This window comes from Chitinophaga sp. Ak27 (assembly GCF_012726295.1).
Lineage (GTDB): Bacteria > Bacteroidota > Bacteroidia > Chitinophagales > Chitinophagaceae > Chitinophaga.
On the sequence record NZ_JABAOB010000003.1, the window covers coordinates 461,372 to 519,042 of the forward strand.

At 46.0% G+C, this 57,671-nt stretch carries 46 protein-coding genes (2 of these 46 running past the window's edge); 27 read left to right on the forward strand and 19 right to left on the reverse strand.

Going from position 1 to position 57,671, the window contains the following annotated elements:
* The 4 genes from HGH90_RS13355 to pckA all read right to left on the reverse strand — a co-directional run.
* A protein-coding gene (locus HGH90_RS13355; RefSeq protein WP_169191305.1) for an OmpA family protein crosses the window boundary here: on the reverse strand, positions 1–836 show its 5' portion. 1,057 nt of this gene lie to the left of the window's left edge; only the first 836 of its 1,893 coding nucleotides appear in the window; its start codon is at positions 834–836; the stop codon falls past the left edge of the window.
* Between the two features lie 179 nt (positions 837–1,015).
* Positions 1,016–1,597 carry a 7-carboxy-7-deazaguanine synthase QueE gene (locus HGH90_RS13360; protein WP_169191306.1) on the reverse strand — a complete coding sequence of 194 codons (582 nt, stop codon included), beginning with the start codon at positions 1,595–1,597 and terminating at the stop codon, positions 1,016–1,018.
* A gap of 86 nt (positions 1,598–1,683) precedes the next feature.
* Positions 1,684–2,571 (reverse strand): bifunctional methylenetetrahydrofolate dehydrogenase/methenyltetrahydrofolate cyclohydrolase FolD, encoded by an 888-nt coding sequence (gene folD, locus HGH90_RS13365; protein ID WP_168761911.1) that lies wholly within the window; start codon positions 2,569–2,571, stop codon positions 1,684–1,686.
* 240 nt (positions 2,572–2,811) lie between these two features.
* The gene (gene pckA, locus HGH90_RS13370; RefSeq protein WP_169191307.1) at positions 2,812–4,413 is read right to left on the reverse strand and encodes a phosphoenolpyruvate carboxykinase (ATP); all 1,602 of its coding nucleotides are present in this window, start codon (positions 4,411–4,413) and stop codon (positions 2,812–2,814) included.
* 325 nt (positions 4,414–4,738) lie between these two features.
* Between pckA and HGH90_RS13375 the strand changes: the two genes are divergently transcribed.
* The 6 genes from HGH90_RS13375 (at position 4,739) to HGH90_RS13400 (ending at position 11,144) form a co-directional block, all read left to right on the forward strand.
* Positions 4,739–6,031 carry an aminopeptidase P N-terminal domain-containing protein gene (locus HGH90_RS13375; protein WP_169191308.1) on the forward strand — a complete coding sequence of 431 codons (1,293 nt, stop codon included), beginning with the start codon at positions 4,739–4,741 and terminating at the stop codon, positions 6,029–6,031.
* A gap of 126 nt (positions 6,032–6,157) precedes the next feature.
* Positions 6,158–6,925, forward strand: coding sequence for a CDP-alcohol phosphatidyltransferase family protein (locus HGH90_RS13380; protein WP_168761914.1), 768 nt, complete (start codon positions 6,158–6,160; stop codon positions 6,923–6,925).
* Positions 6,926–6,971: 46 nt separating this feature from the next.
* Complete coding sequence (purS, locus tag HGH90_RS13385) at positions 6,972–7,217, forward strand: phosphoribosylformylglycinamidine synthase subunit PurS (RefSeq protein ID WP_145664733.1); 246 nt, start codon at positions 6,972–6,974, stop codon at positions 7,215–7,217.
* 145 nt (positions 7,218–7,362) lie between these two features.
* Complete coding sequence (gene rsmI, locus HGH90_RS13390) at positions 7,363–8,031, forward strand: 16S rRNA (cytidine(1402)-2'-O)-methyltransferase (RefSeq protein ID WP_169191309.1); 669 nt, start codon at positions 7,363–7,365, stop codon at positions 8,029–8,031.
* A 67-nt stretch (positions 8,032–8,098) separates the two neighbouring features.
* Positions 8,099–9,169 carry a winged helix DNA-binding domain-containing protein gene (locus HGH90_RS13395; RefSeq protein WP_168761916.1) on the forward strand — a complete coding sequence of 357 codons (1,071 nt, stop codon included), beginning with the start codon at positions 8,099–8,101 and terminating at the stop codon, positions 9,167–9,169.
* An 85-nt stretch (positions 9,170–9,254) separates the two neighbouring features.
* Positions 9,255–11,144, forward strand: a complete 1,890-nt coding sequence (locus HGH90_RS13400; protein ID WP_248277005.1) for a M1 family metallopeptidase — start codon at positions 9,255–9,257, stop codon at positions 11,142–11,144.
* Between the two features lie 91 nt (positions 11,145–11,235).
* Here the strand turns inward: HGH90_RS13400 and HGH90_RS13405 are convergent, their stop codons facing one another.
* The 5 genes from HGH90_RS13405 to HGH90_RS13425 form a co-directional block, all read right to left on the reverse strand.
* The gene (locus tag HGH90_RS13405) at positions 11,236–12,249 is read right to left on the reverse strand and encodes a patatin-like phospholipase family protein (RefSeq protein WP_168761917.1); all 1,014 of its coding nucleotides are present in this window, start codon (positions 12,247–12,249) and stop codon (positions 11,236–11,238) included.
* 36 nt (positions 12,250–12,285) lie between these two features.
* The gene (locus tag HGH90_RS13410) at positions 12,286–12,852 is read right to left on the reverse strand and encodes a DinB family protein (RefSeq protein ID WP_168761918.1); all 567 of its coding nucleotides are present in this window, start codon (positions 12,850–12,852) and stop codon (positions 12,286–12,288) included.
* 194 nt (positions 12,853–13,046) lie between these two features.
* Positions 13,047–13,256: a hypothetical protein gene (locus HGH90_RS13415; RefSeq protein ID WP_168761919.1), complete on the reverse strand. Its 210-nt coding sequence runs from the start codon at positions 13,254–13,256 to the stop codon at positions 13,047–13,049.
* A 14-nt stretch (positions 13,257–13,270) separates the two neighbouring features.
* Positions 13,271–13,720 carry a hypothetical protein gene (locus tag HGH90_RS13420; protein WP_211092838.1) on the reverse strand — a complete coding sequence of 150 codons (450 nt, stop codon included), beginning with the start codon at positions 13,718–13,720 and terminating at the stop codon, positions 13,271–13,273.
* 16 nt (positions 13,721–13,736) lie between these two features.
* Positions 13,737–14,324 carry an RNA polymerase sigma factor gene (locus HGH90_RS13425; RefSeq protein WP_247679778.1) on the reverse strand — a complete coding sequence of 196 codons (588 nt, stop codon included), beginning with the start codon at positions 14,322–14,324 and terminating at the stop codon, positions 13,737–13,739.
* Between the two features lie 89 nt (positions 14,325–14,413).
* Between HGH90_RS13425 and HGH90_RS13430 the strand changes: the two genes are divergently transcribed.
* Positions 14,414–15,292: a cation diffusion facilitator family transporter gene (locus HGH90_RS13430; protein ID WP_169191310.1), complete on the forward strand. Its 879-nt coding sequence runs from the start codon at positions 14,414–14,416 to the stop codon at positions 15,290–15,292.
* Here HGH90_RS13430 and rsmG read toward each other — a convergent pair.
* Together rsmG and HGH90_RS13440 are read right to left on the reverse strand one after the other, a co-directional pair.
* Positions 15,289–15,918: a 16S rRNA (guanine(527)-N(7))-methyltransferase RsmG gene (gene rsmG, locus HGH90_RS13435; protein ID WP_168761921.1), complete on the reverse strand. Its 630-nt coding sequence runs from the start codon at positions 15,916–15,918 to the stop codon at positions 15,289–15,291. The genes HGH90_RS13430 and rsmG overlap by 4 nt on opposite strands.
* A 132-nt stretch (positions 15,919–16,050) precedes the next feature.
* Complete coding sequence (locus HGH90_RS13440; protein WP_168761922.1) at positions 16,051–17,187, reverse strand: glycosyltransferase; 1,137 nt, start codon at positions 17,185–17,187, stop codon at positions 16,051–16,053.
* 133 nt (positions 17,188–17,320) lie between these two features.
* Here HGH90_RS13440 and tgt point away from each other — a divergent pair, with 133 nt between their 5' ends.
* The 15 genes from tgt (at position 17,321) to HGH90_RS13515 (ending at position 38,433) form a co-directional block, all read left to right on the forward strand.
* A complete protein-coding gene (gene tgt / locus HGH90_RS13445; protein WP_168761923.1) occupies positions 17,321–18,451 on the forward strand; it encodes a tRNA guanosine(34) transglycosylase Tgt in 1,131 nt (376 codons plus the stop codon).
* A gap of 38 nt (positions 18,452–18,489) precedes the next feature.
* Positions 18,490–19,569 (forward strand): LptF/LptG family permease, encoded by a 1,080-nt coding sequence (locus tag HGH90_RS13450; protein WP_168761924.1) that lies wholly within the window; start codon positions 18,490–18,492, stop codon positions 19,567–19,569.
* 388 nt (positions 19,570–19,957) lie between these two features.
* The gene (locus HGH90_RS13455; protein WP_145664765.1) at positions 19,958–21,283 is read left to right on the forward strand and encodes a citrate (Si)-synthase, eukaryotic; all 1,326 of its coding nucleotides are present in this window, start codon (positions 19,958–19,960) and stop codon (positions 21,281–21,283) included.
* Between the two features lie 105 nt (positions 21,284–21,388).
* Positions 21,389–23,482, forward strand: coding sequence for an ATP-dependent DNA helicase RecG (gene recG / locus HGH90_RS13460; protein ID WP_317166147.1), 2,094 nt, complete (start codon positions 21,389–21,391; stop codon positions 23,480–23,482).
* 190 nt (positions 23,483–23,672) lie between these two features.
* Entirely contained in the window at positions 23,673–27,380 is a 3,708-nt protein-coding gene (locus HGH90_RS13465; RefSeq protein WP_168761925.1) for a PKD domain-containing protein, read from the forward strand.
* Between the two features lie 6 nt (positions 27,381–27,386).
* Positions 27,387–28,409: a PorP/SprF family type IX secretion system membrane protein gene (locus HGH90_RS13470; RefSeq protein WP_168761926.1), complete on the forward strand. Its 1,023-nt coding sequence runs from the start codon at positions 27,387–27,389 to the stop codon at positions 28,407–28,409.
* A gap of 46 nt (positions 28,410–28,455) precedes the next feature.
* The gene (locus tag HGH90_RS13475; protein ID WP_169191311.1) at positions 28,456–29,865 is read left to right on the forward strand and encodes an FAD-binding oxidoreductase; all 1,410 of its coding nucleotides are present in this window, start codon (positions 28,456–28,458) and stop codon (positions 29,863–29,865) included.
* A gap of 60 nt (positions 29,866–29,925) precedes the next feature.
* On the forward strand, positions 29,926–30,519 hold the full coding sequence (locus HGH90_RS13480) for a hypothetical protein (RefSeq protein ID WP_168761928.1): 594 nt from the start codon (positions 29,926–29,928) through the stop codon (positions 30,517–30,519).
* Between the two features lie 211 nt (positions 30,520–30,730).
* On the forward strand, positions 30,731–31,408 hold the full coding sequence (locus HGH90_RS13485; RefSeq protein ID WP_168761929.1) for a phosphonatase-like hydrolase: 678 nt from the start codon (positions 30,731–30,733) through the stop codon (positions 31,406–31,408).
* Between the two features lie 21 nt (positions 31,409–31,429).
* A complete protein-coding gene (locus HGH90_RS13490; protein WP_169191312.1) occupies positions 31,430–32,560 on the forward strand; it encodes a TIGR03364 family FAD-dependent oxidoreductase in 1,131 nt (376 codons plus the stop codon).
* A 430-nt stretch (positions 32,561–32,990) separates the two neighbouring features.
* Entirely contained in the window at positions 32,991–33,689 is a 699-nt protein-coding gene (locus tag HGH90_RS13495) for a TIGR00730 family Rossman fold protein (protein WP_168761931.1), read from the forward strand.
* A 224-nt stretch (positions 33,690–33,913) separates the two neighbouring features.
* Positions 33,914–34,555: an O-methyltransferase gene (locus tag HGH90_RS13500; protein ID WP_168761932.1), complete on the forward strand. Its 642-nt coding sequence runs from the start codon at positions 33,914–33,916 to the stop codon at positions 34,553–34,555.
* Positions 34,556–34,580: 25 nt separating this feature from the next.
* Positions 34,581–36,044: a glucosaminidase domain-containing protein gene (locus HGH90_RS13505; protein ID WP_168761933.1), complete on the forward strand. Its 1,464-nt coding sequence runs from the start codon at positions 34,581–34,583 to the stop codon at positions 36,042–36,044.
* A gap of 53 nt (positions 36,045–36,097) precedes the next feature.
* Positions 36,098–36,640: a hypoxanthine phosphoribosyltransferase gene (gene hpt, locus HGH90_RS13510; protein ID WP_168761934.1), complete on the forward strand. Its 543-nt coding sequence runs from the start codon at positions 36,098–36,100 to the stop codon at positions 36,638–36,640.
* A gap of 47 nt (positions 36,641–36,687) precedes the next feature.
* Positions 36,688–38,433 (forward strand): vWA domain-containing protein, encoded by a 1,746-nt coding sequence (locus HGH90_RS13515; protein WP_168761935.1) that lies wholly within the window; start codon positions 36,688–36,690, stop codon positions 38,431–38,433.
* A 2-nt stretch (positions 38,434–38,435) separates the two neighbouring features.
* Here HGH90_RS13515 and HGH90_RS13520 read toward each other — a convergent pair whose 3' ends face one another.
* From HGH90_RS13520 to HGH90_RS13530, 3 genes are all read right to left on the reverse strand, one after another.
* The gene (locus HGH90_RS13520; RefSeq protein ID WP_168761936.1) at positions 38,436–39,377 is read right to left on the reverse strand and encodes a class I SAM-dependent methyltransferase; all 942 of its coding nucleotides are present in this window, start codon (positions 39,375–39,377) and stop codon (positions 38,436–38,438) included.
* A gap of 128 nt (positions 39,378–39,505) precedes the next feature.
* Complete coding sequence (gene dnaJ / locus HGH90_RS13525) at positions 39,506–40,678, reverse strand: molecular chaperone DnaJ (RefSeq protein ID WP_168761937.1); 1,173 nt, start codon at positions 40,676–40,678, stop codon at positions 39,506–39,508.
* Between the two features lie 103 nt (positions 40,679–40,781).
* Positions 40,782–41,357 carry a nucleotide exchange factor GrpE gene (locus HGH90_RS13530; RefSeq protein ID WP_247679779.1) on the reverse strand — a complete coding sequence of 192 codons (576 nt, stop codon included), beginning with the start codon at positions 41,355–41,357 and terminating at the stop codon, positions 40,782–40,784.
* Between the two features lie 137 nt (positions 41,358–41,494).
* Between HGH90_RS13530 and HGH90_RS13535 the strand changes: the two genes are divergently transcribed.
* Positions 41,495–42,667: a class I SAM-dependent rRNA methyltransferase gene (locus tag HGH90_RS13535; protein ID WP_168761938.1), complete on the forward strand. Its 1,173-nt coding sequence runs from the start codon at positions 41,495–41,497 to the stop codon at positions 42,665–42,667.
* Positions 42,668–42,748: 81 nt separating this feature from the next.
* Here the strand turns inward: HGH90_RS13535 and HGH90_RS13540 are convergent, their stop codons facing one another.
* The 4 genes from HGH90_RS13540 to HGH90_RS13555 form a co-directional block, all read right to left on the reverse strand.
* Positions 42,749–43,102, reverse strand: coding sequence for a T9SS type A sorting domain-containing protein (locus HGH90_RS13540; protein ID WP_145664810.1), 354 nt, complete (start codon positions 43,100–43,102; stop codon positions 42,749–42,751).
* A 183-nt stretch (positions 43,103–43,285) separates the two neighbouring features.
* Positions 43,286–44,317, reverse strand: coding sequence for a PorP/SprF family type IX secretion system membrane protein (locus HGH90_RS13545; RefSeq protein WP_168761939.1), 1,032 nt, complete (start codon positions 44,315–44,317; stop codon positions 43,286–43,288).
* 18 nt (positions 44,318–44,335) lie between these two features.
* Positions 44,336–47,188, reverse strand: a complete 2,853-nt coding sequence (locus HGH90_RS13550; protein ID WP_169191313.1) for a gliding motility-associated C-terminal domain-containing protein — start codon at positions 47,186–47,188, stop codon at positions 44,336–44,338.
* A 141-nt stretch (positions 47,189–47,329) separates the two neighbouring features.
* Complete coding sequence (locus tag HGH90_RS13555) at positions 47,330–52,201, reverse strand: PKD domain-containing protein (protein WP_169191314.1); 4,872 nt, start codon at positions 52,199–52,201, stop codon at positions 47,330–47,332.
* A gap of 131 nt (positions 52,202–52,332) precedes the next feature.
* Here HGH90_RS13555 and HGH90_RS13560 point away from each other — a divergent pair, with 131 nt between their 5' ends.
* Positions 52,333–52,929 (forward strand): methyltransferase domain-containing protein, encoded by a 597-nt coding sequence (locus tag HGH90_RS13560; RefSeq protein ID WP_168761942.1) that lies wholly within the window; start codon positions 52,333–52,335, stop codon positions 52,927–52,929.
* A gap of 78 nt (positions 52,930–53,007) precedes the next feature.
* Here the strand turns inward: HGH90_RS13560 and HGH90_RS13565 are convergent, their stop codons facing one another.
* A complete protein-coding gene (locus HGH90_RS13565) occupies positions 53,008–54,519 on the reverse strand; it encodes a carboxypeptidase M32 (RefSeq protein ID WP_169191315.1) in 1,512 nt (503 codons plus the stop codon).
* Positions 54,520–54,578: 59 nt separating this feature from the next.
* Between HGH90_RS13565 and HGH90_RS13570 the strand changes: the two genes are divergently transcribed.
* The 3 genes from HGH90_RS13570 to HGH90_RS13580 all read left to right on the forward strand — a co-directional run.
* Positions 54,579–55,673 carry a Nif3-like dinuclear metal center hexameric protein gene (locus HGH90_RS13570; protein ID WP_169191316.1) on the forward strand — a complete coding sequence of 365 codons (1,095 nt, stop codon included), beginning with the start codon at positions 54,579–54,581 and terminating at the stop codon, positions 55,671–55,673.
* Between the two features lie 3 nt (positions 55,674–55,676).
* Complete coding sequence (locus tag HGH90_RS13575; RefSeq protein ID WP_145664830.1) at positions 55,677–56,429, forward strand: zinc ribbon domain-containing protein; 753 nt, start codon at positions 55,677–55,679, stop codon at positions 56,427–56,429.
* A 280-nt stretch (positions 56,430–56,709) separates the two neighbouring features.
* Positions 56,710–57,671, forward strand: the 5' portion of a protein-coding gene (locus HGH90_RS13580; RefSeq protein WP_168761945.1) for a tetratricopeptide repeat protein. 526 nt of this gene lie beyond the right edge of the window; only the first 962 of its 1,488 coding nucleotides appear in the window; its start codon is at positions 56,710–56,712; its stop codon lies beyond the right edge, outside the window.

The following is a 57,671-nucleotide window of genomic DNA, read 5'->3' on the forward strand; positions in this document are numbered from 1 at the left end:
TCCCAGTCGCGTGTATTAATGGGACTTCCAAAATTTTTTGGGGCGGTCCAGCCGGTAGCCGTTTTTTCTGAGTAATAGAGATCGCAGCTACCTTTCCCTTCCGGAAATTCGCAACCGGTGAATACCAACATGGTACCATCTTGTGAAATGTTTTGTGCGCCTTCATTGAACGAGGAGTTAATGGGTTCGCCCATATTCTGCGCCATCGACCACTTGTGGTCCTCCCGGGTAGTAATATAAAAATCTTCATTACGGCCATTTACTCGCCTGGTGAAAATCAATGTTTTACTGTCGATGGTCAGAGAAGGGAAATATTCAGGATCTACGCTGTTAACCGGATCACCCAGGTTTTCCGGATGAAAGGGAACGGATTGGCGGCTGTTATTAACGGCAAACTCATAGTTCGCTTTCAGCTTTTCGGCAATAGCGCTTTTGGATTTAATGACAGACAGGTATTGGTTAATTAACTGCAGCGCACCTACGAAATTTCCGGTGCCTGCCATTGCCTTGGAATAGGCCACCATTACAGGACGCAGCCCGCTGCTATCCAACTGTTTTAATTTTTCAAAGGCAGTATTGGCGGCGGCATAATCTTTCATTTCTACATAGCACAATCCCATTTGTCCGTAGGCATCGGTAAAATTGGGGGCTGTTTTAATGGCTTCCTGCAAGAAGCCAATGGCAGCTTTGCTTTGATAATTTCTTACCGCATCAATGGCGCGGTCAAAACTGGCTTTGGCTTTTTTGGGAGCATTTTCATAGGTAACCGTCTGAGCCTGCATATGCAGTCCCATGCCCAGCAGGCAACTTAGTATCAACAGGATATATCTTTTCATAGTACGTATTAGTCCTGTAAATAACGCAAAAAAGCATAAGAAATGCATAAAGTGTGCAGCTAAAAGCATAAAGCTGAAAGCAAAAAGCTATTGAAGTGAATAATCAACGCGATTTGTAATGTTCGCAAAGTTCATTCGCTTCAATAGCTTTTTGCTTTCAGCTTTATGCTTTTAGCTCCTTACGGTACGTTAATGTACTTATGGATTTGCAAAGACATGGTCCACTCCGGATGGTCTTTGATGTACTCCGTGATCAGCGGGGTCATTTCAGCGCTGCGTTCCCATTCAGGCTGTAGGTAGAGTTTACAGTTTTTACCTGCCAGTGCGGCATACTTTTCTGCCCATGCAAAGTCAGTTTTATTATAGATCACTACTTTCAATTCATGGGCAGCCTTACATACTTCTGGTAAAGGCGCTTTGAACTTTTTGGGAGATAAGGTAATCCAGTCCCAGCTGCCACTAAGAGGCGATGAGCCGGATGTTTCCATATGCGTTTTAAAACCTTGTTTATGCAGCGCTTTGGTGAGCGCATCTAGGTTATGCAGCAGTGGCTCGCCACCGGTTACCACGGCAATACGTCCGGGATAACGCGCGGCTTCTGTGGCAATATCCGTGATGGATATCTGCGGATGCTTATCGGCATCCCAGCTATCCTTTACATCGCACCACACACAGCCTACATCACAGCCGCCGAGTCGGATGAAATAGGCTGCTCTTCCCTGGTGATAGCCTTCTCCCTGGATCGTATAAAAACGTTCCATCAGCGGGAGTGTATCGGTTTTAATATTTGTTGTTATTACAGACATGACTTACTTCGCAAAGGTCCGATTTTTTTATCGGTCCACATTTAATTCATACTCCCCTTCAGTCCGATGCTGGCATGATAGGTATTTTTGAGCAGCGCGGCAATGGTCATAGGTCCTACGCCACCAGGCACGGGACTGATATAACTGCATTTAGGAGCTACTTCATCAAACTTCACATCACCTTTCAGGCGGAAACCACTCTTTTTGCTGGCGTCTTCTACCCGGTTAATACCTACGTCTACAATTACGGCACCTTCTTTTACCATGTCGGCAGTAACAAAGTCGGGGCGACCAATAGCTGCGACAATGATATCGGCCTGGCGGCAAATTTCAGCCAGGTTGGCTGTATGAGAATGTGTTAAGGTAACGGTGCAGTTGCCAGGGTTGGTGTTACGGCTCAGCAATATGCTGATCGGTGTACCCACGATATGACTGCGTCCTATCACAACGGCATGTTTGCCTTTTGTAGGAATGTTATAATGTTCCAGCATCAGCATAATACCATATGGCGTGGCCGGGATGAAAGCGGGGAGGCCGCTCACCATTTTACCCACATTCATGGGATGGAAGCCATCCACGTCTTTACTAGGATCGATGGTGTTGATCACCAGTTCTTCGTTGATATGCTTGGGCAAAGGCAGCTGTACGAGGATACCGTCTACATCTGGATTTTCATTCAGCAAAATGATTTGATCCAGGAGATGTTTTTCGGAAATCTGTGCATCAAAGCGCAGCAGGGTGGAGTTGTACCCGCATTCTGCACATGATTTTACTTTGGATGCCACGTAGGTTTCGCTGGCGGGATTGTTACCAACCAGGATCGCTGCCAGGTGAGGAACTTTTTTACCAGCAGCCTTTAATTCAGCCACCTGGGTGGCTAATTGGGCCTTAATAGCCTCAGAAACTAGTTTACCGTCTAAAATTTGCATGTGCAAAGGTAAGGAAAAGCTATTAGCATTCCCTCACCAGTGGGAGGCTTTTTACGATGGGGAAGAGGAGGAGCGACCCGAAGTCCAGCAAAACAAGCCCCGGTAAAGGAACTTGCTTTGCTCGGGCGTTGCGCCCGTCAGGAACTTACATATTCATCAGTGGAAGTTATAAGGCAAAACTTAAATATAAATCTCCAGGTGGATGTTTAAAACCGAAGAATTACAGATCACAGTATTACTTTAAATTTTTGGTGCTGCATCCAGTATTTCTTTGTCGGCTGCTGCGGCATATTTTTCAAAATTGCGGATAAATTGTCCTGCCAGGTCATTCAGCTGGGTATCATAGGCAGCCTTGTTTTCCCAGGTATTGCGTGGATCCAGGATATTGGCAGGCACGCCTTCACAGTTGTCGGGGACGGCAAAGCCAAATACCGGGTAGGCATGGAAAGAAGCCTTATCCAGCTTCCCACTCAGGGCAGCGGCAATCATGGCGCGGGTATAGCTCAGCTTAATACGGTTGCCGGTACCATAGGCGCCGCCTGTCCAACCGGTGTTGATCAGCCATACATTTACCTGGTGTTCGTGCATTCTTTCACCCAGCATCTGCGCATACTGCGCGGGGTGCAAGGGCAGGAAAGGCGCACCAAAACACGCGCTGAAAGTGGATTTGGGCTCTGTTACCCCAGCTTCTGTTCCGGCTACTTTGGCAGTATACCCGGAAATAAACTGGTACATCGCCTGTCCGGGCGTTAACCTGGAAATAGGAGGCAATACCCCGTAGGCATCGCAGGTCAGGAAAAATATATTCTTCGGAATACCGCCTACAGCAGGTTCCTGGGCATTGTCGATATAATGCAGGGGATAAGACACCCGGGTGTTTTCCGTGATGGTTTTATTTGCATAGTCCACGGTACGGGTACCGGGGAAGAATTGTATGTTTTCCAGCAATGCGCCTTCTCTTACCGCATGGAATATCTGTGGTTCTTTTTCTTCAGAGAGGTCAATACATTTGGCATAGCAACCGCCTTCAAAATTAAAGATGCCCGTAGCGGTCCATCCATGTTCGTCATCGCCTATCAGTTTCCTGGCAGGATCTGCACTCAGCGTGGTTTTACCGGTACCGCTTAGTCCGAAGAATACGGCGGTGTCGCCTTCTTCCCCAATGTTGGCCGAACAGTGCATGCTCAACACATTTTTATTGTGTGGCAATACATAATTGAGGATAGTGAAAATACCTTTTTTAATTTCACCGGTATAGGCGCTGCCACCGATCAGGATCATCTTTTTGGTGAAGTTTACAACAGAGAAATTACCCTGACGGGTACCGTCTGTAGCTGGGTCTGCTAAACAGCCGGGAGCCTGGATGACTGTCCAGTCGGTATGCATATAATCCAGTTCTTCTTCTGTAGGACGAAGGAACATGTTATAGGCAAATAAGCTGGACCAGGGAAGTTCGCTGATCACTTTGATGTTAATCCGGAAATCTTCATCGGCACAGGCATAGCAATCGCGTACCCACACATCTTTCCCACTGAAATAACGGGTTATTCTACTGTATAAACGATCGAAATTTTCTTCTGAAATAGGTTGGTTAAAGTCGTTCCAGTTTACAGTGTTCGTTGTGATGTTGTCTTTTACGATGAATTTGTCTTTCGGCGAGCGACCAGTATATTCGCCAGTATTAACGGCCAGTGCTCCTGTGTCAGCATAAACCCCTTGATTCCGGGCGACCGTTTGCTCCGCCAGTTTTTCGGGTGAAAGTTGGTAATAGACGTTCGATACGTTCTCTATGCCAAGTCCCCGTAAGTCAGCAACAGGATTCCTTACGCTACTCATTTGCATAAAAGCAAGATTGTTTTGGTGTAATAGCAAAACTAGCGTTTTTTTGATATCGTCAAATTTTATAGGCGTTACACCATTGAAATTTAGAAATTGCTTATCGTTTTGGGGTGTATTGTTGCGATATCTTCAATATGTGTTTGTTTCGTTGCAGGATTGTCAAACCAATTGCAGGGTAATATAGCATTAATTATTTGCAAGGAAATATTAGTACGATTTTGTCATTTATCCCCTCAGATATTAACCGATTTGATAATCCAACATGGTTTCATGATCTCTACATCCGAAATTTTACATAGGTTTGAACCCTCATTTGAAATTAAGAGATATGAAGAATTTGCCCTTAGATCCGCAGCTTTTCGTGAAGAATCGTCAGCGTTTTGTGGCTAAGATGCAGCCACAGTCTATAGCTATTATCAACTCCAATGATGAACTGCCCACCAATGGTGACGCCTTGTATAAGTTCAAGCAGAACTCAGATCTGTATTGGCTCACAGGTATTGATCAGGAGGATACGATGGTGGTATTGTTTCCCGATAACCCAGATCCAAAATACCGGGAAGTATTGGTATTGGTGCGACCTAACGAGTTAAAGGAAAAGTGGGATGGCCACCGGTTGCGCAAAGATGAAGCATATGCCATCTCTGGCATGTCTACCGTTGTGTGGCTGGATGCGCTGGACGGCCTGTTGCAGCAGTGGGTCAATGATGCGGCCAACATCTACCTTAACTCCAATGAAAATAACCGCAAGTCAAACCTGGTACCGGTAAGAGATTACCGGTATGCGGAAGAGATGAAATCACGTTATCCGCTCCATAACTACCTCCGCGCAGCAGTAGTCTTTAAACAACTACGGGCCGTAAAAACACCGGAAGAAGTAAAGGTGATGCAGGTAGCGATGGATATTACAGGGAAAACGTTCGAACGCCTGCTGAAATTCATCAAACCAGGTGTATGGGAACATGAAATTCACGCGGAAATTATGCATGAGTTCCTGCGCAACCGCTCTGCAGGCGAGGCATATGGCTCTATCATCGCGTCCGGTGACCGGGCCCGTACGCTCCATTATGTAGCTAATAACCAGGAATGTAAAGATGGAGAAATAATCCTGATGGACTTCGGCGCTGAATACGGTGGTTATAATGCCGACCTGACCCGCTCCATACCGGTAAACGGTAAATTCAGCCCCCGCCAGCGCCAGGTTTACGACGCTTGTTTGCATCTGCACAACTATGCCAAATCTATCCTGCGCCCGGGTATTACCATTGGTAAATACCATGAAATGGTAGGAGAGGAGGCGACAAAGGAATTTATTAAGCTGGGCCTGCTCACGGAAGAACAGGTGAAAAATCAGGATCCTGAAACACCGGCTTACCGCAAATACCTGTACCATGGTATCTCCCATCATCTCGGTGTGGATGTACATGATCTGGGGCCTTCCATGCACCAGCCAATTCCGGAAGGTGCTGTAATGACCATAGAACCAGGTATTTATATTGAAGAAGAACAATTGGGTATCCGTATCGAAAATAATATCTGGCTTACTGCCGAAGGCAATGTAGACCTGATGAAACATATTCCTATCACGGCCGATGAAATAGAAGCCCTGATGAAGAAATAGCGTATCAGGGTATGCAGCATGTATTTTACGGGATTTGTAAGGAGAGCTGTTGAACAGAAAATATTTATGTTCGCGATCTCCTCACAAATCCCGTAATTCGTAATTTGCATGCCATAAATCGATTAGATGAAACAACTACCCAATATTCTTACCCTATGTAACCTCTTTTGCGGAGCACTGGCCATTATCTGTATCTTGCATGCGCCGGAGTATCGTGCGGAAATTAACGGAGCAGACTATACGATTATCAGTCCTGAACCGGTTTACTGGGCGTCGGCGCTGGTGCTGATTGCCGGTATTTTCGACTTTTTTGACGGGATGGTGGCCCGCCTCCTCCGGGTATCCGGGCCCATGGGGAAGGAGCTGGATTCACTGGCAGACGTTGTCACTTTTGGGGTAGTACCCGGCATGATGCTGTACCGTTTATTGCGCAGCGCCTATTTCCAACAACCCGATGTGTTTGATGTATCAATCGTTAACCTGGCCCCAGCTTTACTGGTGCCCTGTTTTGCCGCCTATCGCCTGGCTAAATTCAATATAGATACCCGCCAATCGGAAAACTTTATCGGCGTACCTACTCCGGCAGTGGCTATACTGGTGGCCTCTTTTCCCCTGATCCTCTTATTCAACCCCTTTAACCTGGCTCATTGGTTCCAGAATATCTGGGTATTATATATTACTATCGCCCTGCTCTGCTACCTGATGGTGGCGGAAATTCCCATGATCAGCCTGAAATTTAAAAGTAAGTCGCTGGCCGACAACTGGCCCCGCTTCCTTTTAATCGGTTTAACCGTTGTGAGCATACCTTTCCTGCAATTTGCCGCCGTACCATTTATATTTATTTGTTACGTGATATTATCTGTCGTTGCTCCGCCTAAAATACAAGCGGTTTAACATTTTGGATTTTTTGATGTAGGTTTGCGGCAAAATTTCTAGTACAATGACTTTTACTGCACATATCAATGTGATGCCACTGAAAGAATTATTAGACCCGCAAGGTAAAGCGGTAATGAGTGGTCTCAAGAACCTCGGCCTGGGCCAGGTACAAGATGTACGTATTGGTAAACACATTACCCTGCAAATTGAAGCCGCCAGCCAGGAAGAAGCAAGGCAGATCGCTGAAAATGCCTGCCAGAAGCTGTTGGCAAATCAGGTAATGGAATCTTTTGAAGTACATATACAATAATTAATTACGCCGCGTAAAAGAGGCGTTTCCCGCAAAGAGGCAAAGAAACAAAGCCGCAAAGGTTTTATTGGTGTTAATATTCCTTTTGCAACTTTGTTTTTTTGCCTTTTTGCGTGTATTTCTTCCTTTACTTTGTAATTCAATTATGAAATTATATCTCGTTCCATCTCCCATTGGCAATCTGGCCGATATCACCTACCGGGCCGTAAAAGTGCTGGAGGAAGCAGACCTGATCCTCGCGGAAGATACCCGCACTTCCAGCGTCCTGCTCCGGCACTACCAGATTAATAAGCCGGTAACACCCTATCACCAGCATAATGAGCATAAAATAGTACAACACCTCCTGCAACAACTGCAGGGAGGTAAAACGATGGCTATGCTCACAGATGCCGGTACTCCGGGTATTTCCGATCCGGGCTTTTTACTCGTCAGGGAGTGCAACCGTGCCGGCGTACCGGTAGAATGCCTGCCCGGCGCTACCGCCTTTGTACCTGCGCTGGTCAACAGTGGTATTCCCATGAACCGCTTTGTCTTTGAAGGATTTCTTCCCCTGAAAAAAGGCCGCCATACCTTGTTTACCCAACTGGCCACAGAAGAACGGACCATCGTTTTTTATGAATCGCCCATGAGATTGGTCAGAACCCTCTCCGACCTGATCCAATACTTCGGACCAGATCGCCCCTGCTGCGTTAGCCGCGAGCTCACCAAAATGTTCGAGGAAAATAAACGCGGTACCCTCCAGGAAGTGCATGACTACTTCGCGGAAAAAGGCGTGAAAGGCGAAATTGTAGTAGTGGTACAGGGCAAAGAATAATTTTTTCGGCAATTGACATACTGTTGTCATAGCCATGTCGTTGCTTTGTATAACAAAACAGCTATCCATGTACATGACCGATATTCCTGCGCAACGACTGCGGCATCAGCAACTCATTAAAACCGCTTTTAAAACTCCCCGGGAAATAGTGTCCTTCTTTGGCGCCATACAATCGCAGGAATATGCGAGCAGCAAATGGGGCATAGGCGCCCGTTTGCCTGGATGCCGGGAAACACACGTGGAACAGGCCATAGGGGATAAGTTGATCGTCCGTACCACCGTTTTTCGTGGCACCTTACACCTGGTAGCAGCCGAAGATATTCACTGGATGCTGCAACTCATAGCGCCCAACGTAAAAACAAAAATGAACAGCATGCAGCGAAAACTGGGACTGGACGAGGCCGGGCTGGCCAAAGCCAGCCAGCTGATCACCAAAGCGCTGAAGAATGGTAACCACCATACCCGCAAAGAGCTGACAGACCTGCTACAGAAAAATGGGATCGATACCTCGGAAAACCGCATGAATCATATCATCTACCATGCCTCCGTGGAACGCGTTATCTGCAATGGCCCCCTGAGAGGTAAACAATCTACCTATACCCTCTTGCAGGAATGGGTGCCTAATAATACCCCATTACAGCGGGAAGAGGCCCTGCATAAGCTGGCTGGCCGCTATTTTACCAGCCACGGGCCCGCTACAGTACACGATTTTGCACAGTGGGCCGGAATATCCGTTGCCGATGCCAAGACTGGTTTGCAGGGTGCTCAACCCTCCCTCCAGTCGCAGGAAATCGGTGAAATCAGCTACTGGATGGCCCCGGTGAAGAAAGTGACGGTAACGGACACACATCTCCTGTTACCTGCTTTCGATGAATACTTTATAGGATATAAAGACCGTAGCACCCTGATAGATAGCCGGTTTACCAGCAAGGTAATGACGAACAATGGTATTTTCAATCCCATTATGATCCACAACGGACAGGTGATAGGCACCTGGAAACGTGCGCTAAAGAAGGATTCCGTTACCATCACCACCGAACTGTTTAAACCAGCCAAAAAAGCCCTGCTCAAAGCATTTGAACCGGCGGCCAGGCAATATGCCGACTTTCTGGGACTTACCCTCAACGGTTTCAGCTGAGCCTACACACCGAAATAACCCATGGACGGTACATCAAATTCCGCAAATGATGTTTATTTTAGCTCTTTAATCAAACGTGAAAAGAATGAAGTATCGGGTTACAACAGGTAGCTGCCTGGCTATAGCCATGCTGGCAGGTAGTTGGCTACAAGTAAATGCACAGTCAGATCGCTGGCAACAGAGAGTGAAGTACTCCATGGATGTAAAGGTGGACGCATCAGCAAATCAATTCAAGGGAAAGCAACATCTCGAATACTACAACAACTCTCCCGATACCCTGAAGAAAGTGTTCTATCACCTGTACTGGAACGCCTTTCAACCCAATAGCATGATGGATGTCCGCAGCCGTGAGCTGGGAAAAATAGTAGTGGGAAAAGACCGTAATGGCAACGAGCGCCGCGACTGGGACAACCGCGTACGTGATCGTATTTCCAAGTTGAAACCCGATGAAATAGGCTATCAGAAAGTGATTTCACTGAAACGCGATGGAAAGCCGCAGGATTTCAAAGTAGTGGAAACCATCCTCGAAGTACCATTGGATAAACCTATCATGCCTAATTCCAAAGTGGAATTTGATATGGAGTTTGAAACACAGGTGCCTGTGCAAATCCGCCGTAGCGGCCGCAATAACTCCGAAGGCGTAGATTTTTCCATGGCCCAGTGGTATCCTAAAATGTGCGAATACGACTACGAAGGCTGGCATGCTACTCCTTATATTGCCCGTGAATTCTACGGCGTATGGGGTGACTATGACGTGAAAATTAACATTGATAAAAAATATGTACTGGCTGCAACAGGCTACCTGCAAAATCCTGAACAGATTGGCTATGGCTATGAAAAGCCCGGTACTAAAGTAAACAGGTCTGCTGGCAACACGCTCACCTGGCACTTTGTAGCACCTAATGTACATGACTTTGTATGGGCGGCCGATCCCGACTATAAGCACATAACCCAACAGGTAGATGGATTTACGGCTCATTTCTTCTATATCGATAATGAGCATACCCATAATACCTGGCCTCAGCTGGCAAAGATGATTCCCGCTGCTTATGCTTATATCAAAGCACATTACGGTCCTTATCCATATGAGCAGTACTCTTTCATTCAAGGCGGCGATGGCGGTATGGAATATCCCATGGCTACCCTGATTATGGGTAATGGTAAAATGGATGGCTTGTATGGGGTGGCTATGCATGAATGGATGCACAGCTGGTACCAGGGAATGCTGGCTACAAACGAAAGCTTGTATCCATGGATGGATGAAGGGTTTACCACTTTTGCAGAAAACAATGTGATTCATAATACCATCGATTCACTGAAAGATGCCAATGCCCAGGAAGATGCATATGCAGGCTATTTTGCACTGGCCAGAAGCCCTTTTGAAGAACCGGCTACTACGCATTCCGATCACTATAATACTAACTACGGATATAGCCTCACGGCTTATTCTAAGGGCGCCGTATTCCTCGAACAGCTGGGATACGTAATTGGTGCTGCCAACCGTGATGCAGGGTTACTGCGTTACTACAAGGAGTGGCGCTTTAAACATCCCAATGCCAACGACTTTATCAGGGTAATGGAGAAGGAGAGCGGTATTGCACTGGATTGGTACAAACAATACTTTATCAACTCCGTGAAGCATATCGATTACGGTATAGACAGTGTATATGAAAAAGGGAACAAAACTATTGTTCGACTGCGAAGGATTGGGTTGATGCCAATGCCAATAGATTTCCTGGTAACAGATAAAAGCGGAAATAAAGTACTGCATTATATTCCATTGTCTATCATGTATGGCGAAAAGCCAAATGAAAATCCTGCTAATAAACGTATAGTAGATAACGTTTGGTACTGGACAAATACTACGTACGAAGTAGAACTGGATATTCCTTTATCCAATATCAAAGAGTTGGAAATTGATCCCAGCCAGCGTATGGCCGATGTAGACAGAAGCAATAACAAGGCAGTTTCTTAAAGCGTAAAGCATAAATCATAAAGCTATTATGGAGAATAATTAAAGCGATTTAAAAGATTGCTAAGATCACTCTCCACAATAGCTTTATGTTTTACGCTTTCTGCTTTCCAAGGATTTCGGCCGCTGTATCTTCCCCATTTTTCATCATCATCTTCATTTCTTCCGGTATAAATTCCAATCCTCCCAATTGCACCCGCAGCGCCGCTTTCGGACGGATAATATGCAGGTTAATCACTTTTTTATCGCGGAACGGGTTATTGTCCGGCAGGTCAAAGTAATTATTCACTGCCGTTTCGGGAATACCGGCTTGTTTCATATTTTCTTTTACTGCGTCGAGGTAAGTAATGGCTTTGTTGAAAAATTGCGTCATTTTCAGGTCGGTGGATGACATGCCGTTGGTGTGGCTATCTATCTGTCTTTCCAGTACATCGAGCAGGCTTTTAAATTCGATTCCATCTTCTTCGGGATCGGCCGGCGTAAGGAGGATGGCATATATAGTCGTAGCGCCCTTGTCGATAGCCAGTTTGATGGCATTGTAGTACTCGCCGCCACCATGGGTAAACTGCTGTACATGATCGGGCAGGGAGGCTACAGCTACAGGTGGCATGAACACGGGCATACTGATAGAAGCCAGTACCGCTTCGCGGAAAGAGTAGTTATCATGGAGCGTTACAATGTCGTAATCCTTTTGCACGGTATCCCTACTACGTGGCGAGAAATAGGTAGTGCGATTGGTTTGCAGGCAGTACCCGGAAACGAAAACCTCTTTATCCAATTGTTCCAATGCACGGAATCTTGCCTCGCTAAAAATATTATTGACTTTGAGGGTTAATGCGGTGGCATTATAAAGGGAGTTGTGGTGTGGAAAACGCTGCATCAGGGTGGCAGTATTAACGATGTCTGCGGTACTGTTGCTGGTAAAGAGTTTTTCCAGCAGGTTGATTTCTCCTAATGCTGCCAGTGGTGCAATGAGTGCACTGGTGCCGGTCCCACAGAGGATACCAAATTCAATTGCTGGTTGTTGTGCGTACAGATACTTCAGGGCACCAACGGCAAATGCGCTCCTGGAGCCGCCGCCGCTGATGACTAACGCAGTCTTAGCCATGAGGATTTTTTATGGTAAGACAATATAATTAAAAAATCAAAAAATAAGTTGCTGGAGTTGGTTTTGCCAGGTGTGTCCCTGTAGCTCCTGGTCTTTCAACTTTTCCAGGTGGTGTTCATTGTGATAGGCAATGAAGTAAAGCATTTCCCGGATGGTAATTTTTCCCAGCAGGGGATGGGGAAGCCGGTATTTATCCAGGTCTTTTTCCGACCAGCCGGATAGCTTATCTAATAATTTATTTTTCTGAAGGAGAAAGCCTTGTAATAGTGCCGGTCGTTGCGCTGGGTAGATTACGCCGGGTTGATAAGCCCTGGCGGCTTTGAAGCTTCCCGCCAATACCCGCTGATAATCGGCTACCAGTGCTTCGTACGAACGGGAAGGTATTATTGTGGTGCCAAAGTAACGCAGCGTTAATTTAGGAAAGGCCAGCGCACTGCTAACAGGCCTGATGGATTTAGTGAGATGATCGAGTTGCTGACCAGCCGACCATTTACCGTAAGGGGAGGCGGTAAAACGTATATCCGGCAGCGTATTGACAAAATCTACGAAATTGTCGAAACTCTTATCTATGAGAGAGCGGATCTCGTGCTGGTTCAGGTACATAGGAATCAATTTTAGAGGTTTCAATAACACATTACCTGTTGTTGTATGCAATATACCCGGGCCACTGCAATTTCTTTGAAGTTACGCCAGATTTGCGAGCCAGCCAAGATTTTATCATATAAAAAAATATTTTATCTATAATAAAATGGCTTTATGGCCCGGGAATATTGATATTAGGTCAGAAAAAAATCAATTTATTCGAGTATGGCGCATTCATATCCCTGTTTTTGTACAAATTCTACTATAATATTCTCCTCCACCTGTAAATCGGCAATGCGCAATACTTTATCACAGTCATCCAGGTCCACATGACAGGAGCCAACGCTGAAGCTGGATGAAATAGCCTGGATAACATAACGGCGTTTTTCCTGGCTGTCTATATTGGTTTTGAATATACCTATCATCGTACGGCAATTTTTTATGAAGTAGCTTGTTCGTCTTTATTGGGTTCTTCCGGTTTCCGCGGCGCTTCGTCCATATCGCTCCAGTAGCGTTCCCATCCTTCCCGTCTGGAAGCTCCAAATCCGCGCCCGCAGCGGTTGCGCAATTGTTCTCTTACCCTGGCCTGTTCTTCCGGTGACATATGCGCCATCTTTTCCCGAAGCTTGGCTTTCCATTCCCGGCCACGGGCCCATTTATCTTCCCAGGAGCGATTGTGGTGATTATGCCAGCCAAACAAAAGCTTACCGAGCAACAACAGGCCTAATGCCTGCCAGAAGGTAATTACCGGACCATGAAACAAGTCGGGAATCAGGCAATTCCATAATGTCATGGTTACAAATCCAATGGCCAGGATAAATGCGGCTCCCATCATTATGAATTTGAGTATGTGAAGTCCCTTTCTGCTTCTTCTGAAATCGTTTCTCATATCTTAAATAAATTAATCAGTCATTTAATAATTCGCGGTACAGTTCAGCCAAACGTTCCCGCAGGAATAATACCGCATAACGTTTGCGGGACAGGAGGGTATTTACGCCAATACCAGTTTCTTCGCTCATCTCCTTAAAAGATTTACCCTCCAGTTCATGTTGCAGAAATACCTGTCGCTGATCTGCCGGCAGCTCGTCTATAGCTTCCATAATGGCTTCCGACATGATTTTCTTTATCATGGGGTTATCGGCTTCCATATTTTTGTCGGCCAGTAATTCCGGTAGAAATAATACTTCTTCCCCTTCTATTTCCCGGGTATGGTCAGAGAATGGTGATTCTTTCTTTTTGCGGAAAAAGTCGGTAATCCTGTTGCGGGTAACGGCAAAAAGCCACCCGGTAATGGAGTCGACCTGGCTACCCAGCCGCAGGTACTCTGTAAACTGATAGAAAACATCCTGTAAAATATCCTCCGCATCAGACGCATTATTTACCCGTTGCCGGATAAAGTGAAGCAATCGCTTGCGTTCCTGCTTTACGGTTGCCTGTATGCGTTCGTTTTGCTCTATGGCCATAATGCTATTTGTAAGGACCAGCTGTTTCATCTTAATAAGGATGACGAAGCAGCAAAGCGGATATTTTATGATGAAAGAAAAAAAACTACTTAAATTACAAATAACGAAATCTGTCAGCTATGCATGACCATGCTCACGCCCATACTCCTGCGCTGAATAGTGAACAGGTGAACCGGGCTTTTATCTGGGGAATTGCCCTCAACCTGGCCTTTGTGGCGGCAGAATTCATATCGGGTTTTCTCACACATTCCCTCGCCCTGATGGCCGATGCGGGGCATAACCTCAGTGATGTGGCCAGTTTGGCCCTCTCTCTCCTCGGCTTTCGTTTGGCTAAAATTACTTCCAACCCGGGCTATACTTATGGGTATCGCAAAAGTACAATACTTATTTCCCTCTTTAACGCCATGTTGTTATTAGTGGTCGTAGGTATTATCGGCTACGAGGCGGTGAGGCGTTTCTCTGAACCTTATGAAGTACAGGGCCGCCCTATTGCCATTGTAGCCGGTATCGGTATCCTGATCAATGCCTTCACGGCCTGGTTGTTCTTCAAGGATAAAGAAAAAGACCTGAATATAAAAGGCGCCTACCTGCACCTGGCTGCTGATGCCGGGGTATCTCTGGCCACCGTGGTAGCCGGCGTGGTCATCATCTATACAAAATGGTATTGGCTGGACCCTCTGCTAAGCCTTATGGTAATGGTGGTAATTATAATAGGTACCTGGGGATTGCTGCGAGACAGCTTGCGCCTGTCGATGGATGGGGTGCCCAGAGAAATTGACATACAGGAGCTACGGAAAATGGCGTTAGCCATAAACGGTGTAAAAGATATCTATCATATCCATGTATGGGCGCTCAGCACCACTGAAAATGCACTGACTGCCCAGGTGAAACTGGATCCGCAGTTAACTGCCCTGGCCATTGAAGACCTGAAGAAAGAGCTGCGTCATGAACTGGAACACCTGGGCATCCGCCACGCTACATTGGAAATTGGTTGCTAGCTTTTGGCCAGTACCACAAACTTTTCCTGGAAACTTTCTTCCGGAAAGATATCATATACCTTCACCAGTCGTGGTTTTAGGCCACTATCAGATATTTCCTGGGCCAGGTCTCCCCCTTTCAGGCAGATCAGTCCTTTTTCAAACTGTTTGCCCGGGACGGCCGATTTTTTCAATACCGGCTTGCTCCAACGCCAAAGGTCGGCCAGAGGCGCCACAGCACGGGATACTACGATATCGAACTTCCGGTTTTTAATATCTTCAACACGGCTATGGGCAGCCGTTACATTTTTAAGTTGCAGCGCTTCCGCTACCCCCTGCACTACCTTTATCTTTTTGCCAATAGAATCTACCAGGTGAAACTGTACCTCCGGGAAGAAAATAGCCAGGGGGATACCAGGAAATCCTCCGCCAGTACCCAAATCCAGGATTTGGGTGCCCGGCTGAAAATCTGCGATGGCAGCTATACTGAGAGAGTGTAATACATGCTTTTCATACAAGGCATCAATGTCTTTGCGGGATATTACATTGATTTTCTCATTCCATTCTTCATATAATCCCTTCAACGCCCCTAATTGCGACAGCTGCTCCGGTGTAAAGTCGCTGAAATACTTTAAAATAATTTCCATGCCACAAAAATAAGGAGAAAGCTTAAAGCAGAAGCAAAAAGCTATTGCAGTGAATGACCAAGGCGGGTTAGAAATCCGCTAAGATAATCCTTCACAATAGCGTTTTGCTTCTGATTTAAGCTTTCTGCGCTACTACCACCGGTTCTTTGACTTGAAAAGTAAAGCGGGAGTAAATATGATATAATACAGCACCATAAAGATGTCCATCAGCCAGCTGAACTTGAAAAGATCACTTTCATCCAGTTTACGCATGGCGGCATAGGTAATGATAGACTGTACCAATATTTTAAGTCCGAAGATCCCCAGCACATACCAGAGGATGGGAGGCGGGAAGAACAGCCCTGCAATAAAAGCAGGATAGAAAAGGAAATGAGTCAGGGAAAATAAGCCCAAAACAAACTTGTGGCTGAAGCGGTAATGTTTGCCGGTAGACATATGCCGGGTTTTTTGCCTGAACCAGCTGTTCCAGTTTTGTTTAGGCTCCGAATAGGTAAATGCCTGTTTATCGATCACTACGCCCACATTTTTCCTGTTGGCGGCCGTATTTACAAACAGGTCGTCGTCGCCACTGGCAATATGCTGGTGGCTGGTGAAGCCTTTATGCTTAAAGAATAATTCTCTTTTATACGCCAGGTTACGTCCTACGCCCATGTAAGGCATACCGCTCATGGCAAAAGAGAGATGTTGCAGAGCGCTGAAGAAAGTTTCGTAGCGGATAATTTTATTGAGGAAACCGGGTTTCTTATGATAAGCCCCGTATCCCAGCACAATTTCTTTGTTGTTGGTAAATCCCTGGCTCATCAGCGAAAGCCAGTAAGTACTGCCAGGCTTGCAGTCCGCGTCTGTTAACAGTACAGTGTCGAACTGGGCGCCTTTTAAGCCGATGGATAAAGGATATTTTTTGCCTGGGATAAATTTCGCCGGCTGCTTGATTTCAATATGACGATAATGGGGATACCCTGGCTCTATGGAACGCAGGTAGTATTTCGTATCGTCTTCGGAGTTATCGTTCACCACAATCACCTCGTATTCTGGTTTCATATGCTGGTGGTAACGCTGTTGCAAAACCCCCGGCAGGTTTTTCTGCAGGTTCAACTCTTCATCCTTGGCACAGATGATGACTGAAAAAGACCCGTCAGGCGTATGATCAAGGTCAAATTTACGTCTATAAAAAGCTACCCGGGAGAAGATAAAAAGAAAATAAATGATCTGTATCCCTGCAACGGTAGCAAAAAAGTATAAGGCAATTTCCCCTAGATGGTCCAGCATAATGCTGGCAAAAATATAATATTTTTATTATCTGTAAAAGAATATTATTCGGTGTCATTCGCTTCAATAGCTTTTTGCTTTCTGTTTTCCGCTTTAAGCTTTACCTTATCTTTGCGGCCTGAAATACTGTTGCGTGAATTTTGAACTGATAACTACAGATAGTGGCAGCAATGCCCGGGCGGGGAAAATTACTACCGCTCATGGCGAAATAGAAACGCCCATTTTTATGCCCGTTGGCACTGTTGGCAGTGTAAAAGCGGTGACCCAGGAACAACTGAGGGCTGATGTGCAGGCCCAGATCATCCTGGGGAATACATATCATTTATATTTAAGACCGGGCCTGGAAGTATTATCCCAGGCGGGAGGCCTCCATAAATTTAATGGCTGGGACCGGCCCATTCTCACAGACAGTGGTGGCTACCAGGTATTTTCCCTGGCAGCCAATCGTAAAATCAAAGAAGAAGGGGTAGTGTTTCAGTCCCATATTGATGGCTCCCGTCACCTTTTTACCCCTGAAAACGTGATGGATATCCAGCGCACCATCGGCGCCGATATTATCATGGCGTTTGACGAATGCCCGCCTTATCCGTCTGAATACCGCTATGCGCGCAAGTCGATGGAGCTCACGCACCGTTGGCTCGATCGCTGTATCCAGCGCCTGAACGATACGCAGCCGGCTTACGGTCACGAACAAACGTTGTTTCCCATTGTACAGGGGAGTACCTATAAAGATCTCCGTAAGGCCTCGGCCGAATTTATCGCTTCCCGCAACTGTGCCGGTAATGCTATTGGTGGATTGAGCGTAGGCGAGCCGGAAGAAGATATGTATGAAATGTGCGGACTGGTATGTGAAGTACTGCCATCCGACAAGCCCCGCTACCTGATGGGCGTGGGCACGCCATGGAATATCCTGGAAAACATTGCCCTGGGAGTAGATATGTTCGACTGTGTAATGCCTACCCGCAACGGTAGAAATGGCATGCTTTTCACGTGGAATGGGGTAATGAACATCCGTAATAAAAAATGGGCGACCGATTTTAGTCCGATAGATGAAAACAGCACCTGCTTTGCTACCAGTCGGTATTCCCGCGCCTACCTGCGCCACCTGTTTGTGGCCGGAGAAATCCTGGGGATGACGCTGGCCAGTATTCACAACCTGGCTTTTTACCTCGAGCTGGTACAGGAAGCCCGTAAACAAATATTGGCAGGTACTTTTGCTGCCTGGAAAACAGGAATGGTGCAACAGCTGAAAACACGCCTGTAAAAGTTCGGACTATAAAATAAACTAATATCTTTGGGGTCATGACTAAGATTGACTGGTATATTTTACGCAAGCTCATAGGTACTTTCATTTACTCCCTGATGATATTCCTATTGATTTCCGTAGTGATCGACACCACGGAAAAAATAGATGATTTCATGAAGCATCACCTGTCGCTGCATGAAATTATAGTGGACTATTATTTTGGTTTTATTCCGCATATCCTGGCGTTATTATTCCCGCTGTTTATATTCCTGTCGGTTATATTTTTCACTTCCAAGATGGCGTATCGCTCGGAGATTATCGCCATCCTGGCGGCTGGCGTCAGTTTCCGCCGCTTTCTGCGCCCTTACTGGATGGGGGCTTTCCTGTTTGGCGGTATCCTCTGGCTGGCCAACTATTGGGTGGTACCCAATGCCAACCGCATCCGAACCACTTTCGAAAACAAATACCTGCATAGTCACGACGATGAAAAGGCGCAGTACAACCGTACCACCCGTATCGATAGTTTTACGTATGTTACCTTTGGCAGCTATGATCCCAACTATAAGAGCGGTAGTAATTTTGTGCTGTCTACCGTAAATAAGCAGACCATGTCATTCAAAATGAAGGCCGACAGGATTACCTGGGACTCCACTACCAAAAAGTGGCGGCTGGATTATGTGACCATGCGTACTATGAATGGCTTGAAAGAACAGTGGAGCAATAAGCAGGACACCATGCTAAAGCTCGCCCTGCTGCCTAAAGACCTGGTAGATGAAAAGAACCTGCAGGAAGCGATGACGACTCCGGAGCTGAGAAAGTTTATCAAGCGTGAAAGCATCCGTGGATCAGAGGGATTAAATACTTATTGGGTAGAATATTACCGCAGAACGGCAGCTGCCTTTGCTGTGGTGGTGCTCACACTGATCGGGGGCATTATCGCTGCCAAAAAAGTAAGGGGAGGAAGTGGATTACACCTGGCCCTGGGTATTGTGATCAGCGCAAGTTATATCATCTTCCTTCAGTTTGCTACGGTGTTTTCTGTTAAGGCTGACCTGGATCCTTTGCTGGCAGTGTGGATACCCAATTTTATATTCGGGGGGCTCGCCTTTTATCTGTATCGCCGGGCGCCCAAATGATGCCAGTTTCAACGAGTTTATAAAGGTTGTATCAAGAAAAGGATACAACCTTTTGTTTTATATAAATGGATTGCATAAACATTCCAACTTCGCTTATACCGCTCTGCCGGACATTATTTTCAGCCGATTTTTCTTTCAAAATTTTCAATTCATTCTGAAAATTTTACATTTCTTTAACGTCTATATAAATGTAAATTATTTAACATATACTAATAATTTATTGTTAATATATTACAATGTATTACTGCTATCTTGTTGCTTTGTGCTACTGCTTATTTATCGTTGTTAATTTGGCATTAAATACCATGAAATGGTGGTAACTTCGTTAACAAATCATTACTTTTGACTATTGATCGATTTTGTTTTCATTAATAACAATAGCAGTAAAATGGGGTACATAAAAGAGAAATTCAAGGTTAAAGCAGATGAACTTAACATTGAAGTAAAAGATCTGGTAAAGAATCACGGTAACAAAAAAATTGAAGATGTAACACTGGCGCAGGTTTACCAGGGTATGCGTGGTATTACCGGGTTAGTCACTGAAACTTCCTTACTGGATGCCAACGAAGGGATTCGTTTTCGCGGATATTCTATTCCGGAGTTAAGAGAACATTTACCAAAAGCGCCGGGAGGTGCAGAACCCTTGCCGGAAGGTTTATTTTACCTGATGCTGATCGGTGAACTGCCTACTGAAGCTGATGTACAATACCTCTCCAGCATGTGGGGCCGTCGTTCTCATGTACCTAATCACGTTTTCGCTGCTATTGATGCATTGCCTATCACTACCCACCCGATGACCATGTTCAACGTGGGTATCATGGCATTACAAACAGAATCTTCTTTCGCACATGAATATGCGGAAGGAATGAACAAAAAAGACTACTGGAGTTTCACCTATGAGGATACCATGAACCTCATTGCCCGTTTACCGCGTATTGCAGCTTATGTATATCGTCGTAAATATAAAGGTGGCCAACATATTCAGCCTAACGGCATGCTCGACTGGGCAGGTAACTTTGCACATATGCTGGGGTATTCCGATGAAGGATTTAAAGAACTGATGCGCCTGTACATGGTGATTCACGCCGATCATGAAGGTGGTAACGTGAGTGCACACACGACGCACCTGGTAGGTTCTGCCCTCAGCGATGCTTATTTATCGTTCGCTGCCGGTATGAACGGTCTGGCAGGTCCTTTACACGGTTTGGCTAACCAGGAAGTAATCAAATGGATACTCCAGATGCGTGAAGAGCTGGGTGGCGGTGTGCCTACCAAAGAGCAAATTACTGCCTATGTTCAGAAAACACTCTCTGAAGGTAAAGTAGTACCGGGCTATGGTCACGCAGTATTGCGTAAAACAGATCCGCGCTTTACTGCACAGATGGAATTTGCCAAGAAACATCTTCCAAACGATGAGCTGGTGAAAATTGTGTGGACCGTATACGAAACAGTACCGCCTATTCTGCAGGACCTGGGTAAAGTAAAGAACCCATGGCCTAACGTAGATGCTCACTCCGGCGCATTGCTGGTACACTATGGTATGGTAGAATATGAATTCTATACCGTATTGTTTGGCGTATCCCGCGCATTGGGCGTACTCGCTTCTCTTTGCTGGGACAGAGCACTGGGACTTTCCCTGGAAAGACCAAAATCCGTTACCACCGAGTGGATGAAGCAATTTGTAGAAGGTAAAGTAGATGCAGTAGCCGAATAGTTATAATTGTTTTTTACTAAAAAAGGCAAGTGGTGAATTTTTACCATTTGCCTTTTTTATTTTTGTCATTCACTAAAAGCATAGATCATTTCTACTTTTACCGCCATATTATCCAATCCGATAGAATACCTGAAGGGAGTGGGCCCGCAGAAGGGAGAACTGCTCCGTAAGGAAATCAAGGTATATACCTTCGGAGATCTGCTCCAGTATTTTCCCTTCCGGTATGTAGATCGCACTAAGATCGATAAAATTGCTTCCCTGAGCGGATATGAAGACTTTGTGCAGATCCGTGGAAAAATTATCAATATGGTGGTGATGGGAGAAAACAGGTCAAAAAGGCTGGTAGCCACTTTCCGCGATGAAACGGGTACCATCGACCTGGTATGGTTCCAGGGCTGGCAATGGATGCAAAAATCGCTGCGTGAAAATGTGGCCTACCTGGTATATGGCCGTATATCCGTATTCAATGGTGTTACCCAGCTGGCACACCCTGAAATGGACCTGCTTACAGAGGAAATTGCTACCGGTAAACAATTTCTCGAACCGGTATATTATACCACCGAAAAGCTGAAAGCCCGCGGACTAACGGCAAAGGCTATAGGAAAACTCACCAGAAACCTGCTGGAACAGTTGTCGCCGCTCGAAATCCGGGAAAATATTCCTTTGGATGTATTGCAGCAGTACCGGTTGATGCCCCGGTCGATGGCATATTTCAAAATACATTTCCCGGCTAATGAAGACGAAGCGCGCCTGGCGCAAAGGCGACTGAAATTTGAAGAATTATTTATTGCGCAGATACGTATCTGCCGGCTGAAACTGAAGCGGCACAAACAATCGCAGGGATATGTATTTGGCGCCGTAGGCGATTCATTTAATGAATTCTACAACCAACATCTGCCCTTTTCCTTAACCGGCGCACAAAAAAGAGTATTAAGGGAAATCAGAACCGATACCATGCATGGCCGGCAGATGAATCGGCTGCTGCAAGGAGATGTAGGTAGCGGCAAAACTATGGTAGCTTTGCTTACCATGCTGCTCGCTAAAGACAACGGTTTCCAGGCTTGTTTGATGGCGCCCACAGAAATCCTTTCCCAGCAACATTTCAAGGGGATCGCGGAATTACTGGAACGTATGGACGTAAACGTAGCCCTGCTTACCGGCAGCATCAAAGGAAAAGCCCGGAAAAAAATACTGGAAGGCGCACTCGATGGCAGCATCGACATACTTGTAGGAACACATGCCCTGCTGGAAAAAGAAGTACAGTTTAAAAACCTGGGGATGGCCATTGTAGACGAACAACACCGCTTTGGAGTGGCACAACGGGCACGCCTATGGGAGAAAAATCACATACCGCCGCATATCCTTGTAATGACAGCAACGCCTATCCCAAGAACATTGGCGATGACTATATACGGCGACCTTGATGTGTCCGTAATTGATGAAATGCCCCCGGGGCGTAAGCCTATTACCACCGTGCATCGTACGGAATATCAACGGCCCCAGGTCATGGATTTTATCAGAACAGAAATAAAGAAAGGCCGGCAGGCCTACATTGTATACCCACTGATTGAAGACTCGGAAAAGCTGGATTATGAAAACCTGATGAATGGGTATGAAGAAGTAAAAGCCTTTTTCCCTGAACCGCAGTTTTATATCAGTATGGTGCATGGCCGACAGCCGGCAGACCAGCGCCAGACCAACATGCAGCGCTTTGTTACCGGCGATACCCATATCATGGTGGCTACCACCGTGATTGAAGTTGGGGTGAATGTACCCAACGCTTCTGTGATGGTGATTGAAAGTACAGAACGCTTTGGCTTGTCGCAGCTGCACCAGCTGAGAGGAAGGGTAGGACGGGGCGCCGAACAATCGTTCTGCATACTCATGACTGGCAATAAACTCAGCCAGGATTCCAAAGAGCGTATCAACGTAATGGTACAAACCAACGATGGGTTCATTATTTCCGAAAAAGACATGGAGCTTAGGGGCCCCGGCGATATTGAAGGAACCCGGCAAAGCGGGGTGCTCGACTTTAAACTGGCCGATATTGTAGCCGATAAACCTATCCTGGATGCGGCCCGGGCCAGCGCAGAAAAAATATTGTCCGAAGACACCGATTTGCTGTTGCCTGAGAATCAGGCATTAAAAGAATTTTTAGCCGCCCAGCGAAGTAAATCCGCGTGGAGTAAAATTTCCTGAGCATTTTAACGTTTATTAATTGATGACGCGTAAAGCAAAAAGCTGCTGAAGTAGTAAGTCACTTGCATCCCGTTTAACCTGTTTTTCTTCGTTTTCAACACTTTCTGCTTTCCAGGACCGTAACAATTTGAGTGGCTTCTGCGTTTATAGTATTATATTGGTTTTTAACTATAAAATAAATCTGATCCCGTTGAAATTTACCTTCCCGACCGGCCTTATTGGATGGATGATATTCTGCTTGCTTCCCGGAGGATTTGCTCTGGCGCAGCAACGGCCTGTGAATTTTACTCCCCTGGATTTCAAAGAAAACAAAGGACAATGGAACCCGGATGTTATTTATAAAACTGAGTTTGATGGCGCTTCCGTCTTTCTCAGGAAAACCGGATTTACTTTTCTGATGTATAACCCGGATGATATGTGGGCGCTGGATGAGGCAGTACATGGACATTCCCACCGGGCCGATTCTATCAAGTACATTCACCGTAATGATTTCAGTAACAAACCCAATGCTTCCGCCAATATGCCCGACACCCACCTGCCGGGAGATAACAGCGGAGAAAAGCCACCTCCAAGGCCCGGAAGCTTTCCCGATGTACGAGGACATGCCTATAACATCACTTTCCTGAACGCCAACCCAAACCCGGAAATGGTGCCGGAAAAGCAACAGGATGTGGTAAGCAATTATTTTATCGGCAACGATCGCAGTAAATGGGCCGCCGGGGTTAAAGCATTCCAGGGCATTCATTACAATTCCCTGTATCCCGGTATTGATGCACATATTTACTCAGAAGGATCCCAGCTGAAATACGACCTGATCATTCATCCCGGCGCTAACCCCGACAAGATTCAATTACAGTATGATGGTCCTACCGGTATGGAAATAAAAAAAGGACAGCTGTATGTGCATACCTCCGTTGGAGATGTGATAGAACAGTTGCCTTTTGCATATCAATATGTTAACAATGAACGTATAACCGTAAAGGTAGCCTATAAGCTGAATGGTAATAAACTCGGATTCAAGATTTCGGGCGACTATAACCCGGCGTACCCGCTGGTGATAGACCCCATTTATGTTTTCTCTACCGTATCCGGTTCCCGGGCTGATAACTGGGGCTTTACCGCTACCTATGATGATGCCGGTAATTTTTACGGAGGAGGTATTGTATTTGGCGCGGGCTACCCAACCACACCTGGCGTAGTGCAGAGTGTTTTTATTGGCCCGGGCGGACAAACAGGTTTTGATATTGGTATTTCCAAATTCAATCCCACCGGGAACAAATTGATTTATGCTACTTACCTGGGTGGAAATGGCGCCGACCAGCCCCACAGCTTGTTTGTGGATAAGGATGGTAACCTGGTGGTAGCCGGAAGAACCACTTCCCGCGACTACCCCAGCGATAAAGTGAAAGGCCCCGGAGGTGGATGGGATATTGTAGTTACTAAGCTGAATGCCGACGCCACCAAGATAATAGGTTCACTGGTGATTGGCGGTACCGGCGAGGATGGCGTAAATATCAGTGATGTGCGTTCCGGCGGCGCCCGCGTACTATTACGTAACTACGGCGACGATGCTAGAAGTGAAGTAGTGGTAGATGATGCAGGATATATTTACATGACCAGCTGTACCCGTTCTGCCGACTTTCCTGTAGTGGGCAACGTGCTCCAAAAATCATTTGGCGGCGGGCAAGATGCTGTAGTCATGAAAATAAACCCACTTTGCCAGGACCTGGTATGGTCTACCTACTTGGGAGGTTCTAAAGAAGATGCAGGTTATGTCATCGCATTAAATGGCCTCAATACCCTGTACGTAGCTGGCGGAACCGCCAGCAGCGATTTCCCGATTAAAGGAACGACCAAGTATACAGCGTATCGTGGTGGCGTATGCGATGGCTTTATTGCCCATATTACCAACGACGGGCAGTCAATATTACAAAGTACTTTCCTCGGATCTGATGATCCATCGGCTGACCAGATCTATGGTATTCAACTCGATAAGAAGGGATTTGTATACGTAATGGGCACTACAGAGGGAGCCTGGCCTATTAAACTGCTGGCCAGTACTTACTACAATGGCAACGGATTACAGTTCATTTCAAAACTGAAAGCAGATTTATCAGATTTCGTATACTCTACCACGTTTGGTAAAAGCAGAACGCTGGTATCTTCTCCCAATATTTCCCCTACTGCCTTCCTGGTAGACCGGTGTGAGAATGTGTATGTGTCGGGTTGGGGGGGAGGCATCAACCAGGGCGATGGTTATCCCAATTCCACCACATTCGGTATGTATGTAAGTCCGGATGCATTGCAACGCAGTACAGATGGAATGGACTTCTATTTCTTTGTATTACAGCGCGACGGCGTTGCTCCTCTATACGGCAGTTATTTTGGCGGAAATGGTTTATACGAGCACGTAGATGGAGGGACCAGCCGGTTCGATAGAAACGGTATTATCTACCAGGGTATTTGTGCATGGTGTGAAGTGAGCCAGTCGGGTTTTAAACCGGCATATCCTACTACACCCGGCGCTTATTCCAGTACGCCTCCACGCGGATGTAACTTTGGCGCGCTCAAAATTGCGTTTAACCTGGACGGTGTGAAAGTAGGCGCCAAAACGCTGGATCGGCGTAAAAACTATTGTGCACCGGAAGAAATTACGTTTGTAGATACCACCGGCCGCCCCGGCAAAACCTACGAATGGTCTTTCGGCGATGGCTCCCCGTTGCTGACCGGCGGCCCCGAGCTGGATACTGTAAAACACCTGTTTAGCAAGGTTGGGTCCTATCGCGTTAGGGTAGTAAAGTTTGATCCCAATAGCTGTAACGGATCCGATACTGCTTATGTCGATGTAAAGCTGGGAAACAATGAAGCCAAGTTTGACCTGGTGGCCAAACGCGAACAACCCTGCGACCAGTTGAAATACTCTTTTACTAATCCGCTTCCTCCTCCTGCCTCCGGCCCATACAGGGATAGTTCATTTATACTGGATTTTGGCGATGGTACTCCGTTACAATACACCAGTATGATGACGCCGGTGATGCACTTTTATAAGGCTGCAGGCATATACAACGCCAGCTTAACGTTGGTGGACACCAACTTTTGTAACGCACCGCAAACTGTTACGCGGCCATTACGTGTAGCCATTAACGTGATAGCTGCTTTTACGCTGCCGGATACTATTTGCCAGGGTGTCACTATGCAAATGGATAACACTACCCTTGGTGGAGAATCGTTCCTGTGGACATTCAGCGACGATGGTAAAACATCTACAGATCCTTATCCATTACATACGTTTAATACTCCCGGTAATGTTGATGTTAAACTGGTGGTAGAAGATCCCAATACTTGTAATAAAAAAGACAGTATCACCAAATCTGTAATGGTGGTACCTCCTCCTACGGCTAACTTCACTTTCACGCCGGTAACGCCGGTTGAAAATACGCCGTTGCAGTTCACCAATACCTCCACAGATGCCATACATTATCTCTGGAATTTTGGAGATGGAGATACGACTTCAGTAGCGCAGCCTTCGCATCAGTATTTAAGAACGGGTAATTATAACGTGTGTCTTACGGCTATTAATTCGGCCGGTTGCGCCGCCACTACCTGTAAAGAAGTGAGTGCTATTGTAGTGCCATTGTTCGATGTGCCTAATGCCTTTGCGCCGAATGGAAAGAACAATATTTTTTACGTAAAAGCTTTTGGCGCGACCAAATTCAATCTTAAAATATTTAATCGCTGGGGTCAATTGGTATTTGAAAGTTCAGATCCACGGATCGGCTGGGATGGCCGGTTTAAAGGGAACCTTCAGCCAATGGACGCTTATGCCTATATTGTAAATCTCGAGTTTACTGACGGCACCAAAGGCAGCAGATCCGGAAGTGTAACCTTGTTAAGATGATGAGCCATGAATCAGATCGTTAAATTATCAACATGTCTGGCGTTATTATTAACTGTTGCAGTGGGTGGCTTTTCGCAAGACCTCCACTTTTCACAGTTTTTTAATTCACCGCTGACAACTAACCCTGCCAATACAGGCTTTATTCCTGATGGGAATTACCGTATTGGCATTAATTACCGCGATCAATGGGCGAGTATTCCGGTACCATATAAAACGATGTCTGCTTATGGCGATTTCCAGCTATTCCGCGACAGACTGGAATATGGCTGGTTAGGCTTGGGTGGTGTTGTACTCAGAGACGTTGCAGGAGCCGGGAATCTTACTTCTACCAAAGCATATGCATCAATTGCCTATCACCAGTTACTAGGACAAAGCAGCTTGTTGTCGTTAGGGTTTAATGCCGGTTCCGCGGGTAAAAGAGTGGATATCACTAAGCTAACGTTCGGTGATCAGTGGAATGGAAAATTTTTCGACTCACAGATACCTACCGGTGAACCCATTACGCAAAGCAGTATTAATTATTTCGACTTGCAGGCAGGGATGAATTATGCATATTTCCCGACCGACAATATCTATATCAACGCTGGTTTTTCCGTGCAACATATCAACACTCCCCGCGAAACGTTCTTTGATGGCAATAACAAAGTGCCCCGCCGCTATATCGGCTTCCTGAACGCCAGCATTAAAATGAGTGATAAAGTGATTATCAACCCTGCCGCGTACTATTCCACGCAGGCGGGTGCCCGTGAAATCATGTTGGGAGGAAATGCGGCGTATAACTTGTCAGGCGATGGAGTACAACAATTGTTTGGCGGTATCTACTACCGTGCAAACGATGCTGCTATTTTCCTCGTTGGGTACCAGATCAACGCGCTGAAACTGATGTTTAACTATGATATCAATACTTCGGGACTATCTGCTGCCACCAACCGCAGGGGAGCCTATGAAATAGGTATTGTATATACCGGTTTGTATACCAACCGTACCTTTTCTAACGCAAGGCGATCCACCATTTGCCCCTCATTTTAACAGGCCCATATTACCACCTAACCGGCATTATGATTACTTTTGTTTTATGACAACGTTTAATAAAGTAACTGCCGCCCATATCGCAGCATTACGCGAAATAGCCGGCGCACAATATGTATTGGCCGACGAGGAAAGTATGAGCCGTTATGCACAGGATGAAACCGAAGACCTGCATTACCTGCCGGAAGTGGTAGTAAAGCCGGATACAACCGAACAGGTGAGCCGGATTATGCGGTTATGTAATGAGGCACTACTGCCGGTAACGCCCCGGGGCGGCGGTACAGGTCTCAGTGGAGGCGCCCTGGCCCAATACGGTGGCGTGCTCATTTCCATGGAGCGCTTTAACCGCATTCAGCTGATAGATGAAAGAAATCTCCAGGTAATCACCGAACCGGGTGTTATTACAGAAGAATTACAGAACGCTGTAAAAGAAAAGGGATTGTTTTATCCCCCTGATCCAAGTAGCAGGGGAACCTGTTTTATAGGCGGTAACATTGCCGAAAATTCAGGTGGACCAAAGGCAGTTAAATACGGCGTGGTAAAGGATTATGTCCTAAATCTCGAAATGGTATTGCCTAACGGGGATGTCATCTGGACGGGCGCCAATGTCTTGAAAAACGCCACAGGCTATAATCTTACCCAACTGGTAGTAGGTAGTGAAGGCACCCTTGGTATTGTCACCAAAATCGTGTTGCGACTGATCCCGTTGCCTAAAAATGATTTGTTGATGCTGGTGCCTTTCCGTTCCGCCGAAAGCGCCTGTGCCGCCGTGAGCGCCATCTTCCGTGCAGGGTATACTCCCTCTGCCATGGAATTTATGGAGAGGGATGCCTTGGAGTGGGTTACAAAATATGTGCAAAGCAGCGCAGTAAGAATTGAAGACGATATTCAGGCCCATTTGCTGATAGAAGTAGATGGCAACTATCCGGAAGTGTTAATGCAGGAAATGGAGGGAATTGCCGGTGTGGTAGAAGGCTTTGATATCGGGGAAATCCTGTTTGCGGAAGATTCCCAGCAAAAGGATGAACTCTGGAAGTTACGTCGCCGGGTGGCGGAAGCCGTGAAAGCCAATTCCATCTATAAGGAAGAAGACACGGTAGTACCCCGGGCCGAATTGCCAGTACTGCTGAAAGGCGTAAAAGAAATAGGCAACCGATATGGATTCCATTCTGTTTGCTACGGCCATGCCGGTGATGGCAACCTGCATGTGAACATCATCAGGGGCGAGCTCACAGAAAAACAATGGAATGGTACCCTCAAGGAAGGTATACGCGAAATTTTTGAGCTGGTGAAACAACTGGGCGGTACTATCTCCGGAGAGCATGGTATCGGGCTGGTACAGAAAAATTATATGGATATCATTTTCGATCAGACTTCCATGCACCTCATGAAACAAATAAAGCAGATATTTGACCCGAATAATATATTGAACCGGGGTAAAATTTTTGATTGTTAAACCTTTTTACCGGCGGATAGTTTAAACTGCCGGCAAATACCAAATTTAATACATCCGAACATGAAACGATTACTGATATGTTTTTTTCTGCTGGCTGCCGGACAGCTGGTACATGCACAGTATTATAAAACAGATACCACGATCCATAAGGGATTCGACCCCTCCCGCCTGGTGCTGGGCGGCTCGCTGGGGATGGTGTTTGGAGATTATACCAATGTGGATGTGTCTCCTCTGGTAGGGTATCGTTTTTCAGATTATATAGCAGCGGGTATTAACGTGAATGCGCAATACGGACAATATCGTACCCGTGACATCTATTCCAATACCACCTATTCCCGCGATAAGTATACTATTTTCGGAGGCGGTATATGGGGACGTGTATATCCTTTGCCCATGGTGTTTGTGCATATACAGCCGGAGTATAATTTTATTAGCCAGTCTACCACCGTATATGCCAATGATGGCAGTAACATGAAACAGACCTACAAAACCAACTACAGTGTGCCCAGTTTGCTGGTAGGCGCCGGTTATACACAGAGCGTAGGAGGCCGGGTTGGCATAGGGATTTCCATTTTATATGATGTAATACAGGATGCCCGTTCGCCTTATCGCAGTAACCTGATATACCGGGTGGGTGCAGGTTTAGGTTTTTAAGCGGATATTTTTTTAGAGAGATATATTACAAGAAGCCGGATCATCTGATAAAAAAGATGGCCCGGCTTCTTGTTTTGCATCATGCTGCTGCCATAGCGGTTTTGCGTAGCCCGGATGATCGGAAGGTATATTATCCGCATGTTAAATGTTTATAAATGCTAAACTTTATTTTACATAGAGATTATCTTTGGGCCATAATAAATCAGGAAAGATGGGAATACAGTTAGTTGTTTTTGACATTGCAGGCACTACCCTGCACGATGAATCCAATGTGGCCAAGGTATTACAGCATACCCTGCAATTGGCAGGGGTAACGGTAACGCTGGAAGAAGTAAATGAAGTAATGGGATATGCCAAACCATATGCTATCCGCTGTTTGCTGCAACTGCGCCAGGATGGCCGGCATAGCAACGAGGCCTTTATTCACGAATTGCATGACCGTTTTGTGGCCGATATGAAATCACATTATGCCACCCATCCTGCTGTACGTGAAAAAGACGGCGTATCCGCTGTATTTGCGGCGTTAAAGGCCCGGGGCATCAAAGTGGCGCTGGATACGGGCTTTGACCGTGACATCACCAATGTAATCCTGGAAAGGGTAGGCTGGCAACAGCAAGGATTAATTGACGCAGTAGCTACGAGTGATGAAGTACCTTTCGGTCGTCCTTATCCATATATGATTTACCGTATCATGGAAAAACTGGAAATCCGCAGTATTCAGTCGGTAGCAAAAACCGGTGATACCACTTCCGACCTGGAAGAAGGTACCAACGCAGGTTGCCGCTATGTGATTGGTGTTACTACGGGTGCTTATAGCCGGGAGGAACTGGAAAAAGGGCCGCATACACACCTGGTGGCTTCCCTGGATGAATTGCTTTCAATTTTTTAATCTTTATTTACTTTTCATATCATGCAACAACAGGCAGATGTAGCGGTAATAGGTGCCGGTATTGTAGGTTTGGCCATGTCTTATCACCTGGCATCCCAGGGGAAAAAAGTAGTTTTATTTGAACGCAACAGTAAAGCGATCAGTGCTTCTATCCGCAACTTTGGACTGGTATGGCCTATCGGTCAAACTGCCGGTAAAATGTACGACCGCGCCATGCGCAGCCGCGCTACCTGGAAGGAGCTGGCAGCTGCTACAGGATTGCAATGCCAGGAAACAGGTTCGCTGCATCTCGTGTACGAACAGGATGAACTGGCTGTGCTGGAAGAGTTTGCACAGGCGGCGGCCGGAAATGGTTATCTGTGTGAACTGCTTCCCCCCGCCAAGGTGGGAAATTATACCAGCGCTATCAAAACAGCCGGACTAAAAGGCGCGTTGTGGAGTCCTACCGAAATGACGGTGAATCCACGCCAGGCCAGTGCCGCCATAGCGAAGCACCTGGAACAGAAAATGAACGTAACCGTACGTTTTGGTACCGCCGTAAATGGTATCAGTATGCCCTATATTGAAACAAGGAATGAAAAATGGAAGGTGGAAGAAGTGTTTGTATGTAGCGGCGCGGATTTCGAAACCCTCTACCCGGCGGCATTTGCGGAAGCTCCTCTGAAAAAGTGCAAACTGCAGATGATGCGCACCATTCCTCAACCCGGCAACTGGCAGCTAGGCCCCGCTTTATGTGCTGGTTTAACGCTGGGGCACTATGCCTCTTTCGAAAGCTGCAAGGCCCTGCAACCGCTGAAACAACGCTACGCGCAGGAAATGCCGGATTATGTAAAATGGGGTATTCACCTGTTGGTCTCTCAAAATGGGGCAGGGGAATTAACCATTGGGGATTCTCATGAATATGGTCCGGATTTCGAACCATTTGATAAAACGTTTATCAATGACCTGATCCTGAAGTATCTGCATACCTTCCTGGAAGCACCAACGTATACGATCCAGGAACAATGGCATGGCATTTATCCTAAGCTCACCAATGGCCAGACAGACCTGGTGTTTTCCCCGGAAAAAAATGTCACTATCGTTAATGGCCTGGGCGGTGCAGGGATGACTTTATCCTTCGGCCTGGCACAGGAAGTTACCGGCCGCTTATAATTTTGGTCATAAAGCAACAGGGATTTTGCTATGAAAACCTTCCGTTTTCATAGCAAAATCCCTGTTGCTTTGCGTCTCTGCAAGAAACAACCTTTGCGTAATCTGGATAAATTTAAATTAGGTTATTGCTCAAATAATTAATAAATTAAATGCAGATTAAGCGTTATGAGAACACCTGTTGAATAAAACGATAGTAGCATTCGAAAAATTTTCAACAATATTTATTTCAATTGCCAGCATTAGCAACGTTTCTGCAGCAATGTTTCAAACATTGCTGCACGTTCATAACGTGTTAAATGTAAAGCGGGTTTCTTTATAGTTACCTGCTTTTTTGTTTCTAATGAGATGACAGTAAGCTAATTATTGTATAAATTACACCACCCCGTGTATATGCCGGGAAAGTGTTTATTGGCTTAAAATTAGTCATCGTATGAACAGTAGTATAAAGAATCTTAAAGAGAGAGACTGGACGGAAACAAGAGCGCATTCCAGCTGGCAGATTTTCAAAATTATGGCGGAGTTTGTTGAGGGGTTTGAGAAGCTGGCGAAAATAGGTCCCTGTATATCCATCTTTGGCTCGGCGCGTACCAAGCCGGGTAACCGTTATTACGACCTGGCCCAGGAGATAGCTTCCAAACTGGCAGATGAAGGTTTTGGTATTATCACAGGGGGAGGACCCGGGGTAATGGAAGCGGCCAACAAAGGCGCCCAGGTAGCTCATGGAAAATCTGTAGGCGCCAATATCACATTACCACATGAGCAAGAGGCTAACCCTTATATAGATCGGGAAAACGCCCTGAATTTCGACTACTTCTTTGTACGTAAAGTAATGTTTACCAAGTATTCCCAGGGCTTTGTAATGATGCCCGGCGGCTTTGGTACCATGGACGAATTCTTTGAGGTGGCTACCCTTATCCAGACTAAGAAAATGGAAGAAACCCCTATGGTACTGGTAGGACGCGAATACTGGAGCGGTTTGCTCGAATGGATCCGTAATGTAATGATGGAAAAAGAAAGTAACATCAATCCCCAGGATCTGGATCTCCTGCAGTTATTCGACACCGCCGATGAAGTGGTGGAGTATTTCCGGGTTTTCTATACTACCAACAAGCTACGGCCTAATTTCTAGCATAAAAAAGAAAGCAAAAAGCGATTGCTGCGAAGGAAGATAGCAGGCAGAGAAGTGATTATAAACATTATTTAGTGTGAGAATAAAATCACCGTGAATAACGTTTATGAATATATGCCGGTCATGCTATTTCAGGGATACATCCCCTTTATTCGCGGTAAAAGCTTTTTGCTTTCTGCTTTCCGCTTTCTGCTTTTTCCTTAGCTTTGCAGAAATTTTAATATATGGAGCTCATACCAGCGGCAGTAGAGGCTTATTCAGAGAAGTATACCAGCCCGGAAAGTGAAGTGATGTATAAACTGAATAGGGAAACACACCTGAAAGTAGAGTTGCCACATATGCTGAGCGGGCAGGTACAGGGACAGTTCCTGCGGATGGTGAGTTATATGATTCGTCCCCGCCGCATCCTGGAGTTGGGTACTTACACGGGATATTCTGCTATCTGCCTGTCGGCAGGTCTTACCCCAGACGGTATCTTACATACGGTAGATGTGAATGAAGAGCTGGAAGCCCTTTGCCAGAAATACTTTGAGGCAAGTGGGAATGCACATAAAATTAAAATGCACATAGGCAAGGCTGCTGAGGTCATCGAACAACTGGACGAAGTTTTTGACCTGGTATTCATCGACGCTGATAAAGCCGGATATGAGCAATATTATGACCTGGTATGGGAAAAGCTGCGTCCTGGCGGTTTTATCCTGGCAGATAACGTGTTGTATCATGGACAGGTACTATTGCCTGAAAATGAGCGGGGCCGCCAGGCAAAGGCAATGGTTGATTTTTGTGAAAAAGTGCTGGCAGATGACCGCGCCGAACAGGTACTCCTGACCATCCGAGATGGAGTATTAATGATCAGGAAGAAATAAAAACGCCCATTAAATCCGAAAATACATGCAAGTAAGAAAATTCTTATTGATAGTCAGTTTTCTTATTGGCTTCGTTACCGTACTGCAGGCACAGACTATGACTACCCAGCAGTATATTGCTACCTATAAAAACTTAGCCATTGAGGAAATGCGCCGCACCGGCGTGCCCGCCGCCATTAAACTGGCCCAGGGCATTGTAGAAACACAGTCTGGCAACGGTACCTTGTGTTTACAGTCAAACAACCACTTCGGTATTAAATGTAAAAATACCTGGACTGGTAAAACCATCAAATACGATGACGATGCCGCCCAGGAGTGTTTCCGCGTATACGACTCAGCAGCAGACTCCTACAGGGACCATTCCGATTTTTTGCACAGTAATCCCCGTTATGCTTTCCTCTTTCAGTTTGATGGAGATGATTATAAATCATGGGCCTTCGGCCTGAAACAAGCCGGATATGCCACCAATAAAACATATCCCCAGCAGCTGATAAAAGTAATTGAAGATTATAACCTACAGCAATACTCGCTGATTGCTATGGGTAAAATGGCGCCAGGCGCCGGAGATGGATTTTTAGATAAAACTTCCTATGCAGAGGTAACGCCTAAAGCAGAACCCCGCTCGTCCGGAAGCAGAGCCAATCATAATACACACAACAAACAACAGGCTGGTAACTACCCCAAAGGTATTTTTGAAATCAATGGCCGGAAAGCCGTATTCGTAAAGGCAGGCACGTCCCTGATAAGAGTGGCTGATCAATACAATAAACGTCTCCGTAAACTGGTACGTTTCAACGACCTGGATAACGATAATCCTCCTGCCAGGGATATGATTGTTTTTCTACAGAAGAAAAGTAAACGAGGCGGTAAGGAGTTTCACCCCGTGATAAATGGAGAAACAATGCATGATGTAGCACAGGCAGAAGGTATTCAGCTCAGATGGTTGCGCAGGCGCAATAAAATGAGCGAAGGAGAAGAGCCCGCCGCCGGGCAGCGCTTAACCCTCGATGGTTTTGCTTCCAGCGCACCCCGTCTGGCTAAAAATACCCGGGTACTGAAAGAAGAAGACCAGGAACCACCAGAAGATTTTTCTCCACGTAAAGCCATAGAAGGTATTAAAGAAGAAGTAGCTAAAACTACAGGAGTCACCGCTGTTCCTGAAAGCAAACCCGCTGCCCAGCAACCGGGCGGTATTCCGGTAGCAATGGTAGAAGACCTGAAAAAAGCCGGCCAGGTAACTACTTCCGGAGGAAGCGCCACAGCGCCCAGGGCCACCCTGCCACAAACACCGCCCCCCCCGCCGGTAATCACCAAACCAGCGCCTGCCCCCGCATCCCGGGGAGGGCTGCAATACCACGATGTGCAACCCAAGGAAACATTGTACGGCATTGCAAAAATGTACAACCGGTCTATTGCCCAGTTACAGGAATGGAATAATTTGCAGGGTTACGATATAAAAATCGGACAACGCCTGCTCGTAAATAAATAAGCAGTAATCCTTTTCCTGCTTATGATTGTTAAATATGGAAATGTAGAAGTATTATGTCAGTAATCAAGGTGCATGACAAACAGTTCGAGCCTTACATCGATGCAGTAACGCTGCAGCAGCGTATTAAAGAAATGGCCGAACAAATTAACGAAGATCTGAAGGGAGAGCGCCCTTTGTTTATTGCCATCCTCAACGGCTCCTTTATGTTTGCCGCAGACGTATTTAAGTACCTGAATATCGAGGCGGAAATATCGTTTATTAAGCTGGCCTCCTACAAAGGCACTAAATCTACCGGGAACGTGGTACAGGCCATTGGCCTGGATGAAGACCTCTTTGGTCGTACCGTGGTAATCCTGGAAGATATCGTGGATACGGGTAAAACCCTGAGCCAGTTCCTGCCACAGCTGGAACATCAGCAACCTAAAAAATTACTCGTGGCTTCCCTGCTCACCAAGCCGGAAGCGATGGTACATCCCATTAAGATCGATTACCTGGGCTTCTCCGTTCCCAATAAATTCCTACTGGGCTATGGACTCGACTACGATGGCCTGGGCCGTAACCTGCCGGAAATATATCAACTGGTCGGAGCAGAATAGTATTATTTTTTCCGGGCAACTGCCCGGAAAAAATCTTAACTTAATACATGCCTAAGTTCCTTTTACTCTTATTATTATGGGGTGGAGGACTGCAAGCGCAAACAATCTGGGTATCGGGAGCAGTCGAAGACAGTATATCACATCGCCCTGTTTCCGGCGTGGTAGTGAAGGTGGTAAACGACACCACACAGGTAGTCACTAACGCTTTCGGTCTTTTTAAAATAGCCATCCCTGCAACAACTACTACACTGTTGTTTACACAAGCCGGTTATCTTCCCAAAGAGGTCAAGGTGACTAAATACGACCGGCTGTTAATAACATTATCTCCTGCACGAAAAGATACAGACCCTGTTGCCATGGCTAAAGCCAGGTCTAAAATGTTGCATAGCAGCAACCCCAATTACGGTAATGTGGGTATGGGCACTCATTCCTTTTACAACGAAACATACGGCGCCACCTATGAGAATAAGTTTGTGCGCACGGTCACCCGGCCGGTATCTACTTTTGCCATCGATGTAGACCGTGCTGCATATAGTAATATCCGTCGCTTCCTGCGGTTGAAAGAAGCTGTTCCTGTAGATGCTGTGCGTATTGAGGAAATGGTCAATTATTTCCAGTATGACTACCCATTGCCCGCAACCGGCAACACTATGGCCATGTATAGCCATTATACTACCTGTCCCTGGGATGACAAGCACCGGTTGTTGCAGGTAGCTATCCGTGCAAAAGCCCTGGCCACCGACAGTTTGCCTGCCTGCAACCTCGTTTTCCTGATAGATGTTTCCGGATCTATGGGCATTCCTAATAAATTGCCTTTGTTGCAGGCGGCCTTCCGAATACTGGTACATAACCTCCGGCCGGTAGATAGAGTGGCTATTGTAGCCTATGCCGGTGAGCCAGGCATTATTTTGCCTTCTACCTCCGGCGATCAGCAGGAGAAAATATTAAACGCTATTGATAACCTTACCGCCGGCGGCTCTACCGCTGGCGAAGCCGCCATTAGGATGGCTTACCGCATCGCCGCACAACAATATATCCCCAATGGCAACAACCGCGTAATATTGGCTACAGATGGCGATTTTAACGTGGGACAAAGCAGCGATGAAGAAATGGAACAACTCATTATCCAGGAAAAGGAAAGCGGGGTATTGCTTACCTGTCTCGGATTTGGCATGAAGAATTATAAGGACTCCAAGTTGCAGTCTTTATCAGGAAAGGGGAACGGCAATTTTGCTTATATAGACAACCTGGAAGAAGCCAATAAGATATTTGCCCGTGAATTTGGTAGTACACTGTTTACTGTCGCCCGCGATGTGCAGTCGGAGGTATGTTTTAACCCCGCGCAGGTAAAAGCGTATAGACTGATCGGTTATGAAAATAAGATGTTGCCGGTAGATACTGCTACCAGTACGGACTACGGCGGTGGCATTATTGGCAGCGGACATTGCTCTGTAGCGCTCTACGAAATTGTGCCGGCAGAGCATGTGCCTCCTGGAGATTCGCTGCTGGCCGATGTAAATATTACTTATCGCAACCCCCAGGATACAACGATCAATACATTACCAGGCATGATTCCGGCAACACTGATCCAGTTTGAAGATGCGTCCGTCGATTGCCGCTTCGCTGCGGCGGTAGCATTGTTCGGCATGCTCCTGCGTAAGTCGTCTTATTGTGGCAATGGCAATGCCGGCATGGTGATGGAAATAGCCCGGGATGCACTGGGAAATGATAAAGGCAACGACCGGGCAGAATTTTTGAAGATGATAAAAATGCTGCGCAAAAGTAAGCACTGACCCTATTTGATCAGCCGGTAACACTTCCGGATCAACTTCTGCTGAAAATCAAAAGGTAAAGTTTGATTGGTGATATCCTTAATACTGCTGGCATTGATCTTATCTGATTCCAGTACAAACCTGCGATAGTTATTACTGAAATATACTACGCCGTCCTTTTTGGTGGCCAGTAACACTTTATTCAGCAAGTCCACATGATCCCGCTGGATATCCAGAAAATCCTTCATGCGCTTACTGTTGGAAAAAGTAGGAGGGTCTATAATGACCAGGTCGTACGTATTTAGCTTAAGGGTATCAAGGTATTGAAGTACATCTGCATGAACGAAAGTATGCTGAGGGTTGTCAAATCCATTGAGTCGCATATTTTCTTCTGCCCAGGCCAGGTAGGTTTTCGACAGGTCGACTGAAGTTACTTCCGCGGCGCCGCCGGCGGCTGCATATACAGAGAAGGAGCCGGTATAGCAGAAGAGGTTTAGTACTTTTTTATCTTTGGCTTCATCCCTGACCATACCACGGGTAATACGATGATCGAGGAACAGGCCCGTATCGAGGTAATCGGAAAGGTTCACTTTAAACTGCAGCCCTGCTTCGTAGGCCGTCATCACATGACTTTCTATGCTCAGCTTTTCATACTGGCTTTGCCTGTTTTCTTTGCGTTGGCGTTGCTTTACCCAGATTTTAGCAGGTGGTATTTCCAGTACTTTGCTGATTAATTCCAGGCAGCTGTCTAACCAGGCTTCGTGTGCCTCTTCTTCCATACCGTGTTTACGGTTATATTCAGCGATGTATACATGATCTTCATAGATCTCTATGCTGAAGGGGAATTCAGGAATATCGTCATCATATACCCGGTAACAGGTGATATGCTGCCGTCTGGCGAGCTTGGAAATATGCCGGTAAACTTTCGTCAGCCGGTTTTCGAACATCTGCAGTTTAGAACTCATATCTTTTGGATTAGCATAAAGCTGAAAGCATAAAGCATAAAGCCATTGAAGCGAATGACTAATAGAATAATGACCTGCATAGGTCATTCGCTTCAATGGCTTTATGCTTTATGCTTTCAACTTTCTCCTCAACTAAAAATATCTCTTACCTTCTCAAAAAATCCTTTTTCAGACTTTTCAGGATTGGGTTTAAAGTTATCGGAGGATTGTAATTTATCGAGCATTTCTTTTTCATCTGCGGTCACCGTCTGAGGCGTCCATACATTCACATGAATCAGCTGGTCGCCTTTTTCATAGGAGTTAACAGAAGGGAATCCTTTGCCTTTCAGGCGGAATATTTTACCGCTTTGTGTGCCGGCAGGGATTTTAATTTTGGCTTTACCATCAATGGTAGGGACTTCCAGGGAAGTGCCATATACTGCATCCGGGAAGGAAATGTAGAGATCATACGCTACATTGAGTCCGTCGCGTTGCAGTTCCGGATGTGGTTCTTCCTCGATCAGGATGAGTAAGTCGCCGGGGGCGCCGCCTCTTTCGCCGGCATTCCCTTTACCGCTCATACTCAGCTGCATGCCTTCCTGTACGCCTGCCGGGATGTCGATGCTCACCATTTCTTCGCCATACATACGACCCTCTCCTTTACAGTGGCCGCATTTGCTGGTAATGATCTGGCCTTCTCCATGACAGGTAGGACAGGTAGTTACTGTTTGCATTTGTCCCAGAAAAGTTTGGGTCACTTTTCTTACCTGGCCGGAACCGCCACAGGTATTACAGGACTGGAATGCGTTTTTATCTTTTGCACCGAGGCCACCGCAATGCTGGCAGGGTACATATTTTTTTACTTTGATTTTTTTATTGGCGCCTTTGGCGATTTCTTCATAGGTAAGACGAATTTTTACCCGAAGATTGGAGCCACGAGTACCACGTCCACGGCGGTTTCCACCACCGCTACGTCCACCGCCGCCGCCGAAGAAGCTGCCGAAAATATCATCATTACCAAATATGTCACCGAAGTTGGAGAAGATATCATCCATGTTCATACCACCTCCACCAAATCCACCACCACGGTTGCCATTCATACCAGCATGGCCAAAGCGGTCGTATTGCGCCCTTTTATCAGGATCGCTCAATACTTCATAAGCTTCAGCTGCTTCTTTGAATTTTTCTTCGGCCTCTTTGTTGTTTGGGTTGCGGTCAGGGTGATACTGCATGGCCACTTTACGGTAAGCCTTTTTAATTTCATCCTGAGAGGCCGATTTGGCAACAACCAGTATTTCGTAATAATCTCTCTTGGTAGACATTATAATAATCACTTAATGCTGGTGCAACGCACCAGCTTTTTGTTCGGTAAAAAATATGTCAGCTTAGCATAGGCAATCATCTGAGATAATGCCACATCGTCATTTATTTACCCACAATTACCTTAGCATGACGGATTAATTTGTCATTCAGGTAATAACCTGGCTGCAAGGTATCCACTACTTTTCCTGCCAGCTCCGGCGTAGGAGCGGGGATCTCAGTAATGGCATCGTGCAGATCCGGATCAAATGAGGTGTGGATACTCTCCATTGGCTTTAATCCCTTCGCTTGCAGGGTACTTCTCAGCTTGTTAAACACCAGCATCACGCCGTCTTTTACAGCGCTGATATCGGTAGCATTTTCCAACTGCTTACTAGCCCTGTCGCTATCATCCAGTACATCCAGCAAAGATATGATAACTTCTTTACTGGCGGTTTGCATCAGCTCTATACGTTCTTTGGCAGTACGTTTACGATAATTGTCAAACTCTGCCTGTAATCTCAGGTATTTATCACGGATTTCGTTGACTTCCTGTTCTTTTTTCTCCAGTGCTGTCACTTCATCTGACTCATTATTCGTATTTGAACTATTGCTTATATTTTCTTCTGGCATGCTTTGCTCGTTTTCGCTACCAGCGTTAGCCTGTCCGTTTGTCTGCATGTCTTTTTCGTTTTCTGTCATAATAAGTAATAATTGTCTGCTGTGGGTACCAGTCAATTTCTTTGCCAACAGGAGTTTTGGCGACAAAAAGGCAGAAAAAGCCGAAAATGCAAAGCTTCCCCGCTAAATAGCTACCTTTGCCCCTCGAAATACGCTAAATGACTAAAGTTTTTTTAAAGAAACAGATACAAAACAGGGTATTACAAGGGCATCCCTGGATTTTTGGCAACGAGGTAGCTGAAATAAAAGGAGAAGTAAATGCCGGTGAAATTGTAGACGTATATACGCATAAAGGCTTCTTCCTGGGCCGTGGTTATATTAACCCGCAATCACAGATACTGGTACGCCTGCTAACCCGCGATAAATCAGAAGAAATTAACCCGGAATTTTTTTACCACCGCCTCCTCAAATGCTGGCAATACCGGCAGAAGCTGGGCTATGTGGAAAACTGCCGCCTGGTATATGGAGAAGCAGACGATCTTCCTGCACTGGTGATCGACAAATTCAATGATTATTTTGTTATACAAACCCTGGCCCTGGGAATGGAACGGTGGAAAGATGCCATTGTAGATGCCATCAACCGTATTTTTTCTCCTAAAGGTATCTACGAAAGAAATGATGTACCAGTAAGAGAACTGGAAGGTATGAGCCAGCAAAAAGGCTTCCTCAGCGCTCCCTTCGACACGAACCTCATCATCAATGAAAATGGATTGAAGTTCCATGTAGATGTGGTAAATGGTCAGAAGACCGGCTACTTCCTCGATCAACAGGACAACCGCCGCGAAATAAAACATATCGTAAAAGACGCCGATGTCATGGAAGCGTTTTGCTATACCGGTACCTTTTCCTGCCATGCAGGTTTTTATGGCGCTAAAAGTGTTCTGGGACTTGATATTTCCGAAACAGCTGTTCACACTGCACGTAAAAATGCGGAGTTGAATAATCTACAGGATATCTGCCAGTTCCAAGCTGTTAATGCATTTGATCAGCTAAAACAATGGACCCGGGAAGAGAAGAAATTTGATGTAGTGATACTGGATCCGCCAGCCTTTACCAAAAGCCGCGAAAATATCCAGAAAGCAGTAACGGGTTATAAGGAAATTAACCTGCGCGGCATGAAGCTACTGAAGCCAGGAGGTTTCCTGGTAACGGCTTCCTGTACCAACCTTGTATCACCGGACCTGTTTCTCCAAACTATCGATGCTGCCGCCAGGGACGCCAAGAAAAGATTACGCCAGGTAACTTTCCAGACGCAAGCCCAGGATCATCCCATCCTGAGAAATATTGAGAATACCACTTATCTGAAGTTCCTCATTGTAGAAGTATCCTGAAGATAACATACATAAAAAAGGAAAAGTCACGATGCATATCGTGACTTTTCCTTTTTTATTTTGATGCCAGATGTATCTAAACTACTTGACGACATTGAACTTACCCGACTCTATCAGGTTGCCACGCTGGTCGCGTAACTGGAAAATATACAGACCATTGTAATAGTTGTCCAGGCTTACGGTAGTGCGTGGACCGATGCCTTTTAACTGGTCTATTTTTTTTCCCAGAAAATTGTATACAATAAGATCGTATAAGCGATCGTTATTATGCTGTTGAATTTCAAAATTTATGGTAGTAGTAGCGGGGTTGGGATATAGTTTCACGATCTTATTACCCCCCTCCGTATTAGGTTGGGATTTTTCGCTTTGCGCAATGCCAGTAACCGGCAGCAAGCTTAAAACCATTATGAGAATCAGGGTAGAGGTTTTCCACATAGTATTATAAAAATAAAGTTTTTTTCAAATATTTCCTAATTTTTGTTTGATAAATTCAGACCCATACAGACCTTTCCTACATAAAAATAACAAACCAAACGCCATTTTGTTATCTTTTTTTGCTTTTTTATGTAAATTTTAACGCTTGTACACTTTTATCATAAGTAATTGATTTTCTGTTATTTAAAATCTTGGACAATTTAAGCTTTCCAATGTTGAGTTCCGGCTATTGAGGAAGCCCTTGAAAACCAATGAGATTTCAAAGCCCCCGAAAGTTTGACTGGCAGTACGTAATTGGGAGATATTGGTGTCATAACTCATGGCCACCTCATATTTATCCATGTCAATTTTGATGGTAGGGATGATCGCATCGTTCCATCGCAGGAACATACCGCCATAAATAGCCCGGGTAGATTCCAGCCCCTGGTTCATCAGGCCATACCCGATCAATGCTCCCCCGATATATTCTGAGTAAGTTCCCTGGTGCAATTGGTTGTAGTGCGCAATTACTTTTACCCGCTCGTCTACCGGGATGGTAATACCAGCGTTGAACGTTATTTTAGGCTGTAGCGCTATGTTTTGATCATTGTAAAAGGAAATTTTAGCCCCGTTGAAGTGGAAATAGCCAGCCCCGATAAAGTAATTCACATCTTCCCTGATCACGCCATTGTAGCTGAGTCCTACGCCCATGTCGAGATAACTGTATCCCTTGAATGCCAGCTTCCCTTCTTCACCGGTAGGCATCGCCGGATCAAAACGGCCATTGGTATACTGGTTGTTGAAAGTCATATTACTCGGATCAAATTGGCGCTGTACATAGCCTCCCATAAACCCTAACGAAAGAAAACTGCTTTTGTCTTCATTGAGCGATTTATGGTAGTTGATGGCCGGAAATATCTGGGTAGACTGCAGTTTGGAAGTACCGGCCCGGTCGTAGGTAAGTTGTAAGCCGGTGGTTACATAGTCGTTGCTGCGTCCTACCGGGAACTTTATTTCGCCGCTCAGGGTCCCGGTCTGGTAGGGAATGGTAACACTGTTCCACTGGTTGCGATACACCGCCTGTACGCGCACATCGCCGTTGAAGATACCTATCAGCGCAGGGTTACGCAATATGGGCGTTTCATAAAACTGGGAAAGATGTATATCCTGTGCATACAATTGTGTGGCCGTTGTGGTGCCTATAATCGCCAGTAATATGCGGTATACGGTTTTCATAATAACCAGGTTAAATAATTATCTGAGTAATGTTACATTGCCTTTTAGCTGAAAGAAATCATTGGTGTCGCAATATGCCTCGATGAAATAAATGTATACATCGGCGGGTTGCGGTTTGCCATTGAGCGTGCCATTCCAGCCCATAGTAATATCATCTATATTAATACGCTCCCGGTGATATACCTCTTGTCCCCAGCGATTAAAAATGCGGAAAGATTTAATCATGCTAATGCCCTTACCGCGGGGATAAAAGACGTCGTTTTGCCCGTCGCCATTAGGACTGAAGGTATTAGGAATGAATATGACATCTGTGTTGCAGATCAGGTCTATTTTTACCACATCGCTTTTGCTGCATCCAAATTGGTTGGTACCGGTAATGCTATAGGTCATTGGTTTACGCACTGCTGCGGTAACATAGGGGGAGCTGGGATTATCGAGATAATCTTCGGGGCTCCATTTCCATTGTACGATATCTGCGCTGCCGCTGGCCATCAGCTTTACTACATCGCCCACGGTAAGCGTCTGATCTTTTCCTGCACTGACCTGCGGTACCGGCTTCACCGCCACCTTTATTGACAATGGCGCGCTCATAGGACACAACGGATCATTGGTGCCCGTTACCTGGTAGGTAATATCTGCTATCGGTGTAGTAATAGGATTGGCAATGGTGTTGCTGGTCAGCCCCGTAACGGGTGTCCAGTTATAGATAGCGGCGCCGTTGGCCTTCAGTTGTACGGAAGTGCCATAACAGGCAATAGTATCCTTACTGACCGTGAGATTAACTTTAGGCACAACCGCCACATCTGTAGAATCAAATACCGTACAGCCGTTGGCATTAGTAGCCTGCACCAGGTAACGGGTATTTGCCAGCGGTGTGGCTAAGGGATCCGTACAAGAGGTGCAGCTAAGTCCCGCACCGGATAACCATTGCACCGTGCCATCAGATAATGCATTAAGCGATACGCTGTTGCCTTCGCAGATTTTAGCCTGCTGGGCAGATGCCTTAACAAAAGGGGTTGCATTAATATTCACTGTTTGTATGATGGAATCCTTACAATTACGGGCATCAGTTACCACCAGTTTTACCAGCTGTGGACCGGAGGTCGTATATTTTGTGCCCCGAGGCGTTTGCGATTTGGAAGTTTGCCCATTGCCCAGCTCCCAGTACCAGTCGGTAATAGGGATATTGGGAGAGGTAACCGTCGTATTGGTAAAGCTGACCGGCTGACCGGCGCAGGTAGGCCAACCAGTAGTGAAGTTGGCTATGGGCGCCAATATGTTGATATCATTGGGCTTAAACACAATATCATCACAATAGGCAGGATCTTTATACCGGATCGTTAGTTTATTATTGAAGGTGCCAGCCATGGTCCAGGTTTTCACGTAGCTCTGATCGGTAGTAGTGTATACGGTTCCATCGCCCAGTTGCCAGGTATAGCTGGATACCAGTGCCAATGGCACGTTGAGCACTTCATAAGTAGTATTGCTGCCCCGGCAGATAGAACTTACGCCACTGGTAAAGTCGGCTTTAAAGTAGTAAACTGTCTGGAAGCTGCTGTGGCTGCAGTTGGTACCGTTTTCTCCAATGGTCAGGCGCACGGTGTAGTTGCCGGGTGTGGTGTAGTTATGTACGGCGTCCTGGGTATTTACAACAGGTGAATTATCTCCAAAATCCCACTCAAAAGTACTGTTGGCATTGATGCCGGTAGATTGGTTGGTGAAAATAAATTTGCTTTTATCTGTACAGTCGCGCACCAGGCTGAAGTGTGAAACTGGTCCGGTGATCACCACGGTGGCCGGTGGAGCTGCCGTGAAACAGCCGTTGCCGCCTGCTTTCATCTGTACGGTTAGCGTGCCGTTGGTGGCGAAGGAATGTTTGATATCATTATTACTGCCTTCGCTGGTAGTACCATCTCCGAAATCCCAGCTGTAGGTATCTGCAAAATTAGCGTTGGCCAGTAAACGTACAGGTTCACCTACACAGCTGCTGGTAGGCGACACCGTAAAACCTACATTGGAAGGAGGATTACCGGTATGTACAAATTTATCGAACGACTTTGTTACCACGCATTGGTTCTGTGTAGTAACGGTAACGTCTACATTGTAGGTACCTGTTTGTGTGTATACATGGCTCACATTGCCTCCGCTGGTGGTTTGCGTATTGCCATCTCCGAAATTCCATGCATAGGATGTTACCGGATCGTGCATGTCATTGGAAGAAAGACCATTGAATACAGCGGTATAAGGCACGCAGCCCGACAATGGGGTAGCCAGATCCAGCAAGGGCAGCGAGATATCGATATAGGCCGTTTTTTTCAAGGTGCCCGTACAGCCGTTGCTGTTAGTAACGGTGAGGGTCACATCATATTTGCCTGCCTGGGTATAGGTGTGTGGCATATAGGCGTTGCTGGTAGTGACCACTGTTCCATCTCCAAAGTCCCAGGTGCGGCTGGCCGCGCCGGGCGTGGCATCTGTGAAATTGGCGGTGTAAGCTTTGCAACTTTTGGTAACATCTGCAGAGAAGTTGACAACAGGGGTGCTGCCAAGGATAATATCACGCCAATAGGTGCTGGTAATAACGCCGCCATTTATTTTATACTGGGTTTCCAATGTAATTTTAACCGGTCCGCCATTGGTATAAGTAATTTGTGGCTCAGGGTCGTGAGAAGTCCTGCCATCTCCAAAATCCCAGTTATAGGCAATAGGTGTTCCAGTACTGTTATTCTTTAAAGTAAGGGTAACAGGTGTACATAAGTTACCCGGCGATGCGGTATAGCTAAAATCCGCTTTCTGCGCCAGTAAGCTATTGGCGGGTAAGAGACCTGCAATGAGCAGAAATGTCCGTAAACACGTTGCCTGTAGGGATTTCATAGGTACACAGGTTTTCCATTGACTGAATGACTGCACAAATTAATAAAAATTACATATATAAAATTTTTGATTTTTCAGATTTTTTGACGATTGACTTTAATAAACGGTGGTGTTCGGTTGCCAGTACATCTGAAAATCCATTTACCGGATGAGGGTGATATTGCCTTTCAACAGGTTTACCGCACCTTTATCGCATACCACTTCCACGTAGTACACAAATACATCAGGATTGAGTGGAGTTCCGTTGAAACGTCCGTCCCATCCGGCTGCAGGATCGTTGGTATTGGCATTGAGCCGTTCAAACACCAATTGTCCCCAACGGTTAAATACCCGGAAGCGCCGGATGGTTTGCATACCTTTTCCCCGCACATAAAAAACATCGTTCTGACCATCACCGTTAGGAGAAAAGGAATTGGGAATGAATACGTTGCCTTCGTTACATACCAGTTTAATCGCCACCTCATCGGTGCTTACACATCCAAAGCGATTGGTTACTTTGACATGATAAGTAATATCGTCAGTAGGTGTGGCGGTTGGCGCCAGGCAGTTATAACAGTTGAGACCCTGGATAGGAGTCCATTCTATCTGCGTAATATCATCGCTACCGGTAACAGGCAATGGAATCACGGAGCCAGTGGCCGTAACGATATCCGGACCGGCATTTACTTTTGGCGCGGTGCGAACATATACCCTGGCCAGTACCGTATCCGTGAAACAAGTGCTGTTATTGTAGCCTACTACCTGGTAGGTAATATTGCCATCCGGACTTGCCACCGGGTTGGCAATATCGGCGCGGTTAAGTCCACGCGCCGGAATCCATTGATAACGCAAAGCACCGCCCGCCAACATCTGCACGGTTGCCCCTTCACACATTTCTGCATCTAATGCGTAGATGCGGAACGGCTGCGTTACACTCACCGGTATTTCCGCTTTATTCGTACACCCGTATTCGTTAGTAGCCAGTACATGGTATATTGTATCTATCTCTGGTTTTACAGTAGGAGATACACTTGCCGGGTCTGAGATATTATAGTCAGTCCACGCTACCTTAACATTGGCGGTGGTATTGGCTTGCAGCTGCAAGACTGCGCCACGGCAAATCGACGCCACATCCGGCGAGGGGTTCAATACCGGCGAAGGATTAATCACCATACTGGCAGTCGTAGTAGCCGGGCAGGAACCGTCAGCGTTGGTAATGGTCAATGTTACTGGTATAGTGCCAGCTGTACTCAGCGTTATTTCCGGCGGTACTGGCTGGTCGTATGTTTGACTGGTGCCTACCTGCCATAACCATTTGGTGCCAGGTACATTTTTACGGTCGCTACCGGATAACTGTACTTTACCGGAAACGCACAAAGACGCAATGGGTGCAATGTCCGGCACTGCCTGCGGTGGAATCACTACTGGCAGTGTTTTATCGTCTTTACAGCCATAGGCGCTCGTTACCCGCAGCGTTACATTGGTACTGCCCGGCTGTGGATAATTGAAGATGCCATTAAAAGTACTAGCTTTGTTATTGGGATCGCCGGGTACGCCGAAATCCCAAGTATTGCTAAAGTCCAGCGCCAGCGAATCTTTGGTGAGGGTTTTACTTTTATTGGTAAAGGTCACCTTTCCGCCACCGCACACTTTAAAATCGTCGGTGGTAAAATCAGCAGTTGCCTTATCTACAATAATTTTGTCGTTCCCATCGGCTTTTACCACACAGCCCTGATCATCCTGCAACGATACCCTGGGATAATAGATGCCCGGTTTCGTATAGGTATGGGCGGGAGAAACAGGTGTTTTTGAAGTTAATACGGTACCATCGTCAAAGTCCCACATATAGCTGTCTGTTTTTACAGAGGTAGCGCTGATGCTGATATCCAACGGTACACAACCCTGGGTAGGCGTTGTTTTCATGGTACCATCAGGACCTTTAATGGTAATAGGTAAAGTAGCGGTGCTGGCACATCCTCCTTCAGAATAAACAGTAAGCACCACGTTGTAGGTTTTGGCACGGGCGTAAATATGCACATCCGGATCATTTTTCGTAGAAGTGCCGTTATCTCCGAAATCCCAGTTGGCATTTTTATAACCGGTGGAAGTATTGGTAAATAATACTTTCACTGGCGGACATAAGTCGAGGTTATCGGGGATTTTAAAAGAGGCCTTTGGATCGGGAACCGTTATAAAGTTGGGTTTGGTGATTTGGTCTGTACATCCGCCGGCAGTAGTTACTTTAAGTGTTACCGGGTAAGTGCCGGGTGCGCTGTATATTTTGCTTGGATTGCTGCTGGTAACCGTGGTATTGTCGCCAAAGTCCCATGCATACTGTTGTATGTTGCCTTGCGACTGGTCAACAAAAGTAAAAGCTTTATCCAGGCAGGCAATGTTGGTAGGCGCCATGAAATCGGCCTTTACTTTTTCAAATGCAATCACCTTCTGCGCTTTCACCACGCAACTAAATTTATCTGTTACAGTGAGTATTACCGTATAATCGTTTGCGTTAGTGTATGTGTGTTTAATCCCTACCGGCTGAGTGGTATAGGTTTCTTTGGCGCTCTGGTCTCCAAAGTCCCATTGCCAGCTTAGTATCTGGTTGCCGGCGTTGGTCGTGGATTTATCCGTGAATGTGAAAATTTCGTCCTTACATTTTTTACCCACATAGTCGAAGTCCGGATCAGATCCGTTGACGTCGACGGTAACCGGGGCCGATGTCCTGGTACAGCTGTTTTTATCTGTAATGGTTAGTTGAATAGTAAACGTACCTGTTTTGTTGTATTGGTGGGTTACCGGTTGGCCGGGATCAAAGCTAAATGCGGGAATGGTTTGCGGGGCGGTGCCGTCGCCCCAATCCCAGCTGTATTCATTGATATTATCATTGTTGATTGCCCCCAGGGTCATACTGATATTTTCACCCCGGCAGATACGCGGTTTGTTAGGCGTAATAGCCGGATGTTCATCGATGATATTAACGGATTGAGTGGTAGTAGAGGTACAGATGCCGTTGTCGATGGTGAGTTTTACCTGTTTGATACCGGTAGTTTTGTAGGTGAAGTCGGGGCTTTGATCGGTAGAGGTAGCGCCATTTTCACCAAATTCCCACAGCCATGTTTTTACGGCAGTAGGAATAGGACCGAAAGTAGAATTGTCTGTAAACTTGCGATGGTAGGGGTTTACGCAATCCGGCGCGGTATTGAAACGGGCTATGGGCGGAATGATCTGGATGTAATCTTTTTTCATTAACTGTACGCGGCAACCGTAGTTATTCACTTCCAGTATAATATCGTGACTACCTATTTCATTGAAGCGGTGGTTCGGATTTTCATCGGTGCTGGTACTTTGGTCCTGTACAAAGGTCCAGTTCCAGGAGGTACCCCGGGGAGTGGAGAGATTGGTAAACTGTACCGGGTCTTTGGCACACGATTTCAGCGGGGTAGCCACAAAATCTACTACCGGCTTTTGACCGGCGCTGATGACGGTTTGGCCGTTGGCAGTACAACCGCCCGCTGTTTTAATGGTTAAGGTGACGTAAAAGATACCTTCTTTCGTAAAAATATGATGCGGTTTGGCATCAGTAGAAGTCAAACCATCTCCAAAATTCCATTGATAGCTGGTAATAGGATCGGGAAGGTCAATTTCTGCATAGAAGTCTACAGGCAGGGGAATACATCCTTCCGTGGCGCTGCGGTATACACTGAGATTAGGTTTTACGATGCTGATATAATCGCGTTTACTCACTGTGCTGCTACATCCCAGGGTATTGGTAGCGGTAAGGCTAATGGTATAGGTACCTTCTTTTGTATAGGTGTGTGAAGGATTTTCCAGGGTGGTACTGGCGCCATCTCCAAAATTCCAGTTCCAGGAAGTAGCGTTGGAAGAGGTAGCATTAAATTGGGTGGTAAACGGCGTGTTACAGGCGCTAACGGGTGTGGCTACCGGGTCAATCTGCGGGATGGGATTTACGTGGATGGTTTGCTGTACTTCTTCCATACAGGTGCCCAGGGAGGCCTGCATTTTAACGAGATAGTCGCCGGCAGTGGAAAATTGTTTTGCGGCATCTGTGGTTGTTTGTGTAGTGCCATCTGGAAACGCCCAGGTCACCTTGTCTGGTGTGGGTTGGGTAGTGTTTTTAAAATTGACGGCTTGCCCGGCACATGCCAAAGAAGCGGTGAAAGACGGTTTCACCTGTTCTATAACGATATAGTCGGTTTTGATCAGCGGGGCTGTACAACCGGCATTGGTAGCGGCGGTAAGCTTTACCGTATACCTGCCTGGTTTCGTGTAGAGGTGCTGGTTAGCAGTTCCCGTACTCCCGTCACCGTAGTCCCAGGTATAGGTAACTGGGTCGGGCGAGTTATTAACCGTTGTATTGAAAAAGTTGACGGTCAGCGGGGCGGTACAGCTTTGTGTTTTGTCGGCCGTAAAGGAGGGAGCGGGGGCGCTCTGTACTTTTACGGGTACTGGTCCACCTGCGCTGGAACACCCTTTGGAGTTAGTTACTACGCTCACCACGTTATAAGTGGCCGGTTGCGTAAAGGTATGTGTGACGTTGGCGCCATTACCGCCGCCGCCATCTCCAAAATCCCAGGTAATATCGGTGATGGTACCGTCTCCGGGGGTGGACTGGTCTTTGAAAGCAGCCATAAATGGGGCACATCCGCTGAGGTTTACCGTAGTGAAATTCACCACCGGCTTATTGTATACCTGGATGTCTAGTTGCCTGGTGATGATGTTGGCGCCATAAGTAGCCATCATTTTCACATGATAGACGCCGGGATTCTGAAAAGTTTTGGAAGGGGTCAATTCGTTGGTAACATTGGCGCCGAGTCCGAAATCCCATTCAATTTGTTGATAACCAGGATCCAGTGTAGCAGAAAAGTTAACCAGGAACGGAGGGCAGCCGGCTGTTTTATCTGCGCTGATGGAAACAGATTGTGCATGGGCGGCGATAGCCATGATAAATATGGGGAGCAGACAAAGGGCAATGTGTCTGGTGACAATCCGCAGATGACGATGTAGGCTTTTCATGGCATAGGTTGGCATTAAGGCCGGTTCATAGGTGTATTTATAAAGTATAAAAGTAGTAATAATGTTTGGAAAACCTTGGGTTTTATGTATGTTGTTGAATGGCCGTAACTTAGCGTAAAAGAATATTGGATATGGATAGTCAGTACTGGAATGACAGGTATATCAGTGGCGCTACGGGGTGGGATATGGGCGAAGTATCACCACCATTGAAAGCTTATATCGACCAGGTACATAACCGGGATATTCGTATACTCATTCCCGGGGGAGGCAATAGTTATGAAGCTGCCTACCTGGCGGGGCAGGCATTTAGTGATGTAACGGTACTGGATATTGCCCCGGTGTTGATAGAAAAGCTGCGTACAATGTTTAACCGTACCCGTGTAAAAGTGTTGGAGGAGGATTTTTTTACACATACCGGTACCTATGACCTGGTATTGGAACAAACCTTTTTTTGTGCCATAGACCCGTCCCGCCGGTTGGACTATGTGAGGCATATGCACTCACTGATCCGTCCTGGAGGACACCTGGTAGGTGTGTTGTTTGATCGTGATTTTCCACAGGAAGGGCCGCCATATGGCGGATCAGTGGCGGAATACCAGGAATTGTTTGCACCCGTTTTCGATATTAAGGTATTGCAGGCCTGTTACAATTCTCATCCTGCCCGGCAGGGATCCGAAGTGTTTATTAATTTTATGCCGAAACTGAAGAAGATGTTTGGCAATTACTAGTATATCTTACCGATGACTGATAAAAGAAGGGGAGAGATGTATATAATCTCTCCCCTTTTTTATATAGATATAATGTTCTCAAAACTGATAGATACCGCTGTATTTCTTCTGGGCATAGGCAAGGAAATCGCCGAATGCCAGTGGCTTTCCGGTTACCTTTTTACACAATTCGTTAGAAGTATAGAATCTGCCAAAGGGGTGAATGTTAGTACGCAACCAATCGAGTAATGGCTGATAGTTACCAGTGGCGATACTGTTGTCTAGTCCCGGTACCTGTTGTTGTGCAGCGGTAAAGAACTGTGCTGCATAGAAGCTGCCCAGGGAATAGGTTGGGAAATAGCCAAAGCTACCGTGCGACCAGTGAATGTCCTGCAATACGCCCTGTACATCATCGGGTACAGTTACATGCAGGTATCGGTGGTAATATTCATTCCAGGTATGTTTCAGGTCTTTCACGGGTATACTTCCATCTATCAATCCTTTTTCAATTTCATACCGGATCATAATATGGAAGTGATAGGTCAATTCATCGGCTTCGGTACGAATCAGGGATGGCTGAACTTTGTTGATAGCGCGATAAAATGCCTCCAGTGTAACGTTACCGAGGTTGTCCGGGAATAGTTGCTGTAAACGAGGGTAGTGATGTTGCCAGAAAATAAGGCTGCGTCCAACGTTGTTTTCCCAAAGGCGTGATTGCGACTCATGGATGCCCAGGCTGGTAGCTTCACCGCAGGGGAGGCCATATTGTTCGGTAGGCAGACCTTGTTCATATAGTGCATGTCCGCCTTCATGAATGCAGCTCCAGGTCATGTTACCGAAGTCATTTTCATCGATGCGGGTAGTAACCCTCACATCATGGGGGTTGAAGCTGGTTGTAAACGGATGTTCGGAAATATCCTGCCTGCCGGCTTGCATATCATATCCCATATTTTCCAGCAGGGAGATCCCGAACTGCCACTGTGTATTCCGTTCGTAGTGCTTGTGGAGAAAATCTTTAGGAATGGCAGGTTGCTGTTCTATTTGTGCCAGTAGGGGAGATAAGGCTGTTTTTACTTCTTCGAAGATGGTGTCGAGCATCGTTGTATTTGCACCTTTTTCGTACTCGTTGAGAAGGGCGTTGTAGGGATGGTGTTCATATCCAAGGAGATCGGCTTCTTGTTTTTTAAGGGCGATCATTTTAGAAAGTGCCGGAGCAAAGAGATCGTAGCTGTTGGCTTTGCGGGCCTTTATCCAGGCATGATAGCTTTCGTTGGTTACCTTGGACATTTCGGCTACAAAAGCAGGCGGATATTTTTTATTTTTCTCAAAATCTTCCGTGGAGAGCAGAATATTTTTTTGTGCTACCGGATCGAGTGATGACTGGCCTTTGAGGGCTTGCAGTACGGCATCGAGTTCGGGGGCGGTAAACAATTCGTGTGCGATGGTGCTGAGGGTGGTAATTTGCTGGCCACGGAATCCGGCGCCTTTTTCGGGGAGATAAGTTTCCTGGTCCCAGCCCAATACAGCCAGGGCATTTTTTACGTCTGCAATTTTTTGCAGTTTTATTTTGTATTCGGCATATAGTTCTGCTGTAGATTTGCTTCCGGGCATAAAATTTATTTTTTTGCAAATTTAGTTGATGCCGTCAATGAACCATTAATTTTTCAGCTATGAAGATCAAAGAGATTATACAGGCGATAGAGGAGTTTGCTCCTGTACAGTACCAGGAGAGTTATGACAATGCGGGGCTTATATTTGGAAATGCTGGTTGGGAGGTGACTAATGTATTGCTGACACTTGATGCAACGGAAGAAGTAATAGAAGAGGCGATTGCCCGGGGATGTAACCTGGTGGTTGCCCATCACCCTATTGTTTTTGGGGGATTGAAAAAGATTAATGGAAAAAACTATGTAGAGCGGGTGGCTATTAAGGCCATCAAACATGATATTGCCGTGTATGCGGCCCATACGAACCTCGATAATGTAAAGAACGGGGTATGCCGGCAGATGGCGGAGAAGTTGGGGTTAGGAATGTGCCGGGTGTTGCAGCCTAAGCGGGGATTACTGAAAAAGTTATACACATTTGTGCCGGAGGCTGATGTTAACAAGGTAAGAGACGCATTATTTGCAGCCGGGGCAGGAAATATTGGTAACTATAGCGAAACGAGCTTCAACGCGCCGGGGTTGGGGTCGTTTAAGGGGTCGGCGGACACTAATCCTTACGTGGGTACCCCGGGAAAAAGACATTTTGAGGCAGAAATAAAGTTGGAAGTGATTTTTCCGGTATATTTGGAAGGCAAAATTATAGAGGTGTTACTGGTGGCCCATCCCTATGAAGAGGTGGCTTATGATGTGGTAAGCCTGGATAATGCATACCAGGAGGTAGGTTCGGGGTTGATAGGCGAGTTACCGGAGGCGATGGAAGAGATGCAATTTTTGCAGTATGTGAAGCAGCAGTTTCAGGCAGGTTGTGTGAAATACACCCCTTTGCGGGGCAAATCCGTAAAAAAGGTGGCGTTATGTGGAGGAGCGGGAAGTTTCCTGTTGAAGCAGGCGATTACGGCGGGGGCTGATGCCTACATATCATCAGATTTTAAATATCACGAATTTTTTGATACTGAAAATCAATTAGTTATAGCAGATATCGGACATTTTGAGAGCGAGCAGTTTACAGTGGAATTATTTTATCATATATTGACTGAAAAATTCCGTAATTTTGCGCCTCTTAAATCTACGATTAAAACAAACCCGGTAAATTATTTATAATACATGGCAACCGTAAAAGAATACTCCGTTGAAGAAAAATTAGCGTCTGTACTCAGATTACAGAAGATTGATTCCAAACTGGATGGAATCCAGGTGCTGAAAGGGGAGTTGCCGATGGAGGTAAAGGACCTGGAAGACGAAATCGAAGGATTGAACACCCGTCAGTCTCATATTGAGAACGAGGTAAAAGGTATCCAGGATTTCGTGGCCAGCAAGAAGAACGCCATCAAAGAGGCTGAAGCGTTGATCAAGAAGTATGAGAAGCAGCAGGATAATGTGAAGAATAACCGTGAGTTTGAAGCCATCACCAAGGAAATGGAGATGCAGGCGCTGGAAATCAAGCTGGCTGAAAAGCATATCAAGGATGCGAATGAAGAAATAAAAGACAAGAGTCGCGTTCTTGAAATGGCTAAGAAAGCAGTAGCTGATAAAGAAGCTAACCTGAAGCACAAGAAAGGCGAACTGGAAAAGATCATTGCTGAAACTGATAAAGAAGAGAAAGCTTACCGTAAAGACAGCGAAGAAGCGAAATCCAAGGTAGACCCACGTTTACTGCAGGCTTACGAAAAGATCCGTAAGAACTACCGTAACGGTCTGGCTGTGGTAACCGTAGAACGCGATTCATGCGGTGGTTGCTTCAACGCTATTCCTCCTCAACGTCAGGCAGAAATCCGTCAGCACAAGAAAATTATCGTTTGTGAACACTGTGGCCGTATCCTGGTAGACAACGACCTGGAAGCTACCGTAACGATCTAGCCGATAATACTTGTCATAAGAAATTGAAAGGGCATCCCATGGATGCCCTTTTTTCGTATAGCCCTTTCCGTAAAAAATATACTAATTTATTTAGTTTTGTTTTACTAATTATATTAGCTTTGCGATCACTGCGGTTACGCAGGTACCTTGCGTAGTAGTTCTTTTATTTTGTGGCAGGGAATTGGATGGGGCAATGCAACTTTAAAAAAATGAATTTGTTTATTTGGGATTTGAGCGATGATATGTGAGATTTGGCCTTTAATTCCGGAATTTTCCCCGTATGCGTATTATTTTTTCTTTGTTGTTACTGTTGGGTGTAGGGTTGAATGTAAGTGCCAGGCAGAAAGTATATGATTTTAATATCCGTTGCGAACAGGCGTACGATGCAATTATGCAATTACGCATAAGTACGGGCAGGGCTTTGCTGGAAGCGGAGAAAAAAGAGCACCCGGATAACCTGGCGCCTTATTTCCTGGACAATTATGCAGACTTCTTTCCCCTTTTCTTTAATGAAGATGCGGGAGAATATGCGAAGAAAAGAAGTTTAAGGTCGTTCCGGCTCAATAAGCTGTCGGAAGGTCCTTCGGATTCTCCGTATTATTTGTATACACAGGCGGCCGTAAAGTTTCAGTGGGCTATGATCAAGATCAAGTTCGATGAAAAGTGGGATGCTACCTGGGAAATCCGGAAAGCATATATGATGTTGAAAGAGAATCAACGGCTTTTTCCTGATTTTGTTCCCAACAACTTGTTGCTGGGCGCCATGCAAACAGTATTTGGCACCATCCCCGAAGGATACAGGTGGATCACCAATATCCTTGGCCTGAAAGGCAGCATGAAGGATGGCATGGCTAATGTGAATAAGTTCATTGAAAGCAATAGCCCGGAAGCAAAAATGTTCAGGGAGGAATCCTATTACTATTATTGCTACCTGACGCTCTTTATTGTGAATAAACCGGAAGATACCTGGGATTTCCTGCAACGTAAACAACTCGACACCAAGAATAATTACCTGTTTGCGTTAATGGTGGCTAACCTGGCACTTAATAACCAAAAAGCTGCCACGGGAATTAAGGTATTACAGGAGAGAAATGATACGCCAGAATATGAAGATATTCAGTACTACAACTATGTAATGGGATTGTTGAAATTAACCAGGCTGGATCCCGATGCGCATGTTTACCTGGAGCGGTTTGTTAATAACTTCAAGGGCAAGTTTTATGTGAAAGAGTGTTTACAGCG

Excerpts from the sequence above, each read along its gene's own strand:
- HGH90_RS13485 (WP_168761929.1), top strand. The coding sequence starts at position 30,731 with ATGGGAATACAGTTAGTTGTTTTTGACATTGCAGGCACTACCCTGCAC.
- rsmG (WP_168761921.1), bottom strand. The coding sequence starts at position 15,918 with ATGGAAATTATTTTAAAGTATTTCAGCGACTTTACACCGGAGCAGCTG.
- HGH90_RS13375 (WP_169191308.1), top strand. The coding sequence starts at position 4,739 with ATGAAGAATTTGCCCTTAGATCCGCAGCTTTTCGTGAAGAATCGTCAG.
- HGH90_RS13360 (WP_169191306.1), bottom strand. The coding sequence starts at position 1,597 with ATGGAACGTTTTTATACGATCCAGGGAGAAGGCTATCACCAGGGAAGA.
- HGH90_RS13490 (WP_169191312.1), top strand. The coding sequence starts at position 31,430 with ATGCAACAACAGGCAGATGTAGCGGTAATAGGTGCCGGTATTGTAGGT.
- HGH90_RS13455 (WP_145664765.1), top strand. The coding sequence starts at position 19,958 with ATGGGGTACATAAAAGAGAAATTCAAGGTTAAAGCAGATGAACTTAAC.
- HGH90_RS13550 (WP_169191313.1), bottom strand. The coding sequence starts at position 47,188 with ATGAAATCCCTACAGGCAACGTGTTTACGGACATTTCTGCTCATTGCA.
- HGH90_RS13380 (WP_168761914.1), top strand. The coding sequence starts at position 6,158 with ATGAAACAACTACCCAATATTCTTACCCTATGTAACCTCTTTTGCGGA.
- HGH90_RS13575 (WP_145664830.1), top strand. The coding sequence starts at position 55,677 with ATGGCAACCGTAAAAGAATACTCCGTTGAAGAAAAATTAGCGTCTGTA.
- HGH90_RS13400 (WP_248277005.1), top strand. The coding sequence starts at position 9,255 with ATGAAGTATCGGGTTACAACAGGTAGCTGCCTGGCTATAGCCATGCTG.
- folD (WP_168761911.1), bottom strand. The coding sequence starts at position 2,571 with ATGCAAATTTTAGACGGTAAACTAGTTTCTGAGGCTATTAAGGCCCAA.
- HGH90_RS13495 (WP_168761931.1), top strand. The coding sequence starts at position 32,991 with ATGAACAGTAGTATAAAGAATCTTAAAGAGAGAGACTGGACGGAAACA.
- HGH90_RS13500 (WP_168761932.1), top strand. The coding sequence starts at position 33,914 with ATGGAGCTCATACCAGCGGCAGTAGAGGCTTATTCAGAGAAGTATACC.
- HGH90_RS13410 (WP_168761918.1), bottom strand. The coding sequence starts at position 12,852 with ATGTACCTGAACCAGCACGAGATCCGCTCTCTCATAGATAAGAGTTTC.
- HGH90_RS13530 (WP_247679779.1), bottom strand. The coding sequence starts at position 41,357 with ATGACAGAAAACGAAAAAGACATGCAGACAAACGGACAGGCTAACGCT.
- rsmI (WP_169191309.1), top strand. The coding sequence starts at position 7,363 with ATGAAATTATATCTCGTTCCATCTCCCATTGGCAATCTGGCCGATATC.
- HGH90_RS13395 (WP_168761916.1), top strand. The coding sequence starts at position 8,099 with ATGTACATGACCGATATTCCTGCGCAACGACTGCGGCATCAGCAACTC.
- HGH90_RS13475 (WP_169191311.1), top strand. The coding sequence starts at position 28,456 with ATGACAACGTTTAATAAAGTAACTGCCGCCCATATCGCAGCATTACGC.
- HGH90_RS13570 (WP_169191316.1), top strand. The coding sequence starts at position 54,579 with ATGAAGATCAAAGAGATTATACAGGCGATAGAGGAGTTTGCTCCTGTA.
- HGH90_RS13470 (WP_168761926.1), top strand. The coding sequence starts at position 27,387 with ATGAATCAGATCGTTAAATTATCAACATGTCTGGCGTTATTATTAACT.
- HGH90_RS13545 (WP_168761939.1), bottom strand. The coding sequence starts at position 44,317 with ATGAAAACCGTATACCGCATATTACTGGCGATTATAGGCACCACAACG.
- dnaJ (WP_168761937.1), bottom strand. The coding sequence starts at position 40,678 with ATGTCTACCAAGAGAGATTATTACGAAATACTGGTTGTTGCCAAATCG.
- HGH90_RS13505 (WP_168761933.1), top strand. The coding sequence starts at position 34,581 with ATGCAAGTAAGAAAATTCTTATTGATAGTCAGTTTTCTTATTGGCTTC.
- HGH90_RS13535 (WP_168761938.1), top strand. The coding sequence starts at position 41,495 with ATGACTAAAGTTTTTTTAAAGAAACAGATACAAAACAGGGTATTACAA.
- HGH90_RS13515 (WP_168761935.1), top strand. The coding sequence starts at position 36,688 with ATGCCTAAGTTCCTTTTACTCTTATTATTATGGGGTGGAGGACTGCAA.
- HGH90_RS13555 (WP_169191314.1), bottom strand. The coding sequence starts at position 52,201 with ATGAAAAGCCTACATCGTCATCTGCGGATTGTCACCAGACACATTGCC.
- HGH90_RS13450 (WP_168761924.1), top strand. The coding sequence starts at position 18,490 with ATGACTAAGATTGACTGGTATATTTTACGCAAGCTCATAGGTACTTTC.
- HGH90_RS13440 (WP_168761922.1), bottom strand. The coding sequence starts at position 17,187 with ATGCTGGACCATCTAGGGGAAATTGCCTTATACTTTTTTGCTACCGTT.
- HGH90_RS13405 (WP_168761917.1), bottom strand. The coding sequence starts at position 12,249 with ATGGCTAAGACTGCGTTAGTCATCAGCGGCGGCGGCTCCAGGAGCGCA.
- HGH90_RS13425 (WP_247679778.1), bottom strand. The coding sequence starts at position 14,324 with ATGAAACAGCTGGTCCTTACAAATAGCATTATGGCCATAGAGCAAAAC.
- HGH90_RS13480 (WP_168761928.1), top strand. The coding sequence starts at position 29,926 with ATGAAACGATTACTGATATGTTTTTTTCTGCTGGCTGCCGGACAGCTG.
- HGH90_RS13520 (WP_168761936.1), bottom strand. The coding sequence starts at position 39,377 with ATGAGTTCTAAACTGCAGATGTTCGAAAACCGGCTGACGAAAGTTTAC.
- pckA (WP_169191307.1), bottom strand. The coding sequence starts at position 4,413 with ATGCAAATGAGTAGCGTAAGGAATCCTGTTGCTGACTTACGGGGACTT.
- HGH90_RS13565 (WP_169191315.1), bottom strand. The coding sequence starts at position 54,519 with ATGCCCGGAAGCAAATCTACAGCAGAACTATATGCCGAATACAAAATA.
- HGH90_RS13430 (WP_169191310.1), top strand. The coding sequence starts at position 14,414 with ATGCATGACCATGCTCACGCCCATACTCCTGCGCTGAATAGTGAACAG.
- HGH90_RS13420 (WP_211092838.1), bottom strand. The coding sequence starts at position 13,720 with ATGAGAAACGATTTCAGAAGAAGCAGAAAGGGACTTCACATACTCAAA.
- HGH90_RS13415 (WP_168761919.1), bottom strand. The coding sequence starts at position 13,256 with ATGATAGGTATATTCAAAACCAATATAGACAGCCAGGAAAAACGCCGT.
- HGH90_RS13540 (WP_145664810.1), bottom strand. The coding sequence starts at position 43,102 with ATGTGGAAAACCTCTACCCTGATTCTCATAATGGTTTTAAGCTTGCTG.
- purS (WP_145664733.1), top strand. The coding sequence starts at position 6,972 with ATGACTTTTACTGCACATATCAATGTGATGCCACTGAAAGAATTATTA.
- hpt (WP_168761934.1), top strand. The coding sequence starts at position 36,098 with ATGTCAGTAATCAAGGTGCATGACAAACAGTTCGAGCCTTACATCGAT.
- HGH90_RS13560 (WP_168761942.1), top strand. The coding sequence starts at position 52,333 with ATGGATAGTCAGTACTGGAATGACAGGTATATCAGTGGCGCTACGGGG.